The following is a 55,542-nucleotide window of genomic DNA, read 5'->3' on the forward strand; positions in this document are numbered from 1 at the left end:
TCGCGCCAGGCGCGGGCAAGCTGCTCTTCGCGCTCGCGGGTCAACATCCCCTTGCGGCGTTGGCTCGTACCATTGGCGGGGCGGGCCGTGGCAGTGTCGTCTTGTCGCAGTGGCTTGTTCATGGTCGCTCGCAGGTGTTTGATGGCCATTCATAGACCATATTGATTTCGACTCGAAACTATTTTCATTCTAACCCCATTGTCAAACTGATTTCGAAACGCTACCAATTACGTCATGTCAAACCGCAACGCCCGCATTGATGAAATCGCTGAGCTGATGGTTCACATCGGCCGCTCGGCACGGGGCGAGGATGCAGGCGCAGAACTGACAGCGGCCCAATGGACGGGCCTGCGATTCTTCGCCCGGGCCAACAGCGCGTCGCGCACACCATCGGCATTCGCCAGCTTTCAGGCGACGACGCGCGGCACGGCCTCGCAAACGATCAAGTCGCTGGAGGCCAAGGGTTTGCTGGCGCGCCGCCGATCCGAGCATGACCGGCGCAGCGTGGTGTTCGCGATCACCCAGGCCGGGCGCGAGATGTTGTGCAACGACCCGCTGCGTCATTTGATGGCGGCGCTGGAGCGGCTGCCGTCCGAGGCCTGTGAAACCCTGTCTTTGTCGCTCTCCCAAGTCGCCGCCGACTTGGCCACGCTACGCGGGTGCCGGGCGTTCGGCACCTGTGAGGGGTGCAGCCATTATGCGGCTGACGGCGGCAGCAAAGGCGGGTATTGCGCCTGCGTGGCCGCGGATCTGGCCCCTGACGACATCGGACGGCTTTGCGCGAATTTCGACCAGAGGCACGACACCCTTCCGGTGCCGCCCCTCAAGACCAAACGGAGTTGAACACGTGAGCAGCACGACCCCACAATCCGATAGCGACCAGGCCGGGCATCTGGCGCACCTGGGCCGCATGATCGCAATCAGCAGCGGCAAGGGCGGTGTGGGGAAATCCACCGTCGCCGCCAACATGGCGGTCACGCTGGCGCGGCAGGGCCTGCGTGTGGGGGTTGTCGATGCGGACCTCTACGGCCCGTCGATCCCCGGCATGTTGGGCATTCCCGGCGACACGCCCCCGGCGATGTCGCCCGAACGCAAGGTGATCCCGGCCGAGGCGCATGGCGTCAAGGTGATCTCGATGGCGATGCTGTCGGGCGATGACAAGCCCGCGGTCCTGCGCGGGCCGATGGTGACCAAGTACCTGCAGATGTTCATCACGCAGGTGGAGTGGGGCGAGCTGGATTTCCTGCTGCTGGACCTGCCGCCGGGCACGGGGGATATCCAGTTGACCCTGGCGCAGGCATTTCCCCTTACCGGGGCGATCGTGGTCAGCACGCCGCAGGATGTCAGCCTCAAGATCGCGCGACGCGGGTTGCGGATGCTGGAACAGGTGAGCGTACCGATCCTGGGCATCGTCGAGAACATGAGCGGCTTTACCTGCCCTTCCTGCGGCGAGGTTACGCATATCTTCCACCAGGGTGGCGGCGCGAAGATCGCCGAAAGCCTTGGCGTGCCGTTTCTTGGCGCGATCCCGCTGGACCCGGCAATCGTGGATAGCGGCGACAGCGGCGCGCCGCTGGTCACCAGCGCCCCGCAGAGCCCCGCCGCGCAGGCCTATGACGCCATCGCCACCGCCCTGACTGGGGCGGCGGATCAGGGGGGCGGACTGCGGGTGCCGTTCGATTGGCACATTGGCGACGGAACCGGCAAACCCGCCGCCGCCAGCCCCGCACCCGGCGGTGCGCCGGACCGGCCCGTGGCGTTGGATTACCGCGCAGAGGGCCTGCGCATCGGGTGGCAGGACGGCACCGAGCAGGTCATATCGGCGCGCGATCTGCGCCTGTCGTGCCGCTGCGCCGCCTGCCGCGACGAAATGAGCGGCGCGGCGCTGCTGAACCCGGAGACGGTATCGCTGGATATCGTGCCCACGCGGATCTGGAGTGTCGGCAACTACGCCATCGGCATCGCGTTCAGCGACGGGCACAGCTCGGGCATCTACACGTTCACCGCGCTGCGCGCGCTGGAAACGCCAGAGGCTGAAGATGTCTGAGACCTCGAAACACGCCCGCCGCATCCGCGCCCAGGCCTCGCCGCGCGATCCGCTGACCATGCGGTTCATTCTGGATGAACCGGTGCAGGCGGGGTGCAGCGTCAGCCATGACAGCCTTGATGCGGCCACTGCCCCCCTGCCCCGCGCCCTGTTCGCGGTGGACGGTGTCGATAAGCTGCACGTCGCCGGAGAAACCGTGACGGTGACGCGCAAGGCGGATGCGGATTGGCAGGCCCTGAAGCCGCGGATCGCCGCGGCGATCCGGCAGGTTCTGGATGCCACCGACGCGCCGCTTGGGGATGACGCGGGCGCCCCCGAGGCGGCGCAGGCAGGCGACACCGCCCTACTGAATGCGGCGCGCCATATCCTTGATCAGCAGGCCAACCCGGCCATCGCCAGCCATGGCGGGCACGTCACGGCCGAGCGCGCCGAGAACGGAGTGATCTACCTGCGCATGTCGGGTGGCTGCCAGGGCTGCGCGGCCTCGGCGGCGACGCTGCGCAACGGGATCGAGACGATGCTGCGCAACGCCTTGCCCGAGATCCGCGATATCGTCGACGTGACCGACCACGCGGCGGGCGACAACCCGTTCTACAGCGAAACGCCGGGGCAAAGCCCGGTCCTCAACCGCCCGATACCACCAGGCGCGATCGTGTGGGAGGACGGGCAATTCATGATCGACCCGGATTACCTTGCGCCGCGCCTTGGGCTGGACGCGGAGGGCCTGCGCGAGGGGTTGCGCAAGGGCACGGTGGTCAGCCATTCCGAAAGCGGCGTCGGCGCGGACGCCGGACAAACGCGCATCACCATCCGCAGCGCACAGCGCGCCTGGGCTGCAGAGGTGGCACCAGACGGCGCCGCGCGCGAGGTGCCGCCGCCGCGCGGCCCCGCCCCGACCCCGGCTTTGGCCGACAAGCTGCGCCAGTATCTTGAGACGCTGGCGCCGCGTGATCTGCCGATCACCTACGGCAAGCTGGCACGCGCCATGGGCATGTATGCCCCCGGATCGGTGCGCAAGGTGACGCGCGCACTTGAGGAAACCATGCGCGAGGACGCCGCGGCCGGACGCCCCTTTGTCGCAGCGCGCGTAGTCGGGCGCGGCACCCCTGCGCGCCCCGGTCAGGGGTTCTTTGACCTCGCGCGCGAGCTGGGCCGCGGCCCGGGGAACAACCAGACCGAAGACGCCTATTTCACGCAGGAATTCCAGGCCAGTACGGCGGTGTGATCGCAGCCATACCCCATCGGAAACGAAGACGGCTGTCTTTGCCCGCCCCGACCGGAGTAATACTCAACACTTGTGAAATCTGGCTGGTGCCCAAGGCGAGACTCGAACTCGCACGGTATTGCTACCGGGGGATTTTGAATCCCCTGCGTCTACCATTCCGCCACTTGGGCCCGGCGCCTGATTAGCGCCCCAAGGCGGCGCCGTCCAGTTGAAATTCGATCCCTGGCTGTCCGCGTGATTTCGCTTTGCCCCGGGCTGGCGGAACGCTACACCTGCGCGGACCGAAACACAGCAACCGGAGGCGTGGGATGATCCGCCCGCTCTATGATTGGACGATCAGACAGGCCTATCACCCGCGCGCCCTCTGGGTGCTGGCATTCGTCAGCTTCATCGAGGCGTCGGTGTTCCCAATCCCGCCCGATGTGCTTATGATCCCGATGATCCTGGCGCGGCCATCGCGGGCGTGGCTCATCGCGGGCGTGGCCTTGGCGGCGTCGGTTCTGGGCGGGCTCGTAGGCTACGGCATCGGCGCGCTGTTCTATGAGCAGATCGGACAGCCGATCCTGGCGACAATGGGCAAAGAGGCGGCGATGGCCGAGTTCAACACCCGTTTCAACGAGATGGGCGTTTGGGTTGTTCTTACCGCGGGCGTGACCCCCTTTCCTTTCAAGGTGATCACCATCATGTCAGGCTGGACCGGGATGAACCTGGCGACGTTCATCGCCTCGGCGCTCATAGCGCGGGGGCTGCGGTTCTTCGTGGTCGCGGCGCTTTTGTGGAAATTCGGAGCACCGATTCGCGCGTTTATCGAGCGGCGGCTTGGCCTTCTCTTTACCCTGTTCGTGATTGCCCTGGTGGGCGGCTTCATATTGGTGAGGTACCTATGACACTGACGCACAAACACCTGATCGCAATTGCCGCCGGTGGCTCGGCGGCGCTGCTGCTGGGGGCGTTCGCGTTCCAGCACCTGGGCGGATTGGCACCTTGCAAGCTGTGTCTGTGGCAGCGCTGGCCGCATGGCGCGGCCGCCGCGATTGGCGTTTTGGCGCTGTTGTGGGCACCGGGGGCGGCAATGCTGGCATGGGCCGGGGCAACGGCAGCGGCGGCAACGGGTGCCATCGGCGCCTACCACACCGGGGTCGAGCGCGGCTGGTGGGAAGGACCGGACACCTGCACATCCGGCCCCGTCGGAGGGCAATCGTCCGATGATCTCTTTAACCAGATCATGAGCGCGCCATTGGTGCGCTGCGACGAAGTTCCATGGGAGATGTTCGGCCTGTCGATGGCAAGCTGGAACGCGATCATCGCCTTTGCGCTGGCTTTGATCTGGATCGCGGCGGCCCGGCGCGCGCCCTGATCAGCGGCCCGAGATGCGCGTCGCCAGCAGCAGGCTGGTCTCGCTCGTCGCCACGCCGTCCAGCCGCCGAATACCGGCCAGCGCCCGGTCGAGTTCTTCAAGCGACTGCGTGCCCAGCTCGACAATCAAATCCCAGCGGCCATTGGTGGTGTGCACGCGGCGCACCTCGGGCATGCCCGAGAGTTGCCGCATAATCCGTTCGGCGCCGCGCCCCTCGACCCCGATCATCATCAGCCCGCGCACCGGGTCCTGCGTCACGTCGCCCTTAAGGACTACGCTGAAGCCCACGATATCGCCCTGTCGCTGCAGCTTTTCGATGCGACTGCGCACGGTGGTGCGCGACACGCCCAACTCCTCGGAAAGGGCCGAGAGCGAGGCGCGCGCATCATGGCGCAGCGCCCGGATCAGGCTTTGGTCAGTGCTATCCATTTCGGCACATTTTCCCTGCGGTTTGCAAAAATCTCATGCATATTGCGCAAAATATGTCCTTAAATCTACCCCGTTTCGAGCGCCATAAATGGCCTGACCTGAATTCGGAGGCCTTTCATGCTCTCAAAGACATGCGTTTTGATCGGCGCGCCGGTGGATAGCGGAACGCGGCGTCCCGGTTGTTTGATGGGGCCCGACGCCCTGCGCACGGCCGGGCTTGCGGATGCGCTGACCGGGTTGGGGCACGACGTGCACGACCGGGGCAATGTCGCCCCCGGCCCGTTCACCCCGGACCCAACGGATCACGCCGTACATGCCCGCGCGGAAACCGCCGCCTGGACCGACGCATTGACACGCGCGGCACGCGACGCGGCTCGCCAGGGCATGGCGATCTTCATGGGCGGCGATCACAGCCTGTCACTGGGCACGGTGGCCGGCGTGGCCGCCAATGCGCAGGATATCGGGCGCCCCCAATTCGTACTATGGCTTGATGCCCACGCCGATTTCCACACCCCGCTCAGTTCGACCTCGGGCAACCTGCATGGAACCCCGCTGGCCTATGTCACGGGATGCCCCGGCTTTGACGGATTCGCGCCGCCCCCTGCCCCGGTACCAGCCGAAAACGTCTGTATCCTCGGGCTGCGCTCGGTCGACGGGCCAGAACGCGCGGCGTTGGCCAATAGCGCTATCAGCGCCCATGACATGCGCGAGATCGACGAAGGCGGCATTGCGCGTCCACTCGGCGCGTTCCTCGATCGGGTCGCGCGTGCAGGCGGGCTACTGCATGTCTCGCTCGACGTGGATTTTCTCGATCCGTCCTTCGCCCCGGCGGTCGGAACCACGGTGCCCGGTGGCGCAACCATGCGCGAGGCGCATCTCGTGATGGAAATGATCAACGACAGCGGGCTGATGACTTCGCTGGACCTGGTCGAGCTGAACCCCTTCCTGGATGAACGCGGGCGCACCGCGCAGGTGATGGTCGACCTGGCCGCGTCCGGCATGGGCAGGCGGGTCTTCGATCGCCCCACGCGCGCCTATCCCTGAGTTCATCTTGCCCGAAATACTCCCGCCGGAGGCTCCTGCCCCATCCACCGGCGCCCCGTTTTGAAAGGACCGCATAATGGCTTCAACATCCCCCTCCGCCAAGGCGCTTGTACCGTTCGTCAGTGTCGATCACATGATGGGCCTTGTTCACCATCTTGGCGTGCCCGTCGCACTTCGCCAAATTGCCGAGTATATCGAGGCCGATTTCAAGCGCTGGCAATTGTTCGACAAAACCCCGCGCGTGGCATCGCATTCGGCCGAGGGCGTGATCGAGCTTATGCCCACGTCGGACGGCGAGGTATATGGTTTCAAATACGTCAACGGCCACCCCAGGAACACGCGCGACGGGTTGCAAACCGTCACCGCCTTCGGGTTGCTGGCTGATGTGAACACGGGTTACCCGGTGTTGATGTCTGAAATGACGTTGCTGACCGCTTTGCGCACGGCCGCCACTTCGGCGCTGGTGGGCAAGTACCTCGCCCCCCGGGGCGCGCGCACTATGGCGATGATCGGCAACGGCACCCAATCGGAATTCCAGTGCCTGGCATTTCAGGCGCTGTGCGGGATCGATAGCGTGCGCTTGTTCGATATCGACGCGGGCGCCACGCGCAAGGCGGCACACAACCTGTCTGGCAGCGGCCTTGAGGTGGTCACCTGCACCTCGGCCGAAGAGGCGATCGAGGGCGCGCAGATCATCACCACCTGCACCGCGGACAAGCAATACGCCACCATCCTGACCGACAACATGGTCGGTAGCGGCGTGCATATCAACGCCATCGGCGGGGACTGCCCCGGCAAGACCGAACTGGCGCCGGCGATCCTGCATCGCAGCTCGATCTTCGTGGAATACCCGGAACAGACCCGGATCGAGGGCGAGATACAACAACTTGCCGCCGATCACCCGGTGATCGAGCTGTGGCAGGTGATCTCGGGGCAGGCCGAGGGCCGGCGGCGTCCCGACGAGGTGACGCTTTTCGACAGCGTCGGATTCGCCACCGAGGATTTCAGCGCATTGCGCTTTGTCCGCGACGCGATCGTCGGTACGCCCTATTCGCAACCACTGGACCTTCTGGCCGATCCGGACGATCCGCGAGATTTGTATGGAATGCTGATGCGCGCGGTCTGAGCGTCACTCCGCCGCGGGCACCGGCGGCACGCGCGGCCCGCGCAGGGGTTGCTGCGGTGCTTCGGGCGCCATGCCGCCAAGAAGATCATCCTGCAGCATCGCATCCTCCAACGTAATGGCGTCGAACACCGCAAGGAATGCCGCCAGCGCCTTGTTGCCCACGCTGGCCAATCGGCACCCGCATGAAACACGGCAGGTGTTCCCCGGCAGGTAGCATTCGAAAAGGCCGAAATCGGGCTCGGTCGATCGAATCACGGCGCCTATGTTTATCGTGCTCGCCGGCCGCGCCAGCGCGATTCCACCACCTCGCCCGCGCGTCCCCGTCAGATACCCCTCACGGGACAGATGCAGCACCACTTTTTTCACGTGGGCACGCGAAATATTGAAGGTCTGCGCGGCGTCGTCGATGGTCAGGCGTGCGCCCTCGTCCCTGTTGGCAGCCAGAAGCAACAGGCGCAGCGCATAATCGGTGAACTTGGTCAAACGCACCTTTTTCGGCCTTTCGGATATGTGCAACGGAATATTTCCCTTACGGCACCCAATGTCCAGCCCTCGGGACAATCAGACGCAGCCAGGACGCCAAATGCAGATCATCGGCAAGCATCCTCATAAAAGGGATATTTTGTTTGACCTATATCAAGGAAGTGGACACCGTGGAGGCGTAGGTCAGGCGCCATGAACGATACGAGTCCACATCCCATCTACGCACTGCTGCTCGCACTGTGCCTGGTCACGGTCAGCGTGGCCGAGGTGATGGCGCGCACCTCGATGGCAGTTGCCGACGAGGGCAGCACCCGGTTGGTGATTTGCGGCGCGCATGGTGCCGAGGTGATCGAGCTGCCCGGCGTCCCCCGGGATCACGCCGATTGCGATCTATGTCCGGCCTGTCACATGGCCACACCGACGCTCCAGGACGACCTGCCGCGCGTTTCCGCGCCTGATGGCATCGTGCGCCTTCGTCAGATTTTCCGTCCAGTTTCACAAACTACGCCCCGCCGCGTCGCGATGCGGCGGGCCCGTGCCCCACCGAAAGCCAGCTGATACATGACCCTTGCCCGCCCCTTCCCAAGTCTGGTTCGCCGCCTGATCATTGCATCGCTTGCCATGTTTGCCATGCTGCTTGGGGCGTTCAGCGCCGCCAGCGTGGCCCGCGCCCAAGGCAAGTCGCCGGTGTTGGAGAAGTTCCTGCCAGAGGTCCCCGCGGGCGATTTGGTGTCCGGGGCCGACGGATACGGGGCGATCCGGGAGGATCAGCCCGTCGCCCCCGTCCTGAAGGATGGCGAACGCGTCGGCTGGGCCTTTGTCACATCGGATTTCGTTGGCACCACCGGCTATTCGGGCAAGCCGATTCACACGATGGTGGCCGTCGACGAGGATGCCACGGTGATGGGGGTGCGGCTGGTCAAGCACTCGGAACCAATCGTTCTGATCGGCATACCCGACAGCAAGATCAAGGCGATGGCCGCCGATTATGTCGGGCTCGACCTGTTGGCCGAGGCCGAATCGGGCGGCACCAGCCACGAGTTGAACATCATTTCGGGCGCAACCGTCACGGTCATGGTGATCGACGATTCGATCGTGCGCTCGGGGCTCAAGGTGGCGCGTGCGCTCGGGCTGGGCGGGCTGGAGCCGGTCAAGGCCCCCACCGGCCCCCGCTATGAGTTGAACCCCGAGGCGCAGGCCGCGCCGGACTGGTTCACGCTGGAGGGCGATGGCACGCTGAAGCGGCTGTCGCTGGATGTCGGGCAGGTCAATGCCGCGTTCGAAGAAATGGACGATCCGCGCGCCGCTGAACGCCCGATCGAAGAGCCGCCCGAGACGACATTCATCGAGATGCAGGTGGCGCTGGTATCGGCACCGCCGGTTGGCCGGGCCCTTCTGGGCGAGGCAGAGCACGAGAACCTGCGCAGTTGGCTGAATGAAGGCGATCACGCGATCATGGTCGCCGGCCGCGGGATGTATTCGTTCAAGGGGTCCGGCTATGTGCGCGGCGGCATCTTTGACCGGATCGTTCTGATCCAGGACGACATCTCGGTCCGCTTCCGCGACCGGATGCACCGCCGCCTGGGAGACATCGCCGCCGAGGGCGCGCCGGAATACCGCGAAACTGACCTGTTCAAGATCCCTGCCGATACCGGGTTCGACCCGGCCAAGCCGTTCCGCCTGCAACTGCTGGTGCAGCGCGACGTGGCCGCGATCGAGCGGGTCTTCACCACCTTCGAGCTAAGCTACCGCTTGCCGGGCAAGTACCTGCGCGAAGTGCCGCGCCCCGGTGCCGAGCCCGCCCCCGCAGGCAGCGCTCAGGCCAAGGCCGATCAAGACGAGAAGGCCGCGCAATCCGCCCTGTGGAAGCGCATCTGGCGCGACAAGACGCCCGAGGTGATCGGCGTGGCGGCGATGCTTCTGGTGCTGACGGCGGCGTTCTTCTTCCAGACGTTCCTGACCCGGTCCGAGCGGCTGACCTTCTGGTTCCGCATGTCGTTTCTGACCGTGACGCTGGTCTTTCTGGGTTGGTACGCCAACGCGCAGCTGTCGGTCGTCAACCTGATGGCATTGTTCGGTGCCCTGACGTCCGACTTTAGCTGGCAGGCCTTCCTGCTGGACCCGCTGACGTTTATCCTGTGGTTCTCGGTCGCGGCGGCGCTTATTTTCTGGGGGCGCGGGGCCTATTGCGGATGGCTGTGCCCGTTCGGCGCCCTGCAAGAGCTGACCAACCAGATCGCGCGCTATTTCAAGGTGCCGCAATGGACCCTGCCCTGGGGCCTGCATGAGCGGCTCTGGCCCCTCAAATACATGATTTTCCTCGGGTTGTTCGGTGTCTCACTGGCCTCGATCGAGCAGGCCGAGGCATTGGCAGAAGTCGAGCCGTTCAAGACCGCGATCATCCTGAAGTTCATTCGCGCATGGCCGTTCGTGGCCTACGCGGCGGCGCTGCTGATCGCAGGGCTGTTCGTCGAGAGGTTCTTTTGCCGCTACCTGTGCCCGCTTGGCGCGGCGCTGGCGATCCCGGCACGACTGCGGATGTTCGACTGGCTCAAAAGGTACCGCGAATGCGGCAACCCCTGCCAGACATGCGCCCATGAATGCCCGGTTCAGGCGATCCACCCCACGGGCGAGATCAACCCCAACGAATGCATCAACTGCATGCACTGCCAGGTTCTCTATCAATCCAAGGAGAAGTGCCCGGTCGTGATTAAGAAACTCAAGCGCCGCGCAAACGCCTCGCAAGGGGCGGCGACGCTGGAGCGCAGCCTATCCAATCACCCCAACCTGAAGGAGACACAGAATGTCTGATCAAGATAAGAAACACGGCATCACCCGCCGCGGCCTGCTGGGCGCGACGGCCAGTGGCGCGGCCCTGCTGGGCGGCGCAGGCGGCGCGCGTCTGGCGATGCTGGGCGGCGCGGCAGGCGTGGCCACCGCGGCCAGCACCACACCGGCCAGCGCGGCAACCGACGCGGTGACGCTCGCGCCGGGCGAGTTGGACGACTACTACGGCTTCTGGTCGTCGGGACAGACCGGCGAGCTGCGCATCATGGGCTTTCCGTCCATGCGCGAGCTGATGCGCGTTCCGGTTTTCAACCGCTGCTCTGCCACCGGCTGGGGGCAGACCAACGAAAGCCTCAAGATCATCAAGGACGGCATGTCCGAGCAAACCCGCGACTTTTTGGCCGCCAACGGCAAGGAAGTGCACGACAACGGCGATTTGCACCACCCGCACATGTCGTTCACCGACGGCACCTATGACGGGCGCTACCTGTTCATGAACGACAAGGCCAACACGCGCGTGGCACGCGTGCGCTGCGACGTGATGAAGTGCGACAAGATCACCGAGATCCCCAATGCCAAGGCGATCCACGGCCTGCGTCCGCAGAAGTTCCCGCGCACCGGCTACGTGTTTGCCAATGGCGAGGACGAAGTGCCGATGGTCAACGATGGCAGCGTTCTGGATGATCCGTCGCAATACGTGAACTTCTTCAGCGCCATCGACGGCGACACGATGGAAGTGGCATGGCAGGTTATGGTGTCGGGCAACCTCGACAACACCGACTGCGACTACCAGGGCAAATATGCCTTCTCGACCTCGTACAACTCGGAAATGGGCATGAACCTGGCCGAGATGACCGAGAACGAGCTGGATCACGTTGTCATCTTCAATATTGCCGAGATCGAAAAGGGTGTCGCGAACGGGGATGTTCAAATGCTCAACGGCGTGCCCGTGATCGACGGGCGCAAGGGCCAGAACAAGAAATACACCCGCTACGTGCCCATCCCCAACAGCCCGCACGGCATCAACACCGCGCCCGACATGAAGCACGTCTGCGTGGCCGGCAAGCTGTCGCCAACGGTGTCGGTTCTGGACGTGCGCAAGTTCGACGCGCTGTTCGAAGACGATAGCATCGATCCGCGCTCGGCCGTGGTGGCAGAGCCCGAACTGGGCCTCGGTCCGCTTCACACCGCGTTTGACGGCAAGGGCTATGCCTACACCACGCTGTTCCTCGACAGCCAAATGGTGAAGTGGCACATCGAAGACGCCGTGCGCCTGTATAACGGCGAGGACGTTGATCCGATCGTGTCGAAAGTGGATGTGCATTACCAGCCGGGCCACAACCACACCACCATGGGCGAAACCAAGGAGGCCGACGGTAATTGGCTGATTTCGCTCAACAAGTTCTCGAAGGACCGGTTCCTGAACGTGGGGCCGCTCAAGCCCGAGAACGAGCAGATCATCGACATCTCCAGCGATGACATGAAGGTGGTACACGACGGCCCGACCTTTGCCGAACCGCATGACGTGATCCTGGTGCGGCGCGACATCGTCAACCCCGTCAACGTGTGGGACCGCAACGATCCGATGTGGGCCGAGACGCGCAAACAGGCCGAGGCCGACGGCGTGGATATCGACGACTACATGGACACGGTAATCCGCGACGGCAACAAGGTGCGCGTCTACATGTCCAGCCAGGCGCCGATGTTCTCGCTCGAAAGCTTCGAGGTGAACCAGGGCGACGAGGTGACGGTCGTCATCACCAACCTTGACGACATCGACGACCTGACCCACGGCTTTACCCTCAACAACCATGGTGTCGCCATGGAAGTAGGGCCGCAGGCGACGTCGTCGGTCACCTTCACGGCTGCCAAGCCCGGGGTGTACTGGTACTATTGCCAGTGGTTCTGCCACGCGCTGCACATGGAGATGCGCGGCCGGATGCTGGTCAAGCCAAAGGCGTCCTGATCAATGCTGCACCGTCTGATCCCGTTTGCCCTGACCCTGCTGCTGGCCGCGTTGCCGGTTTGGGCGGCTGAGCGTCCCGTGCAGGCGGGCGGCGGTGCCTTGCAACGTGCCATCGCCGGGGCCGACCCCGGCGATGTGCTGCTTCTTGCGCCGGGCCGTCACGATGGCCCGGTGACCCTGTCGAACCCCATCACCCTGGACGGAAACGGCAAAGCCGTGATCGAGGGCGGCGGCGACGGCTCGGTCATTACCGTGACGGGGCCCGACATTACCGTGCGCGGGCTGGAGATTTCAGGATCCGGCAGCGATCATCAAACCATCGATTCCGGTGTCCAACTGACCAAGACCGCCCGCCGCGCCGTGATCGAGGATAACCGCATTTTGGGCAATCTCTATGGCGTCGATATCCACGGCGCCAACGACAGCATCGTGCGCGGCAACACCATCGTGGGCCGGCGCGACCACCGCATGAATGACCGCGGCAACGGCGTCTATGTCTGGAACGCGCCGGGTGCCAAGGTGATCGGCAACGATATCCGCTATGGGCGCGACGGCATTTTCGTCAACACCTCGCGGCGCAACCTGTTTCGCGGCAACCTTTTTCGCGACCTGCGTTTCGCTGTGCACTACATGTATGCCAACGACTCCGAGGTGTCCGACAATATCTCGATCGGAAATCACCTTGGCTATGCCCTGATGTTCTCAACCGGGATCACCGCGACCGGCAACATGTCGCTGGGGGATCGTGATCATGGCATCATGCTCAACTATGCCAATGACGTGGACCTACACGGCAACCTGGTGCGCGGCGGGGCCGAGAAATGCACCTTTATCTACAACGCGCATCGCAACCTGATCGCGCGGAACCGTTTTGAGGGGTGCGACATCGGCATCCATTTCACCGCCGGGTCCGAGCGCAACGCGCTGACCGGGAACGCCTTTATGGGCAACCGCACGCAAGTGAAATACGTCGGCACGACGGACGTGGAATGGAGCCTTGAGGGCACCGGCAACTACTGGTCCGATCACACCGCGTTCGATCTGGACGGTGACGGGATCGCCGACAGCCCGTTTCGCCCCAATGACCTGATGGATCACATCCTGTGGTCACAGCCTGCCGCCGCGCTACTTCTGGGCGCGCCGGCGGTGCAGTTGATCCGCTGGTCGCAAGCCAGCTTTCCCGCCACGCTACCCGGCGGGGTGGTGGACAGCCACCCATTGACCCGGCCGGTAACGATCCCGGTCCCCCCCGATATCGCCGCGATGGAGGCCGAACGTGCTGACAAGTGGCGCAAGGACGAGCGAGACGAGTGACATGACCCAGAGCCTTGAGATAAACGAGCTGACAAAGACATACGGCGCCGTTCATGCGCTCGACAAGGTGTCACTGTCGGTCGCGCCGGGCGAACGCGTTGCCCTGCTCGGCCACAACGGCGCGGGAAAATCGACGCTGATGAAGATCATCCTGGGGCTTATCCCGCACGACACCGGCACCGTCACGGTTACCGGCACAACGCCCGGATCGGTGGCAGCGCGTGGCGCCACGGCCTACCTGCCCGAAAACGTGGCCTTTCACCCGGCCCTGACCGGGTTGGAGCAGATCCGCCACTACCTGCGCCTGCGCGGCGAGCGCACCGATCACGCGATGGACCTGCTGGCGCGGGTCGGGCTGGCGGACGCGGCCAAGCGCCGGATCGGCACCTATTCCAAGGGCATGCGGCAGCGTGTCGGCCTGGCACAAGCCCTGATCGGCAAGCCCCGCCTTCTGGTTCTGGACGAGCCGACCAGCGGCCTTGATCCCGTCTCGCGCCGCGACTTCTACGCGCTTCTGGATGGGCTGGCGGCCGAGGGCGCGGCGATCCTGCTGTCCAGCCACGCCCTGACCGAGGTAGAGGCCCGCACCGACCGGCTGGTGATCCTGTCGGCGGGCGTGGTGGTGACGCAAGGCGCGCTGTCTGATCTGCGCCGGCAGGCCGATTTGCCGGTGACGGTACATGTCACCGCCCGCAGCGGCGGCAAGGAGCGCCTGGCCGAGGCCCTCCCGCAGGGCCGGATGAACGGCACCGGCGTGAACCTGCGCTGCGCGCAAAGCGACAAGATGGCAACGCTGGCCCGTGTGTCCGAGCTTGGGCCGCTGGTCACCGATATCGACGTACAGCCGCCCAGTCTTGAGGACATTTACAGCCATTTCAGCCGGAGGGACGGGCAATGAAACGTATACTGGCCACGGCGGCGACCGAGTTTCGCATCGCCCTGCGCAATCGCTGGGTCACGATCGCGGTGGCAATGATGGCCCTGTTCGCCATGGTCCTGTCGGCGGCCGGATCGGCCCCGACCGGGGCGCTTGGCGCCGACCGGCTGTCGGTGACGGTGGCCAGCCTGACCTCGCTGGCGGTTTACCTGGTGCCGCTGGTGGCGCTGCTGATGTCGTTCGACGGCGTCGCCGGCGAGGTCGAGCGCGGCACCCTGCCCCTGCTGCTGACCTATCCCGTGACGCGGGGCGAGGTGCTGATTGGCAAGCTGCTGGCCCATCTTTGCGTGCTGACGCTGGCGGTCGGAGTTGGCTATGCCATCGCTGCGGTGGCCGCCGTGGCGGTGGATGCCCGCGCCGTGCAGGGGGTGCCGGCGTTGTGGCGGCTTTTATGGTCCTCGGTGCTTCTGGGTGCGGCGTTCCTGTGCCTTGGCTATGCGCTGTCGTCGCTGTCGCGCCGGCCTGCGGGCGCGGCGGGGCTGGCGATCGGGCTATGGCTGATCATGATCGTGCTCTACGACTTGGGGCTTCTGGCGGCGCTGGTGGCCGATGGCGGCGGCTGGTTCACGACGCAGGTGTTTCCATGGCTGTTGCTGGCCAACCCGGCCGATGCCTTCCGCCTGTTCAACCTTGCCGCCTCCGAGGCGACAGCCGCCGCCGCCGGTATCGGCGGGGCCGCCAACGCGGTGCCCGCGTGGCAGGCACTTGCCTCGGTCGTGATCTGGCCCGCGCTGGCCCTTGCCCTTGCCATCGCCGCGTTTCGAAAGGTCACGCCATGATCCGCCCCATGATCGCCCTTGCGTTCCTGGCCCTGACTGCCTGCAAGCAGGAGGCCCAGGAAACGCCCAACCCCGTCACGCTCAGCGCCGCGTCGGTTGGCCATTACTGCCAGATGAACATGCTGGAGCACCCCGGCCCCAAGGCGCAGGTGCACCTTGAAGGGTTGCCGGATGCGCCATTGTTCTTCAGCCAGGTGCGCGATGCCATCGCCTATCAGCGCATGCCCGAGCAAAGCCATGCCATCACCGCGATCTTCGTCAGTGACATGGGCAAGGCGCCAAGCTGGGAGGCGCCGGGGCGGGACAACTGGATCGCCGCGACCGAGGCGCACTACGTCGTCGGCTCGAACAAAAAGGGCGGCATGGGCGCGCCCGAACTGGTGCCTTTCGCCAGCCGACAAGGCGCCGAGCAGTTCGCCGCGCGCCATGGCGGGCACGTGTCGCTGCTATCCGATATCCCCGACGCGGCGGCGCTGGCCCCGGTGGCGGCAAACGATCCCGCCCCGGAAAACCCGGACGAGGCGCAGCAAGGCTATGCCGAACGGCTACGCGCCCTATCGCGCGGCGCCGATGACTGAGGGATCCTCGCCGATCCACCGGCGCGCGGTGCTGCTTGGCGCCGCCGCCCTTGCATCCATGCCCGGTGCGGCCCTGACATCGCCCGCCCTGCGAACATGGCGCGGCACCGCCATGGGAGCCGGCGCGCGGATCACCTTGGCCCACCCCGACGCGGACGCCCTGATCGCGCGCGCCCGGGCCGAGATCGACCGGCTGGAGGATATCTTCAGCCTCTATCGCGCGGGCTCGGCGCTGTCGCGTCTCAACCGCGCGGGGGAGCTGATTGCGCCGCCATTTGAGCTGCTGGAATGCCTGTCGCTATGCGCTCGCGTTCATACCGCTAGCGGCGGGCGGTTCGATCCCAGCATACAACCACTTTGGTCCCTCTATGCGGAGACCCACAGCGCTGGCAACACGCCCACTCGCGCGCAGATCGACGCCGCCCTCGCGCGCGTCGGCTGGAACGGGGTGCGCTATGACAGCGGCGCGGTGCGGCTGCGGCCCGGCATGGCGCTGACCCTGAACGGCGTGGCGCAGGGATACGCCGCCGACCGTGTTGCAGCGCTCTTGCGGGACGCGGGGGTGGAACAGGCCCTGATCGACACCGGCGAGATCCGTGCGATGGACGCCCCCGAGGGACGAGACGGCTGGCCCGTGACGGTCAAGGACGGCCCCGAGATAATCCTCGGGAATCGCGGTTTGGCCACCTCTTCGCCGCTTGGCACGGTGTTCGACACCGGCGGAGCCGTCGGCCATATCCTCAGCCCGCAAACCGGACTGCCGGTCACCGTCCGCTGGCGCACCATCAGCATCAGCGCCCCCCGCGCGGCCGTGGCCGACGCCTTGTCCACCGCAGGCGCGATGATGCCGGACCAGGCGTCACTTGACGCGCTGATCGCGAAATTCCGGGGCGCGCGGATCGAGGCGGCGCAGGCGGCATAAGCCCTGCAGACATCGCGCAGGGGGCTTCATCTTGTCCAAAATACTCCCGCCGGAGGCGCCCTTCCCCTCGGCCAGCCCTCAACGCGGGCGCAGGCGCAGGCGGATGCCGTCGCGGGCGCGCACCGTCAGCTGCGCCTGCGGCACCGGCGCATCGCCCTCGATCCGCTCAAAACGGAACGCCCGCACCAGCATCGACAGCAGCAGCGGCCCCTCGGCCATCGCGAATCCGGCGCCCGGGCAGACGCGCGGGCCGGAGGAGAACGGGATGTAAGCCTCGCGCAGGCACTTCTTTCCGTTCTCGGTGGCGAAACGGGCGGGGTCGAACTCATCCGGCCGATCCCACAGGCGGGTGTGGCGGTGCAGGTGCCAGGGGCTGACGATCACCTGCGCGCCGGGACAGACATCGCGGCCGCGGAACTGCTCGGATTTCACGGCCTCGCGGACATACATCGGCACCGGCGGGTAAAGGCGCATCGTCTCGCGGAACACGGCGCGGGCCTGGGGCAGCTTCGACAGGGTCGAGAAATAGATGCGATCGGGGTCGATGGCTGCCTGCGCCTCCTCCGCCAGCCGCTCCTGCCAGTCGGGGTAGAGCGCCAGCAGGTAAAGCGCCCATGCCAGCGCCGAGGCCGAGGTTTCGTGCCCGGCCAGGAAGAAGATCGCGACCTGGTCGGCCATCTCGGCGGTGTCGAACGTCTCGCCCGTCTCGGGGTCCGGGGTTGTCATGATCTTGGTGGCCAAATCGTCGGGCGCGGTGCCCGCTTCTAGCGCGGCGGCGCGGTCGGCTGTCAGCCGGGTGATGGCCGTGCGGATCGTGCGGGCGGTGGCCCGGGTGCGGCGGGAATGGAGCCGCGGCACCCACGCGGGCAGCGGCAGCAGCGCCCCGATATTGAGCAGCGGCTGCGCCTTTTGATGGGCACGGAAGGCGGCGAAGACGCCGGCGGCGAGCTCGTGCTCGATCGGGATTGAGAAAAGCGTGCGAAAGATCACGTCGGCGGCGGCGTGGCTGGTCTCGGCCTCGATCTCAAGGGGGCGGCCGTCGGCGCGGGGGTTCAGGCGGGCGATCATCGCCTGCCCGGCGTCCCACATGGCCGGAAACGTGTCGCGCAGGCGCCCGCCCTCAAAAGCCGGGTCGATGATGCGGCGCTGGCGGGCCCAGGTGGTGCCGTTGGTGATGAAAACCGAGTTTCCCAGCAGAGGCGTCAGCCCCTCGCGCAGGCGCCGGGACTTGGGAAAATCGCCCGGCCGGCGGCGCAGGACGAGGTCCACCAGGTCGGGATCGTTGCACATGTAAGAGCGAAAAAAGGGCGTCCGAAACTCTGCCATCCAGGCCCGGTAAAGACGGGCGGGCTGGGCCGAGAGAATGTCGCGGCGAAAGAGCCGGGCGTAGCGCCAGAGGGTCACTTTATCGGGCCGGGCGGCCGGTTTGGGCGGCAGGGGGCGCGGCGGCGGCGTGGGGGTGTCGTCGGGCATCGAAAGGATCCTGTGAGGGCGGGTGCGCCGCCGGGGCAGCATGCCCAGCCCCGGCCCGGCACGTCAAGCATGCGAAGGGGTGAAATGCGGGTGCCCCACTGTGGGGCGAATACGTGTTGTTTATACTGTATCTACTGGATCGAGCGCGTATTTGTCGCCGCTCATCCCTCCCCCGTCCAGCCGGTGGCGCGGGGTGTGCCGCCAAGGCGGAGTTGATCAACCGCGCGCGCGGCGATCTGGTCGGTCGCGGCCTCAAGACTGGGCGGGGCGAGGTACCACGCGGGCACCGGCGGCATCACCGTCGCGCCCATTTCGGTCACTGCGGTCATGTTACGCAGATGCGCCAGCGTCAGCGGCGCCTCGCGCGCCAAAAGGATCAGGCGCCGCTGCTCCTTTAGCTGCACGCCCGCCGCGCGGGTCAGCAGGTTATCGTCAAGTCCGTGCGCCACCGCCGCAAGCGTGCGCATCGAGCACGGCGCGACGATCATCCCCGCCAGCGGCGCCGAGCCCGAGGCAATCCGGGCCCCGACATCGGAGGCGGAATGCACGCAGGCGGCCATCGCGCGCAGACGGTCCGCCGCGCCGGGGCCGCATTCGGCGGCCAGCGTGCGTTCGCCCGCCGGACTTATGACCAGATCGACCCGGGCGCCCATGTCCACGAGGTGCCGCGCCGCCGACAGGCCAAGCGCCGCGCCCGACGCGCCCGATATGCCCAGGACCACCCGCGCGCTCATGACAGGCCCGCCCGCGCCAGAAGGTCGGCGGCAAAGCTGTCGGCCTTGTCGGGCATGGTCATCACCTGGCCCCAGTCGCGACCCGATTCAGTGCCGATCTTGGTGGTGGCGTCGATCCCCATCTTGCCCGCCAGCCCCGCCTGCGGCGAGGCGAAATCGAGGTAATCCATCGGCGTGTTTTCAAGGATCATGACATCGCGTCCCGGGTCCATGCGCGTGGACATCGCCCATGCGACATCGTCCCAATCGCGCGGGTTGATGTCCTCGTCGACGACGACGATCATCTTGGTATAGCTGAACTGCGCCAGCATCCCCCAAAGCGCCATCATCACGCGTCGCGCCTGTCCCGGGTAGCGTTTGTCGATGCTGACCACCGCGATGCGGTAGGAACAGGCGGCTGGCGGCAGCCACAGATCGCGCAGCTCGGGGATCTGCGCGCGGATCACCGGCAGGGCAAGGTCGTTGAACACCTCGCCGATGACCGATGGCTCGTCCGGGGGGCGGCCGGTATGGGTCGACAGGTAAAGCGGATCGCGCCGGTGCGTCAGTGCCGAGACGCGCATGACCGGGAACAGCTCGGCCGCGTTGTAATATCCGGTGTGGTCGCCGAACGGTCCTTCGGGGGCAGTATCGCCGGGGTGTATCCACCCCTCGATCACCATTTCGGCCTGCGCGGGCACCAGAAGGGGCACCGTGCGCGCCGGCACCAGCTCGGCCCGCGCGCCGCGCAGCACGCCCGAGAAGGTCAGTTCGGACACCGCTTCGGGCAGCGGCAGCGCGGCCGCCAGAAGCGTGGCGGGATCGGCGCCAAGGGCGATGGCGACCGGCATCGCCTGCGTGGCGCGCTCCCATGTGCGGTGATGCGCGGCGCCGCCCCGGTGCGCCAGCCAGCGAAGGATGACGCGCCCGCCATCCAACACCTGCGCGCGGTAAACGCCCGCGTTATAGGCGTGCACGGCGTCTGGCGCGCTACCATGGGGCCGGGTCATCACCACCGGCCACGTGATCAGCGGTCCGGCATCGCCGGGCCAGCAGGTTTGCACCGGCAGGCGGGTCAGGTCGGGTGCCTCGTCGACGACCTGCTGCACCGGGGCGGTGCGGGCGAACCGGGGCCGCGTGCGCAACGCGGCGCGCAGCATCGGCCAGCGCGACAGCGCGTCGCGCATGCCGGTGACGGGCGCGGGCGCGCGCAACGCGGCCAGGAATTCGCCCAGCTCGGACACATCCCCCGCGCCGCAGCCAAGGCCTGCGGCGACGCGCGCGCGGGTGCCGAAAAGGTTGGCGATCACGGGGATCTCCGCGCGGCTCCCATCCGCCAGCACCGGCGCCTCAAAGCGCAGCGCCGGGCCGCCCGCGCGCAGCACTCGGGAGCCCACGGCGGTCATCTCGTTCACCACCGAGACGGGATCGGCGATGCGCGCCAAGTCGTCCGCCGCCGCGAGATCCGACAGGAACGCCCGCAGGCTATCGCGCCGGGGGGGACCGTTATCGAGCATGCGTTTTCTCCGAAATCCGCGTTCGTGGCATGGCTATCACCCCTTGCGCGCAATCGAATTGACATATGTCAATTCATCCGATGCGCGGCGGCGTTAGGGTCCGGCAAACCCGCCCAATCACAGGAGTCTGCCTTGCCCCCGACATCCGCGCCGATCCCCTTGGCCCCGCGCCCGTTGGCTTTGGGGCTGCGCGCCCTGCCCCTGTTTCCGCTGGCGGCACCGCTGAGCCTTTTGATGCGGCGGCTGATCGCGGCGCATCCGGGCCTGATCACGCGGCTTGGCGCGCATGGGTCGTGCCGGTTTGCCATCGATCCCATCGATCTGCCGCTGGTGCTGCTGCTGCAGCCCGAGGTGGAGCGAATCACCGTGCATCGCCGCCCGCCGCCCGACGCCGACACCCGCATCGCCGGGCCGCTGGCGGCACTGCTGGGGCTGGTGCATGGCACGTGGGACGGTGATGCACTGTTTTTCTCGCGCGATCTGGTGATCGAGGGGGACACCGGCGCGGCGCTGGCGCTGCGCAACGCGATCGACGATGCCGAGCTGGACCTGGCGGCCGAAATCGCGGCGCTGTCTGGGCCGATGCGGGGGCGTCTGGAACCGCTTATTGCGCTGGCCGAGCGGGTAACCCACCTGCCGCTGCGCCGCGCCGAGGGGGTGTAAACGATGGAGTTGGTTTGCCCCGCGGGAACCCCCGCCGCCCTGCGCTCGGCCGTGGCGGCCGGGGCGCATACGGTCTATTGCGGCTATGCCGACGACACCAACGCGCGCAATTTTCCGGGCCTGAATTTCTCACGCGAGGAGATGGAGCAGGCGATTGCCCATGCCCATGCGCAAGGCGCCAAGGTGTTGGTGGCGATCAACACCTTTCCCCGCGCCGGCGATGCGGCGCCGTGGCATGCCGCCATCGCCCATGCCGCGGCGGCGGGCGCCGATGCGGTGATCCTGGCCGATACCGGCCTTCTGGCGCATGTGGCCGAGCATCACCCCGGCCTGCGGCGGCACCTGTCGGTGCAAGCAGCCGCCGCCAACCCCGACGCGATCAACTTCTACGCCGAGGCGTTCGGGGTGAAACGCGTGGTGCTGCCGCGGGTGTTGAGCGTGCAGGAAATCACCGCGATCAACCGCGAGATAGACGTGGAGACGGAGGTGTTCGTGTTCGGCGGCCTGTGCGTGATGGCCGAGGGGCGCTGTTCGCTGTCGTCCTACGCGACCGGGCTGTCGCCCAACATGAACGGTGTCTGCTCGCCCGCCAGCCATGTCAGCTATGACGAGGAGGGGGGCGAGTTGGCGGCGCGGTTGGGCGGCTTCACGATCCACCGCTCGGGCCGGGATGAGCCCGCGCCCTACCCGACCCTGTGCAAGGGCTGTTTTACCTCGCGCGAGCGGACCGGCTACGTGTTCGAGGACCCCAGCAGCCTTGATGCCTCGCAGCTTATTCCGCAGCTGTCCAAGGCGGGGGTCAGCGCGCTCAAGATCGAGGGGCGGCAACGTTCGCGCGCGTATGTGAGCCAAGTGGTGCGCGCGTTTCGCGCGGCCACCGATGCGCTGGAGGCGGGGCGTCCGATCCCACCGGGGACGCTGTCGGCGCTGACCGAGGGGCAGAGCGCCACTACCGGCGCCTATGCCAAGACATGGAGGTAGGGCGATGCAGCTGACAGTGGGCCCGACGCAGTTTTTCTGGCGCGGCGAGGCGTGGCGCGATTTCTACGCGCGATTGGCCGACGAGGCGCCGGTGGACCGCGTCGTTCTGGGCGAATTGGTGTGCTCCAAGCGGCTACCGTTCTACCAGACCGAGATCCCGCAGGCGGTAGAGCGGTTGCAGGCGGCAGGCAAGCAAGTGGTGCTGACCTCGCTGGCGCTGATCACGCTCAAGCGCGAGCGCAAGCTGATGGCCGATCTGGCCGATATGGGGCTTGAGGTCGAGATCAACGATTTGACCGCGCTGGCCTATCTGCCCAAGGGCACGGCGTTCAGTGTCGGGCCGCTGATCAACACCTATAACGAGGGTACGGCGGCGTGGATGCATAAACGCGGCGCGGCGCGGATTTGCCTGCCGCCCGAATTGCCGCTGGCCTCGGTCCGCGCGATTACGGCTGCCAGCCTTGCGCCGGTCGAGGTGTGGGGCTGGGGCCGGTTGCCGTTGGCGATATCGGGGCGGTGCTATCATGCGCGCCTGCATGATCGGACCAAGGATAATTGCCAGTTCATCTGCGACGCGGACCCGGACGGGCGCGAGGTGGAGACACTGGACGGGCAGGATTTCCTGGCGGTGAACGGGGTGCAGACCCTGTCGGCGGCCTGTGCCAACGCGGCGTACCAGGTGCCTGCCCTGCGGGATGCGGGGGTGTCGTCGCTCAGGCTGTCGCCGCAATCGGAAGGGTTCGCGGAGCTGTGCGGCGATTTCCGGGCGCTACTGGATGGCCGGATCACGGCCGGGGAGCTATCGCAGCGCGCCCTGCCCCACGCCCCCGGCGGCACCTATTGCGACGGGTTCCTGACCGGCGACACCGGCGCGGCATGGTCGCAGGCGGGGCGTGAAAGCGCATGAGGGGGCGGGCAAACACAGGGCCGCGACCAACCTGGAGGGCGCGTTTGCATCAGCAATGCGGAGTGGCACCTTAAAGCCCCGATGACGGTTGAGGCGGCGCACACCATCGCCAACGCGACCTCGTGGGGGAGGTCGGTCGCGGCCCGGCGGTGCCGGGCGGTGTGGGTTGTGGGGGCGCGCCGGGGGGAAGGCATGCGCGGGTTGTTGTGAACGGCGACGAACGGAAACTTCAAAAGATTCCGTTCAAGAAAGTTTAAAACTTTCTTGGTCTTTAGCCGATTGCGGGGCGTAGAACGTCGAAGGGCGATCCTCACGCCGCGCGGTCCAGCGCGGCCACCGTTTCGGGCCAGAGCTGCCGCGCGTCCTCCAGCGCGGCGGCAGCATCGGCGCCCTCGTCTGCCGCGAGGCGCGCCACCGCTTGCTCCAGCGCCTGGTGCAGCGCCCGCGCGCCCAGTGTGGCCGCGCCGCCCGCCAGCCGGTGCGCCAGGTGCGCTGCGCGCGCCGCATCCAGCCCCTCCAGCACCTGCCGCTCGTGCAGCAGCGCGTCGCCCTCATCGCGGAACCGGGCGAGCAAGTCTTGCACCCGGTCGGGCGAAAGGATCGTGCGCAGGCTGTCGATCACCGCCGTATCCAGGATCGACGCGGGCGCGTCCTGCGGCTGGGGCGCCGGCCGATCGGTGGCGCCATAGAGACCATGCAGCAGATCGGCGCGCTGAACCGGTTTGGTGATGATCGCATCGACCCCGACCGCGTGGCAGGCCTCATCGCCGATTTCGATCATGTGGGCGGTCACCACGACGATGCGCACGTCACTGGATGGCCCGCCTGAGGCACGGATCTCGCGCGTGGCTTGCAGCCCGTCCATCCCCGGCATGCTCAGGTCCATCAGGATCGCATCGAAGCGGGCCGCCATCGCGGCGTCGATCCCGGCGCGGCCATCCTCGGCCTCTTGCACGTGGTGGCCTTCGGCCTCGAGCTGCCGGCGCAGCACGAAGCGGTTGATCGCGTTGTCCTCGACGATCAGAATGTCCATCGGCGGCGCGTGCTCGGGCGGGGTCGCGGGCGCGGTTGCCGCCTGCGCCGGCAGCGGCGACAGGGGCAGGCGCAGCCGGAACATGGAGCCCTCGCCCGGCAGGCTTTCGACGCCCACGCGCGCGTTCATGGCCTGTGCCAGGCGCTTCACGATGCCCAGACCCAGGCCGGTGCCCTCGACATGGTCGAAGCCGGGCGTCTGGATGCGGGCGAAATCGTCGAATATCTGGTTGAGCCGCTCGGGCGCGATCCCGACCCCGGTATCGGACAGCTCGAACACGACCTCGCCGCGCGCGGGGGGGATCGAAACATCGAGGGTGATGGTGCCGTCGCGGGTGAACTTGACCGCGTTGCTGATCAGGTTGGTCAGGATCTGCCGCAAACGGTGCCGATCGGCATGGATTTCGCCCAAGGGCTCGGGCGTCCGGTTGAGGATGATCCGGTTGCCTGCGCGCCGCGCCGCCGGGGTCATGTCGCGGACCAGCTCGGCAAGCAGGTCGTCCAGGGCAAAGTTCGCCGGGGCCAGGTCGATGCGGCCCGCCTCGATCTGGGCGACATCGAGGACGTCGTTGACATGCCCCAGCAGCACCTGCGCGGAGCTTTCCAGGATCTGGGCATAGTGGCGCTGATCGGCATCGAGGGCGGTGTGTTTCAACAGGTCCAGCGCGCCCAAGACCCCGTTGAGCGGCGTGCGCATCTCGTGGCTCATGACGGCGAGGAACTGCGCCTTGGCACGGGCGCCGGCCTGTGCGCGGTCGCGCGCCTCGCGCAGCGAGGCCTCGGATTCCAGGCGCTGGCTGATGTCGCGCAGGAAACAGGCGCGGATGGCGCCATCCGCGTGCCGGGGCACGCCGACCGTCATTTCCACGTCGAAGCTGTGCCCGTCCGCGTGGCGCGCGACAAGCTGACGGCAAGCGGGTTGCCCGGCGGTCTGCGCGGGCGGCAGCAGCGGCGGCGCCTCGCCTTCGTCATCGGCGGGGCGGACCATGTCATGGAGCGCGGTGCCGCGGACGGCGCCTTGGGTCGTGCCGAACATCCGCTCGGCGGCCTCGTTCATCTCGATCACGCGGCCGTCGGGGTCGGTCACGATGATCGCGTCCAGCGAGGTGGCGATGATCGTGGACAAGCGCGCGCTGATCTGGCGGTTGGCCCTGGCGCGGGCGAGATTGACGCGCGATTGCCGCCAGAACAGCCATGCCAGCGACGCCAGCGACACCAGCAAAAGCCCCATGACCAGCGACAGGTTGACCAGCAGGCCGTGCATCTCGGTGCGGGTGGCCTGGGTGCGGGCGGCGGCCTCTGTTACGCTATGCGCCGAGGCGCGGCGCAGGATCGGGCGCAGCTCGGACAGGCGCGCATCGATCGCGGGCAACGCCTGCATCAGGGCCTCGTCGGGCCCATCCATAAGGGGTATCATCGCGTCGATGGCGGTGCTGAGGGATCTGAACGCGGGCGCATCGCGCGGCACCAGATCGGAATAGACGGGGCTTTGCATCATGGTCTCGACGCGGCTGTAGAAGATATCGAACCGCTGGCGCAGTTCCTCCAGGTCCGCCGCGCCGGTGCGCCGGGCGGTGCCGAGCTGCGCCTGAAGCTCCAGAAACTCGACCTCGAGCTGGGCGATGGTCCACTGCACGTTGTCGGTGCGCGAGGTGCTGAGATCCTCAAGCCGGTCATTCACGCGAAACAGAAGCTGCACCGCCAACGCGACCGATGCCGCTGCCACCAGCGCGAACAGGACCAACTGGACATGGCGCCAATAGCGGCGCGGCACCCGCTTTTTCAAGGTAGACATCCGCGCCCCCAACCCCCGTGCGCCGCGCATATGATCGTGCCCTTAGCCACGCGCGGCAACGGGCACTCTAGCGCTCGATGCGGATCCGGTCCAGTTGCCAGACGCTGCGCGCGTAATACGTTTCGGTCCGGTAGCGCGCGTCGCGGTCGAAGGGAAACACCAGCCAAAGCGGCCCTTTGTCGCGGGTGCTCATCGGGGCGCCGTTGCGCGCGAAGGCAAGCAGCGCGCCGTTGGGGCGCACGTCGGCGACGGGGAACCGGGCCTCGTAGCCATTGAGCCCGATCAGCCGCATGACGCCGTCCCGCACGCCCAGATACGCCAGCAGATCGTGCAGGTGTACGCCCTCGAACCGCTCGCGCCCGGCGGTCCAGTTGGTGCTTGTGCGGAATGCGGCGCGCGGCAGCGTCCGCAGATCATCCAGCCCCAAGGCAATGCGCCGCCCCTCCTCGCCCGCGCCGGCGGCTTCGGGCGCGATGCGAATGTCCAGAACATGCGGGTCGGCGGCCCGCGCCCCCGGCGTGCCGGCGATCAGCTCCCCGGCCAGAATCACGGCGGCGGCGAGTCGCAAGATGCTGACGTCAATCGCAGATCGCATTCCTATCCCCTCAACACACGCAAACGGATACACCACCTTGAGCGCGCACCCGCCGCCACGTCCAGCCCCTTATGCTTTTGGGCCGGTTTTCAGGGATCCGGCGCGCGCAGTGCTGGTAAAATGCGCAAGTTCGCAATATTGTTACCCACGCGAGCAAGCAGGTGGACCAGTAAAAATGCAGGAGACCGGAGAAATGCAAAAGGCGTGGCGCGAGCCGGGCACATTGATGCCGGCGACCGCGTCAAAGCTGCTTATTGCGGATGATCATGACCTGGTGCGCGAGACCCTGACCGGCTATTTGGCCAATGCGGGGGGCATCGAGGTCAAGCAGGCGCAGTGCCTTGACAGCGCGCTGGAGCAAATCCGCAAGCATGGCCCCTTTGACCTGGTGCTGCTGGATTTCACGATGCCGGGTATGACCCTGCCCGACGGGCTAAGCCAGGCGCTCGCGCTCAATGCGCCGGGGCCCGTGGCGCTTATTTCGGGCACCGCCTCGGATGCGATGGGGCGGCGGGCGCTGGATTGCGGCGCGGCCGGGTTCCTGCCCAAGACGATGGCGCCCGACGCCCTGCTATCGGCCATTCGCAGCATCATGAGCGGCGGCACCCATGCCCCCGAGGCGGTGATGCAGGCGGATGCGCGCGATCTGCCCCACGATAGCCTGACCCCGCGTGAGCGCGACGTTCTGGAGCGCCTGTGCGAGGCCAAGTCCAACAAGGAAATCGCGCGCGATTTGAACGTTCAGGAGGTCACGATCAAGCTGCATGTCAAGACGCTCAGCCGGAAGCTGAACGCGCGCAACCGCACGCATGTGGCGATGCTTGCGCGGGATATGAACCTGATCTGAACCTGACCTGATCTGAACGGTGGCGGCTGCGGCTACAGCTCGGTCAGGACGCGGCGCAGATCGGCCAGTTCGAACGGCTTGGCCAGATAGGTGGCAAACCCCGTAACGATGTATTCCGTGACCTGGTGCGGCATCGCGTTTGCCGTGACGGCGACGATCGGCACCTCGGGAAGATTGGCGCTGTCGCGGCTGGCGCAGATCTCCTTCAAAGCAGTGATGCCATCCATCACCGGCATCGAGATATCCATCAAGATCAGATCGAAGTCCTGCTCTTGCGCGGCATTCACCGCCTCAAGCCCGTCATTGACCACGACCGGCGTGATCCCGAGGCGGGTCAGCATCGCGGTCATCAGCTCGCGGTTGGTCTGGTTGTCGTCGGCGACCAGAACGCGGCGGTCCTCGAAGGTTTGCTCGGGGGCCTCGGCGGTGTCCTGCTCGGAGTCCTCGGCCGGGGCCATCTCGAGCGGCAGCGATATGGTGATGCGCGTGCCCGCGCCGATGACGCTATGCACGTCGATGGAGCCGCCCATCGTCTCAGTAAGCTGCCGCACGATCGACATTCCCAGGCCAGAGCCGCCAAAGCGGCGGCTAATGGTGCTGTCGGCCTGCACATAATCGTCATAAAGGCGTTGCACCTGGTCCTCGGTCATGCCGATGCCGGTATCGGTGACGACGATCTGCAGGGGCTGATCGGCGCGCCCGCTGATGGTCAGGGTGACGCCGCCGGTTTCTGTGAACTTGACCGCGTTGCTCAGCAGGTTGTGCAGGATCTGCTGAATGCGCAGGGCATCGCCCATGCGCGGCAGATCGCAGCCCGAGCCAAGGAACACCTCCATCGACAGGCCCTTTTCCTCGGCCGCGATGGCGTGGATCTCTTCCAGGCGGTGCGCCAGCTCGGTGGCGCAGACCGGCGCGCGCTCCAGCGACAGCTTGCCGGCCTCGATCTTGGACATGTCCAGAAGATCGTTAAGAAGGTTCAACATCCCCGCGCCCGATTGCCGGATCACCTGCGCCATGTGCCGTTTGCCCGAATCATTGAGGTTGGATTCCAGCAGCTCGGCCATTCCCAGGATGCCGTTGAGCGGGGTTCTGATCTCGTGGCTCATCTTGGCGAGGAAGGACGATTGCGCCTCCTTGGCCGATTTCGCCTGATCCAGCGCCTCCTCCAGCGCGGCTTCGCGGGCGCGGCGGGCGGACACGTCGCGCACGATGGCCCCAAGGCGCGGCGCCCCGTTCAGATCGAACCGGCAGATTGAGATTTCTGCGGGAAATTCGGTTCCGTCCGCGCGCAGGCCGGACAGCTCGGCGCGTTCGGCCATCATCCGGCCGCTTCGGTCCTCGTCCAGGAAGGAGGTGATGTAATCCTGGTGCCGCTCGCGCACCGGCTCGGGCAGGAGCATGTTCAGCGACTGGCCGATCATCGCTTGCGCGTCATGGCCGAAAATCGTCTCGGCCCCCTTGTTGACGAAGGTAATACGCGACCGGTGATCGACGATAACGATGCCATCCTGGATCGCGTCGATCAGCGTACGCATGGCGCGGCGCCCCTGGTCAGCGGTTTGCCTGGCCAGAATGGCGGGGGTTTGTGGCTATCGTGCCACCTTGTTTTGCCAAGGTTTTGTATCATCGTGGAGGGGTCCCTGATGCGAGGTCTTGAATGGTGAAAGAGCGCAGCGACACACCAGATACACGGATTGAAAACCTACTCACTTCGGCGAATTTATTGTTGTTTTGCTTAGCGCTTCGCCGCGCGAGACATGCTGCACAATCAGAATATGATCAAAATACTTAACATAGTAAATATTGAATTTTGAATATATGTTTGCGCCCCCTGCCCCCACCGACATGCGACAACGCGAACGACGGCGCGCTAATGGGGTCATCGGGCGCGGCGGATCTACGACATGCGTGCTGGTGCCGCGAGGCGGCACCAGCTTGCAGTATCCGGACGTGCGCCGACTGGGCTTAAGCCTCGCCACCGCTCACCGTTCCGTCGGTAGTACCTTCCGTGTCGTCATCGGTGGTATCGGTGCCTTCGGTGGTGCCATCAGTTGTATCGTCTGTGGTCTCCTCGGTGGTATCATCTGTGGAGTCCTCGGTCGTATCGTCGGTGCTGTCCTCGGAGCCGTCATCGGCATCGGATTTGCCAACGCTTCCGCCGCCCCAACCGTCTTCGTCGCCATCGGGTGTTTCGCCAGCGTGGCCAACATCCTTGTCGTTACCGGGATTTCCGGTGACACCGTCGGCCCCGGCCGCGCCTGCCGCGCCTGCCGCGCCACCACCGTTGCCGCCGCCATTGCCACCACCGTTGCCGCCGCCATTGCCGCCGCCATTACCGCCGCCATTACCTTGGGCATGGACCACGTCGCCGGTTGCGACCACGATTGCCGCCGCCATGGGGGCCGCCGCCAGGGCGGCGATGCTGGTGCTCAGGGCCAGTGTTTTCAGTGAGATACGCATGTTTCCTCCTTGATGCTTTTCTCAGGTGTTGCACCGCCCTGCTGACACGTGCCACCGCCTTGGAAAACCTCTTTAATTTGCGGAGGACGATTGCGGCGGGATATCGCAGAACACGGCATCTTCGCTGGCGAGAATCTGCTGAGTCGGGTGACCTTTTGAAGGCCAAACCATGGCGAAAATGTGCCGCCAGACGCGCGTCGCTCGCAAGGTTGGAATGACGGGACGAACCGCGCGCGCGATGACCCGCGTCGCACCAATGTTCTTGGAAAATGGCGGTCCCAACAGAAGTTGGCATAGTCCATTTATATTAATGCCTTGTGAGAAAATATTTCCAAAATTTGTAGTGTTATAAATCAATGACTTACGCCGCACGGTGACAACCTTTTCGACTCCGTGAGCCGTGAACAGCCCCGAGTTGTCTAGACGCCTTCGGGTCTCAGTTTCCGCTGCCGTTCGAACTCGACGGGCGACAGCATCCCGTTTCTCGCATGCTTTCGCTTCGGGTTGTAGAACATCTCGATGTAATCGAACACGTCCTGCCGGGCTTCTTCGCGGGTTTTGTAGGTCCTGCGCCTGATCCGTTCGCGCTTGAGCAGATTGCAAAAGCTCTCGGCAACGGCGTTGTCATGACAATTCCCGCGCCGGCTCATCGAATGCTCTAAGTTGTGGCCCCGCAGGAACGCGGCCCAGTCCATGCTGGTGAACTGGCTGCCCTGGTCCGAGTGGATCAGCACCTTGGTCTTCGGCTTGCGACGCCAGACGGCCATGTGCAGAGCCTGCAGAACAACCTCCGTTGTCTGGCGGCTCTGCATCGACCAGCCGACCACACGGCGCGAGAAGAGATCGATGATGACCGCCAGGTAAGCAAAGCCCTCCTGCGTGCGGATGTAAGTGATGTCTGTGACCCAAATCTTGTCCGGTGCCCCCACGTCGAACTGCCGATCCAGGGTGTTGTCGATAACGACCGACGGCTTGCCTCCATACTTTCCGGGGCGGCGCTTGTAGCCGATCTGGGCCTTGATCCCGGCCAGCTTGGTGAGACGGGCCACACGGTTCACGCAGATGCTTTCGCCCTGTTCGATCAGATCGTCATGCAGCTTGCGGTGACCATAGACCTTGCCGCTCTCGACCCAGGCCTCCTTCAGCAGCGCTGTCTGCCGTTGATCCTCTTGGGCCCGCTTGCTCAGCGGCGCCTTCAGCCACGCGTAGAAGCCGCTCGGCTGGATGCGCAAGCATCGGCACATCGCCCGCACGGAGAACCTGCCGCGATGCTCGGCCACGAACGCGTATCTCACTTTGCATCCCTGGCGAAATACGCGGTGGCCTTTTTTAGGATGTCGCGCTCCTCGGTCACCCGCGTCAGCTCCCGCTTCAGACGCCGAATCTCTGCATCCTTCTCTGACTCGCCAGACGACGCCTTCGCGAATTTGCGCTTCCACGCATAGAGCGAGTGCGCACTTACCCCGAGCCGTTGCGAAACCTCCGCAACCGGGTAGCCCCGCTCGGTGATCTGCGCGACCGCATCACGCTTGAACTCGTCGCTGAATTTGGTGCTGCTCATCTCGGCCTCCTTGCCTCAAAATTAGGGAAGAAGGCGTCTATGAATCTAGGGGCTATTCATACCAGGGGTTGAAAGTAAGGATGGGATGAGGCAATGATCCGACACGTCCATGATAGCCGTCATCAACCGTTGCGCATAGATCGATCTTCCCTCATTACTTGAGATCTCGCGCCTTAATCGTGAAGGTAACATCTCAATATGACACCGGAACTCAAGCGGAACGTGAACGATCCACTCTACGTAAGCCGTCCGCTCATTCCCGAACTGTCTGATCTGACTGCGCTTTTGCAGGGCGTTTGGGCCTCACAGCAAGTTACCAACGAAGGTTCTCTCCACAACCAACTAGAAGTAGCATTGGCTCGCCATCTCGAGGTGTCTGTAGCGAAGCTAACGTGTAATGGAACCGCCGCGTTGCAATGCGCACTTCTGAGCTTGGATCTCCCGAGGGGAGGAGAAGTAATTACTACGCCGCTAACATTTGCTGCGACAGCGCATGCCATCATGGCCTGTGGGTTGACGCCAGTCTTTGCAGATGTGGACGAGGTCACCCTTACGCTGGATCCTGCTGCAGTTGCGCGGGCAATCACGGAACGCACGGTGGCAGTGATTGGTGTGCATGTGTACGGAACTCTTTGCGATCATGTTGCCCTTCGGGATATCTGCAACGCGCACGGGCTCAAGCTTGTGTTTGATGCGGCACATGCCTTTGGCGCCACGCTGGAGGAAACGCCGGTCGGAGCTATGGGGGATCTCAGCATTTTTTCGCTTCACGCGTCTAAGCTTTACAACACCTTCGAGGGCGGGCTTGTCACCTCGACCGATCCTGTGGATTCACAACGACTGAGACTGGCGCGCAATTTTGGGATCGAAAATGAGGAAGTCGTGAGGTCGGTCGGAATCAACGGGAAGATGAGCGAGTTGAACGCCGCGATCGGGCTACTCAATCTTCAAAAATATGAAGAAGAACGCGCGGTGCGAAGCGCGCTTCGCACCGCATATGATCGTATTGTTGAAAGGTTTCCTGGCCTGACAAAGCAAATCAGGCAAGTCGGGGTGAAGCAGTCAGAACAGTATTATATGATCCGTGTCGATCCAGTGACTTTCGGTGCCGGGCGGGACAAAATCTATACACGGCTCAAGGATTTTCAGATTTTCAGCCGACGATATTTCTGGCCCATCTGCACGGATTTCGAATGTTATCGCGGTCAAACAATTTACAGCGTTCACGAGCAACCAGTGGTGGAACAGGTCAAAAACACGGTCCTTTGCCTACCGTTTCATTCCGGTGTCCTGCCCCATCATGTTGAGGCGATAGACGCCGTCCTTCAGGAGCTGTCCGGAAACAACTGAACCCGCAAGTCGGGAGGGAAGCTACATATGTCAGAAGAACTGGATTTCATCTTGTCGGGCCCGGGGCTTATCGGGAAAAAACATGCGGCATTGATCGACGCGCACCCCGACGCGCGTCTGTCTGCTGTGGTGGCCCCTGACCGCCCACAGAACAGGGGATTCAGCGACACGCATGGCGTGCCTCTTTTTCAAGACCTGGATAGTGCTCTCGACGCGGTCGATTGTGGTGCGGCGATCGTGAGTTCTCCGAACGAATTCCATTACGATCAGGCCATGTGTTGCGTCGAGCGGAATATTCCCGTTCTGATCGAGAAACCTCTTACCGATCAGTTGCGGACGGCGGCTGCACTAGCCGACGCGGCCGAGGCCCGCAGCGTGCCCGTACTTGTCGGCCACCACCGTACCTACAGCCCCTTGCTGGAAATAGCACAAAACTTTCTAAAGTCCGAAGCCTTCGGCAACCCGGTCGCGGTGCAGGGCTCGGCGCTCTTTTACAAGCCCGAGGATTACTTCCTGGCTGGACCATGGAGAACGCGTGCCGGGGGTGGACCGATCCTGATCAACATGATCCACGAAATCGGCATTCTTCGCTTCCTGTTCGGCGAAATCGAAAGCGTGACAGCCCGGGTCAGTTCTGCCGCCCGCGGGTTCGAAGTTGAGGACACTGCCGCTGTCACCTTTGCTTTTTCGAACGGCGCCGTGGGCACATTCCTAATTTCGGACGCAAGCGCGAGCAGCAAGAGTTGGGAAATGACGGCTGGCGAAAACCCCGCTTATCCGTTCTTTCCTGAAGAGAATTGCTACCATTTTGCCGGCATGATGGGCTCGCTCGACTTTCCCTCAATGCGGTTCCGCACATATTCCGGAAGATCGGAGCGAACTTGGTGGGCAGCTTTCGAGGAAGGGCGCCTCGCGATCGAGCGTGAAGACCCGCTCGAGACGCAGCTAACCCATTTCATTGATGTCATTCGGGGCGCGACCCCGCCCCGGGTGTCGGCTCGGGATGGCTATCAAAACATGGTCGTGCTGGAGGCCATTGTCGAGGCGGGGCGCTCTGGCCATGAAGTTCGCACGGACGAAATCGGGACATGACACGCGTGTTGCTTCTCGACACAAGCTTTGCGGCGCGCCCAGTCCATGACTGGCTGCGAGATCAGGGCCTTGATGTCTGGACCATCGGCAACCGCCCGCTTGACCTGCTGGCGCGGCGCTACCCCAAGCGCTATATCGAGGACGACTATGCAGAGGTGGAAACCGTGCGGCGCCATGTCGACCGCTTGGGTGTGACATATGTGGTGCCCGGCTGCACCGATGTCTCGATCGAGACCGCGCAGCGCCTGACCGGCTTGCAAACCGCCTTCGATCCGCCCGAAACTTATCGCCGACTGGCCGACAAGGCCGCATTCCGTGCCCTGTGTGAGGAGCTTGACCTGCCCGCCCCGCGCCGGGTGTCCGAGGCGAACTTGCCCCATGCGGGCCGTCTGATCGCCAAGCCTTCGGATGCCTTCAGCGGTCGTGGAATATCCGTGTTTGACGGGTCAGACCACGCGGCGGCCCGAGCCGCGCTGAACGCCGCCCGCGCCGAAAGCCGCACCGGCGATGCCCTGCTGGAAACCTATGCCGAGGGTCAACTGTACAGCTACAGCTGTTTCCTCGAACGGAAGCGCGTCGTCGATGCGGTCATCGTGCGCGAGGATGGCTCTGTCACGCCTTATGCCGTGGATACCTCGCATGTTGCGGCCGAATTCCCCGCGGCCGGGACGACACAGCTACGAGACAGTATCGAGCGGCTTGCCGCCGTGCTCAATCTCGTGGACGGACTGCTGCATGTGCAGTTCATTTGGGATGGGTCGCGACCCTGGCTCATCGAACTCAGCCGCCGCTGCCCGGGCGATCTCTATCCTTGGCTGGTGCAGCTGAGCACCGGACTGCCCCATGCCGCGCGCTATGCTTCCTATTTCGTGAACCGCCCCGCGCCGGATGCGCCCCTGTCGCGCCGGCACATTCTTCGGCATACGGTTACAGCTGGGCACGAAAACTATGACGGGGTGTTTTTTGCCGCACCGGTCCCGATTGTCGAGTATCACGCGCTCGCCGTCACTGGGCGCGAGATGCCACCGCAAGGACGGATCGACCGCGTCGCGCTCATGTTCCTTGAATATCCGTCGGCAAAGGCGCTGGCCGAACAGCACGACCTCTTCCAGAAACGCGGGATCTATATGCTAGGCGCGCCTGAGAACAGCACGTCGCGGTAATGGAAGAGGTGGCAGTCCATGACTAAAACGGTCTTTTTCCATATCGGGTCCATCAAGACCGGGTCCACGGGACTGCAAAAATTCTGTTACGAGAACCACGAAGCCCTGCGCAAACGGGACGTAGATTACATCCAATTCCAGCCGCCGCAACTGCACTTGCCCCGGTGGGCGAATGCTGATTACCTTCTGAAACCAGATTTCGACGCCAACTTCGTGGCTGACACGATCGCCGCCAGCCCCGCCTCGAAAATTCTAATCTCGGAAGAGGGGCTGATGGGCCGTCCGCAAATCTGGCAGCATCCGGTGTTTCAAGATATGCGCCGGGTCGTCATCCTTTACCTGCGTAATTCCGTCGATCTTGTGGCGTCATGGGCGTCCGAAAATTCTTTACCTTACAATTTCCGGCAAGCCGAGCATTCTAGCGGTCTCGGTGTCGTGTCGGTCGATCACGGAATCGGTCACTGGTCGATGGCCTATCGCGGCATGCTGTTCGGACTTCTGAATGCGGCGCAGTCCAATCCGAATTGGGAGATGGTGATACGCCCTTTCCCGCCTCAAGCCCCCGATGAAAGTATCGTGAAGGATTTTCTGAAGGCACTTGGGCTCGAGGACATCACGGCCCATGAGCTTGCGCAAAGCGCCGACGAGGATGCGGTCAACGTAGGAAGCAGCCGCAAATATTGCGATGCCGCCAATCTTCTTAGCGAGTTGGTGTACGAGTACGAGGTGCCGCATCTCTATGAAAAATCCATGGTCGATACAGTTTATGGACGCTTGCGAAGCGGCGATGACCGTAAGGTCATCGAAACGCTCAGCAAGATCGAAATGCATTTCATCCGTAATCGGCTTGCCGCCCCCGGGACGATGCTGGTGGCCGATTATGGTGCGCCTGAAAGCATCGTGGAGATGCCAAAGGTAGCGCAGATGCGCAATGCGCCCTATATTCGGATAGACCTTGCGGAATTGCGGCAGTTATTTCTCGAGTATGTTATCGCTAAACAGAAGTAACCGTAGAGGAATGATGCTATTATAGCGACTTTGATGCAACAAAGCCGGTAGCCGCAGTGGCTGGAATGTCTGCGCGTCATAGCGATGATTTTTAGAAAGACAACTGGTGGGATGACAATGGTAAAAAAAAGTAAACATAAAACTCACTTTCAAAATTCACTCGAAGATACAGAGAAATCAAAAACTTTTGCAGATCAAGACCCTTTGATTCTAGCAGCCAAGTACCTTAGACACCCTTTGACAAGGAAAGTTGAGCACTTGATGAGCGCTATATGTGCCCGATTTCCTTTTCTACCCCGAAAAATGAGAACAAGACTCGCGATGTCGTCCAAGAAACGAGACAACATATGGTTGTCAAAAGCAATTACTAGTCTTCAGGACACCGAAACGCTCCCCCTTAACCGGGCTTATCATGCAATCCAGAATGAAATGTTTCCAAAGAAGATTCAAAACGCCGAGAAAATTCTAATTATATTGGTGCCTGAGCATAACGAGATGAGCGGCGGAATATATTCCTTCTTCTCGATCGCCAACGCTGCCTATAAACTACGTCATATGCATAACTATGAGGTGGTTTTGATGACGCGACCAAACAAAATGAATGAAACTTACTTTCGTCAACGCAATTTTAAAAGCTCACATGACGTTTTTCGCTTTGAGCAGATCAAACGATGCCTCAACGCCAAGGAAATTTATTTGCATATCCCGGAATATGCCGCTTCAAATTTTATTGACAACCTCGACACAGAATCGCTCAATTATCTTTGCTCAAGAGACCGATTTTATGTGAATATATTGAACCAAAAAATTGACATAATGCCGGAACCCAATGAATTTTGTGAATTACGTAGTATTTGTGATGAGCTGACGCAGTCTGTTGCCCATCATGCGTATTTTGGGCAATCTTTTGCGGATTATTATAATACACCTCTGCTTCTGCTGCCTGCCTATACAGATCTTAGCGACTACCCCCCGCTCCCGGCTGAAGACAAGCGCAAGTTGATTATTTATTCACCGGATAGCGCTCACTGGAAAAATGAAGTTTTGCGGCGCCTGAAAGCAGGCCTTCCTGATTACGAGTTTAGAGAAATACGCTCGATGACCTTTGATGATTTTATGACGTTGGCAACGCAATGCCGCTACTCAGTTACATTTGGAGAAGGCTTTGATGGATACCTTGCGCAGCCAATACATCAAGGTGGAGTGGGATTCGCGGTCTACAACGATAAATTTTTCCCATCTGAAGATCTTAAGGAACTCTCCAATATCTTCTTGTCACCAGAAGACATGAAAGAAAGGTTGGTGGAGCGAATCCGTTCAATGGACAAAAACCCAGAAAAATATATTAGTGCAAATGAAGAAATGATGCGCGTATATGATCAGCTTTATTCACGCGAAGACTATATTCGATGTATAGAGATGCTGATCAAGCGTGAATTTGAATTGACGCCTTTACATGTGGAAAATATGGTGCGGAGCGTCCACTTGTGAGCCGAGCAGTGAAGCTGTAAGTTGTCAACGTGTATGGACGCCCCGTCAGAGCATGGATTTTCTGAAGGTTGTTCTGGGCGGAGCGCCTCTGTTGATGGCATGGATGCCCCCTCCCGACGGCATCGTAATGTGCCAAAGTGATGCTGGACCTGTCACGCTTTCGTATCGCTCCGACTGCTCATTTAAACGACCTTTCGTTCGAAGGCCAAGAGGCTTTTCCACCCCAATACTGTAACCGCCCGGTTCGAACCGCCTTGCAAATTCAGGCGGCTTCGTTCTCGGGCGTCGCTGCCGGCATAGGCTTCCAGTGCCACGGCAGCAGCGCGTGCAGGCGCTTGATCTTGTGATCATGGATGCTTTCGCCGTCTTCCGCGAATGCGCGCCTTTGGTCCGGACGGTTCGGTGCCGGACGGTGGCGACGACGCTCTCGATGGGGTTGTCGGAGCGGAGATGGTTCGCGGTTGTGATTTTCAAAACGCTTGTGCTAAGCACATTCTACAAGATGTCCGATAACAAGATTGAGTAGGTCGTGTCGTGAAGTTGGTGGAAATTTGAAGGTGGCGTAATCTCCGGGTGATCCTGAACCACTCAACCGGCGGCTGGCACCGCCAGAAGAGATCACGCCATGAACCAAACTACAGACACCAGCGCGGTTTCGCTACTCGCTTGCGACGACGGCTTCGACCCGATCGAGGACCGGCTGCGCGCGAATATCCGCAGCACCATCGAGGCCGTTTTCAACGAAGAACTGGACAGCTTTCTCGGCCGCCTTCGCTACGGTCGAGAGGCCGGGGCGGTGAAGGGGTATCGCCACGGCCAGCGGGATCGCCGGACCACGGGAACGTTCGGGACCGAGACGATCAGCGCTCCCCGCGCCCGCGTCGAGAACAAGGACGGCAAGGTGCGCGAATGGCGCTCGAAGGCGCTGCCGCGTTACCAGCGCCTGACGAAGCGGGCCGAGGCGCTGATTGCATCGGTCTATCTCTCGGGCACCAACACGCGGCGTGTGAAGCGCGCGCTGTTCGCGCTGTTCAAGGGGGCCGTCAGCAAGGATGTGGTCAGCCGGGCCTGGCGCAAGGTGAAGGTGGACTGGGACGCATGGTGCGCGCGCAGCCTGGTCGACGAGGACATCGTGCGCATAATCCTGGTTGGCACCGTGATCAAGACGCGGATCGACAAACGGGCGACGAACATCTCGGTTCTGGCGGCCATCGGCGTGCGCCGTGACGGGCAGAAGGTGTTGCTTTCCATCATGAATATGGGCGGCGAGAGTGCCGCGGCATGGCGCCAGTTCCTCGACGATCTCGATGCCCGCGGGCTGAAGCGCCCCGAGTTCGTGATCGTCGATGGTGCGCCGGGGCTGGAAGCCGCGCTGGTGACGCTCTGGGGCGACGACCTGCCGATCCAGCGCTGCACCGTTCACAAGCATCGCAACCTTCTGGCGCATGCCCCGAAGCACATGCATGAGGAACTGGGCAATGACTATCGCGACATGATCTACGCCGACACCTCGGCCGAGGTCAAAAAGCGCCGGAAGGCATTCCTTCGCAAATGGCGGCTGAAATGCCGGGCTGTCGCCGATAGCCTGGAAGAAGCCGGGGAGCGGCTGTTCACCTTCACCCGGCTCGATCCGGCGCAATGGAAGGCGGCGCGGACCACCAACGCCATCGAACGGTTGAACGAGGAGTTCCGCCGAAGGATCAAGACCCAAACCGTGCTGCCGTGCGCCGAAACCGTGCCGATGCTGCTCTGGGCCTTGCTGGCTTCCGGTCAGATCAAAATGCGCAAGGTCGACGGGCGGCAGACCCTCGACAAACCGATCGAGCCCTTGCCCCTTGACCTCGCCGCCTGATCAGGCCCAAATCAAACCGCTCGGAGAACGCCGCCGGAGAATTTCCACCACTTTCGAGACGCAGCCATTGAGTATCAGGTAAGCGACAGCCAGTTTTTCATGCGCTTCTTGCGCTTTCGCCTTGACGACCCCGCTTTCGATGCCACGCTAGTCTGGTGCTGTCGCGGAACACTGGCGCATGCGGCCAAGGTGGGAACGCCATTCGCTCTGTTCGAAGGGCACTTGGTGCGGAAAAGTCATAATTTCCACGGCGAGCAAACAATGGATTCCTCCTTTAGCATTCATCCCATCAGCCGAAGTAGCAAGCGCGATTTCAACCTGACAGTGCTCTCGACCGAAGCGCGGGAGGAGGTGGTGGAAGCCGGCGACCCGCGGCCGTCCGCCAGCTTGACGCTTGTCAAAGACTCCGCCCGAGAAACGAAATGATTAACCTCCCGCCGCTTTGGAAAATCCGGCGCGAGGTGAGGCGAATTGGCTCTGTGCCAGCTCGTGGGTTACGCGGCGCACTGATTGAGCAGCCGCGACAGTGGGTGTACGATCACCGTGTAGAACAGTTGCATAGGCTGCACACGGGGCATGGAACGCTGACTGAACGGGTGGCGGTGCTGGTGTTGTTTCAACCCAATGGGGTGGCGCCGTCAGTGCAACTGACACTCGACCATCTAGCGGCGGAAGACTGGTCGGTGCTGGTCGTTTCCAATGCCCCTCTAGGAAAAACTGATGCAGCCATGCTGATGGAGCGATCCGCGCTGGTACTTGAACGGCCGAACGTCGGCTACGATTTTGGTGGCTACCGCGCGGGGTTTCGGTTGCTCGCCAGCATCGGCCACCGGCCCACACGGCTCATCCTTATGAACGACAGCACTTGGTTTCCGTTGCGGGAGGCGGACGATACGCTGCGGCGGATGGAGGGGCTTGGGGCTGCTATGGCGGGCCACATTTTCAAAACCGAGGAGGGTCGCGGGTGCGATCATTTGGAATCGCATCTGTTGATGTTTTCGCCCGAGGCATTGGGGCATTCCGCGTTAGCGCGGTTTTGGCGCGGCTATGTGATGTCAGACGACCGGGTAGCAACGATCTGGCGTGGCGAAAAAGGGTTGACCCAGGAGATGTTGAGGGCCGGACTGGAGGTGGAAGGACTGATTGACCACGATATCTTCCTTGCTCGGCTGCGTGAGCTGGATGATGTGGCGCTTCTGAGGGTGCTAAAGGAGCTCACACACCACCGAACTGATGCTGCGTCGCAATGTGCAGCGCTTGCCGAGGCGGCGGTGCAGGGTGAGAACTGGCGTGCAGATTTCCTGAATTGGGTGGATGGTGTGCTGGCGAATTCCCGGCAGCATCTAGTTTCGGCCACCTTCGTCGCGCCGGCGATGCGGCTTTGTGGAATGGGATTTCTAAAGAAGACGCGCGACCGTCGCTTTCATCTAGCACGCGCAAAGATTTTGGAGATGGAAGACGCGGGGCGAATTGAGCCCTTGCATCCCGCGGTGAGGGCCGAGATTGCCGCGGCGGTGGACGGCTGGAGATCGTCCTCCGACTAAGCTGTGAGGCTACTCGGATCAGGCCCATTTCAACCTGCCGTAGCTTCGATACAATATCCTTGGGGTTCTCTCGCTTGCCAGCCGTTGAAGATCCTCCAAAATGCGGGACAAATCTATCCCAGTTGTTTGCACTATACCTCATGTGCCGCCGCGAGGCAGACCGTGACCACCAGCGCCGACATTAGTGCACCTTGCCGACAAAATCAGTGATCGTCGGCGCGACCTCGCGAAACAGCAGGATCGCAGCGCCATGAGAGTATGGGTTTGCGGTTCTATCCGATCCGTTCGGCGTGCTTTCGTAACCGCAGCCATCCCTCGGGGGCCAAAAATGCTTGATCCGGGAGCGTCGTCAGGCAATGCTGCCGCCAAACGGCAGGCCACTAGGGAAATGCCGTATCAAACGAATATACCTGCTTGGTGAGTGCGCTAATGCTGATTTTTATGGATAAAGATTCCAAGGAACGATTTCCCCGCATCATTTTCTACCTGGTCTTGGCGTTCACCATTGCGGCCCCGGTGCAAGCCGATCTGCTGCCCGAGCCATGGCAATCACAACGTGAAGAATCCATCGAGATATCGGACAGGGCGTGCAACGGGCATGACCATTACATATCCGAGGTGTTCATCCGGTTGGGCGATAATGACCCGGCCATGATGAACAATGCGGCCTGGCTTAAGACTAATTGCAAGCCTTTTTCGGATTTGTCTAGCGATGAGGTGATAGGCTATCAGATGAAATCCGCGCTCTTGGGATACCCGATCGCCATGGATAATTACGGGGTGCGTTTGATTTACGGCGATCGCGGCGTTGAACGCGATACGTCAACCGGCGTGGCCTTGCTCGAGAGAGCCATTGAAGCCGGCTTTGGCAAGGCGGCTGTGCATCTTGCGCACGCGTATTCGAAAGGCGAGGTTATTCCGAGAAATATCGAGAGGGCGCGCGACCTTCTTGCCATAGCCGAATCCGAGAACGTTTCCCCTGACCTTCTGGACAATATCCGCAAGCTCATTTCCGCGGCACGAAAAGAAGAGAGCGCTAAAACGAGCGAAGCGACCGGCAGCTCGAAGGAAACCAAATTGACAGGTGATTTGGTGGCTATCCCGGCAGGCAGCTTTAAGATGGGATGCCACGGTCTCGGTGATGTCGGAGCGAGAGGATGTAGCCGGTTTCGCAACGATAAGCCCGTTCACCGTGTCACTCTTGAGGCCTTCAAAATGCAGGCACATGAGGTGACGTGGGACCAGTACCAGCTCTGTGTTGATGCAGGTGGATGCTCTAGTCCCTGGGGCGGAGACCGTGGTTGGGGTGAAGGTGATCGACCGGTTATCGAGATTACTTGGAATGACATCCAGAAGTATATCGAATGGCTGAACACACAAGGCGTGGGGACATTCCGCTTGCCCTCAGAAGCGGAATGGGAATACGCAGCCCGTGCCGGTGCACCCACAAATTACCACTGGGGTAACAGCGCCAGTACTTCAAAAGCCAATTATGAAAAGGCACACGGCAAGACCATGCCTGTGAAATCCTATGCCCCCAATGCCTGGGGCCTGTATGATATGCATGGCAATGTATCGGAAAGGGTGCAGGATTGCTGGAATGACACTTACGAGGGTGCGCCCGGCAATGGTCAGGCTTGGTTAAGCGGTAAATGCAAAGAGCGCGTGATCCGCGGCGGCTCTTGGAGCGATGCTGCAGTCAACATACGCTCTGATGCGCGTCACCGGTTTAAACTGTCGTCCAGCAACAGTCATGTCGGGTTCCGATTAGTCCAGGACCGCTGAGTGTAACGGTTCCCATGGTTAGACATCGGCCTATTAAACACGCCCTATTGCTCGCGGTTTGAGTTACTCCCCATCCGTTGGACGAGATCCGGTGTAGATCAAGCTACTTCTTGCACCTGCAGATTGAGCATCCCAAAAACCGTACCATCAGCGTTTGTTTTGCGATGCGGCAATCTCGCTAATGAAACTGCGAATATGGCCTCGCAATTTGCCATCTTTGATGCGTGTCAGCATGGCGGCCACCTTGGCGGCCTCGTCGTCGATCTCGGGCAAATTATCCGAAGTGCCACTTTCCAATCCATCGAAAAAATAATCCGGAGGCACATCCAGAAATCCCGCCAGCTCGAACAGTTTGCTGGCCGAAATCCGGTTACGGCCCAGCTCGTACTTCTGTATCTGCTGAAAAGAGATGTCCACGCGGTCGGCTACGTTGGTCTGCGTCATCCCGCGCAGGATGCGCACCGTTTTCAGCTTCTTTCCGACATGAACGTCTACTGGGTGTGACATTGAGTTATTCCTGCCTATTTCAAATTCCCTCTGAAGGTGTCTTATGCTTTCCCCAGATCAACCGGTTATCGATTTACGAAACGAAATGGTAAGTGGACCATACATGGGTGATGCCCTTACCATCACTGCTCGAGCCGTTAAACCCATAACGTCACCGCCGCAGTCGATCGACACCCAGCACTCCGAAGATGCTGACCACAATCATGCCGGCCCATTCGTCCAGGGGCGGCGGCAGAGCGGCGATGGTCCAGCCCTGGGGATAGGCGCAGCCAGCGCACCACAGTACGCTGTATAGCAGCACCGAGGCCCACCACAGGCCGAGCGGCAGCGCGAATATCAGCATCAGCCAGAAGCCCCCTGCCCGCATCCAGTTTGCCTTGTTGCGGACATGCTCCTTGACGATCTCGCCCTTGATCCGCTCACGATCTGTCTGAGACTCGATGCGCTTGTCGACGGTGCTCAAGACGCGATCGAGCGCGCCGCCAGTGATCCAGCCGATAATTGTGCGTAGAAGTGCCATCAGGAATACCCTCCCGGCCAGTCCGGCAGATCGACCGTCTGACCTGCCAGCTCGTGCGTGCAGTCATTGAGAAACCGAATGCGCCCGTCCGTGACAAAGGAATGGCAGACCGGCACGCCCGGGTGCGCCTGCCCCTTGTTGACGAACACCGACGGGGTGAAGGTGGGCGCGGCCGGGTTGTTGTTCCACGTCCACCCGCGCGATCCGTCCACTACGATCGCGTGCGCCGCGTCGCAGCCGGGGCACCAGAACATGAGGTGCCCGCCCTCGGCCTGCCGGAGCTTCTTGCCGACCGCGCTCATACCGTGTCCCTCGCCCAGCGAAGCGCCCAGACGGCTGCGACAATCAGCACCACGCCGGCCAGGCCGTAGAACACCATGTCCATCGCCCCGGACGGCGCGCGATCGAGCACCGCGCCCAGCCCCGCGCCGGCGCCGCCCTTGGTGCCATACTCGATGACCCGCGCTGCGATCTTGTCAATCTTCGTGGCCTGCACCTTGGGCTTGGCGTCGCGGTTCTGCTTGAGCGCTTCCCAGGTGCGCGCCCCGACCAGCCCGTCAACCGGCAGCCCCACACGCTCCTGGAACGTGCGCACGGCGTCCTCCGTGGCCGGGCCGAAGCGTCCGTCCACCGTGACCCCGAGAGCGGCCTGGAGGCGGCGCACGGCCGCGCCACCGTCGCCCAGGCGCAGCACCTCCGGCGAGGCCTCGCCCGTCTTGCGTCTGTAGGCGGCCTCGATCTTGCGCGCATAGGCCCCGCCCTGCCCGCCGCCGTTGTAGCGGTTCTCGAAGGTCTGCCAGTCGTGCGCCCGGATCGCTCCGTCCAGCCCCCAATCGAGGATCAGCGACACGAAGCCATCGATCTGCGCATCCTCGCTGTCGGCAAAGGCCCGCACCATAGCGGCCGCGCTGTCATAGTCGGCCGCCTGGCAGTTAAACCCCATAATCTGGGGCGCACCCCAGCTGGTCGCGCGCAGCGCGGCATCGGGGCTGCGCTCATAGGCCTCCCCCAGCATCTTATCGCGCCGGGATGGTCCTATCCCGAGGCTGTCGCGCCAGCTTGTCGTGGCGCCCGGCATGGTGTGTGGCTCAAAACGCCGGATCAAGGTGCCGTCGCGCAGGAACGCCCTGCCCGCCGCCTCGACCTCGATGACGGCCGAGATCTCCGCCACGCCGCAGCCGATCCGCTCGGCCGCATCGGCGAGCTTGCCCTCGCTCATCGGCTGGGCATTGCCTTGCCATGGGTATCTCATCGCGTCTGCTCCTGCTGTTGATCTGGAATGCGGCCCGGCGGCCCGATACGCTGATCGGTTTTGCGCGACGGCCGAAGCCACCTCGCCGGGAAACGGAAAGAAGAAATAGTTTTGGAGAAGCTGAACAAGCCTGCTACGACTGCCGGTAGCTGTGGCGGGGTCCCTCCCCATGGTGAGGGCTGGCGCAGTGCCCCTTTCGCTGCGCCAGCCCGCAAACTACAGACGGAAAACCCGATCAAACCAAAGGCCACGTCCTACCGACCCTGTTGTTCCTGCTGTTGATCTGGAATGCGACCTCCCTGCTGATCGGCGCACCAAGCCAGACCGAACAGCAGCACCCAGCCAACCAGTGCAACCGGGCCAAAATGTTTCCTGAGAGTCTGTCGGGTGTGGTTCATTTGCGCCCTCCGAGCCAACGCATCGCCGCCGCACGGATGGCGTCTCGGTCGGAAATCAGCGACAGCATCACGTCGAGCGCCGCGTATCCGAAGGCGGTGACGACAATCGTCCAGCCGAGCGGGCCGAGCATCGTGATCTTCTGGGCAACCTCAGGTGACAGCGAGTACCCCAGCGCGCCGGAGACGCCGGCGATAACGATCCGCGCCAGCCAGGGCTTTTCCTTGTGCTGCATCGCGACGAAAACCATGGCCGCGATCAGCGCCATCCAATGCTCGGTCGATTTCATGTCGGCCTGTCTCCAGTCATAAAAAAAGCCCGCGCGAGGCGGGCCGGGTGGTCGTCGCAATAATGCGGTGCTCAGTTGAATTTCCAGATGATCACGGCCAGCACCATCACCAGCCGGCGCAGCCGTCCCAGCCCCTGCGCGCGCAGCGCCTCAGAAAACAGAGACGCAGCTGTCACGCGAGGCCAATCCAGCTCATGGATTGCATAATCATGCAGCGCCGCGGCCTTGAGGTAGCGGACATCGTGGGGGTCGAACGCCCAGCGCAAACCGCGCGGGATAGACACGTCGAAAGGAAAGCCCACAGGAACCGTCACCCAAAGGTCGGAGCCCTTGGCGCCGATCTCCCAGCGCAGCGTGCCTGTGGTGCGATACACGCCGTTTTCGTGCGCGCACCAGTCATGCGTCTGTGTGAAGACGGACATCAGCTTTCGGTAAATCCATCCGGTGCAAATTGAAATTCTTCGGAGTTTTCCTCTTCATCAAAGCTGTCTTCATCATCGCCAAGCTGCGCCGCTATCGCCGTGGTATAGCCCGAGCCGGAATATTCATGTGTCGCCGTCTCAATGATGAAGCGCATCCCGTCTATTTCAGGCCGGCACTGCGACAGCACGACCGGCGCACCGGCGCGCACTGCCGGGTTCCCAACAACGCGACAGCTCATCGCCGCCTTACGACGCTTCAACTCCTTGGCCTTGGCGATAACCGCCTTCTCAGCTTCTTTCTTGTCCGCGAACGGGAAATCGATCTTGAATATCGCCTCGCCGTCAGGATCGCTTTCCGCCTCGATCTCTTCTTGTTTGCCGGCGGCGCGATCCGGGTACTTGCCCTTGATCTTCTTGTACTTCGCACGCTCGGTAAGCCGCACGCGGCATGTGCCCACGATCAGCGTCTCGGGGGTGATCGCCACCGGGGTCAGGGCCCTTCCGGATGGGCTTTTGCCCTGCCCGCGCGCAGCGAAGATCAGGTTACCATCCTTGATCGAAAACAAGGCGCCGTGCCGCTCGGCCAGACGTTCCAGGAAATGCAAATTGGACTCGCCCACCTGCCCGACCCACTCGTAGACGTGAGCGGCCACGGCGTCGTCGATCTTTGGCGTCAGGCCATGTTCACCGGCGATGGCCTCGACGATCTCCTTGACGCTCTTGTTGTCCCAGTGCCGTTCCTTATTCGACTTCTTGTCGCCGCGCATCTCGGCGGCCTTGCCGGTGATGCGCATGCGATAGGGCAGGATTTCGACCTCGATTTCCTCGGCCTCGAATGTGCCCATGAAGGCGAGTGTACCCGCATATCCCATCCAGACCCGGATTTCCGCACCGCGCCGGGGAATGGCCGCAACTGGCCAGTCGTTGAGCAGGATGTCCACCGTGTCCGAGGATGCACCCTCCTTGTCCGTGACCGAGCATGAAATCAGACGGTCCATGAAAAGCCCGGCGACCGGCTGGCCATCCACGGTGATGCGGCATTGCGGCCTCATGGCGTCAGTCCCAGAGCGTCACAAGCGGCGCTTGCGTCGGCTCAGGTTGCGCCTCCGGTAGAAATACCTGCGTGCCTTCTGGCAGAACTGGCCCCAGCCCTGCCAGCCCCGGATTGGCATCAAGAACTGCCTCCACGAAGCCGGACTCATCGCCATAGGCACGGCGGCAGATTGCATCCACCATATCGCCTTGTTGGGCACGGATCGTTGCCATGGATCACCTCACGAGAAAAGCGACAGGACGGACGTGATCAGGCTGGAGCCAAGCGATCCGCGATATGCCCTGATCTTGATTTGATAGCCGTTCTTGAGCGGCACACCGTTCCGATCAACGAAGGCAAGGTCTTCTTGAATACCCTCGATGATGTGCATACCGAACACGTTGAACGGCGCCCCGCCGATATCGACCAGCGGCAAGACCTGCCCCGTTTCAGCGGCAAGCTTGAGTCCCTCCAGAGCGCCCTGCCCGCCGAATTCCTCAAACAGGACGCCGCGAATGGTCTCGGTTCTTTTCTTACCACCGGTCCATTGCAGTGCGTCCTGACCGCCCGCGACCTCGATTTCGGCCCAGCCCATGTCGCTCGACCGGTTCCGGCCCTGGTAAGAAAAGCCCAGCGCCTCGAATTGAAACGGCCCAAGCGCGAGAACAGTTGGTCCTGCCATCAGAATTCATCCGAAAATTGGGAGCGCATCCGCGCGGCGACCTGACGCCCGAATTCCTGGCCAAGCTCTTCGGCTGAGGCGTTCGCTCCACCCTGCACGATGATATCACCGAAGGTGATGCTGGCCGGGGCCCTGCTCTGTCCGCCGGCAGATGCCGTTTGTGCCACGTCGGTCGAAATGGGCGAAGGAGCTGCGACCACAGAAGTCACCGGAGACGCCGCCGCCTGGATCGCAGGCGGCGCTGCTATAACCGGCGCCATGGCAGCCGCACGAGCCGCCATTCTTGCCGTCTCGCGCGCTGTGTGGATGACGCCCGACCGACGCGGTGTGAAAAACTCTGGTCCTTCTTCACCGACCAGGTATGATCGCATGGCCGAGACTGGGCCGCCGCCTGCTTTGGCGCCGTCAATAGGCTTATTTCTGCCAGCGCCCGTTACGGGGTTGAATGTCGTAATCTCTCCGCCGCCCGTTAGTTTCTTCCACCAAGCGGGAGGCTCCGGCCAGTTGATTATATCCGATAGGTTGATGCTTCCGATGGCCTCAATAATCCGCTGCGGAAATCCTGCGATCCAATCGATGAAATCGTTGAAAGCGCCTTTGACGGAATCGATGATTGTTTTGGCAACGGCTTTCGACCTCGCCTCGATGCTGGCGAATTCCTCCTCGCCCAGCTTCTCGCGCTTGAAGATATCGCCTGTGAAGAAGTCGCGGATCGCAGAGAAGGCGGCGCTGATGCCCTCGCCCAAGACGGTAAACGCCTTACCGATCGGTTCGATGATCGGCTTGAGCGGTTCCAGCTTCTCCTTGATCCAGTCCATGACCGGCTGCAGCTCGTCGCCAATGGCCGAGGCAACCCCCGAAACGATGGCCGTGATCCTGTCCCAGTATTTCCAGGCCGCGCCCACCGTCGCAATCGCTGCCCCGATCCCGATCCACACCGGGGCGCTGATGGCTCCGATAACACCGGCTACCGCACCGATGCCTGTTGCCACCTTCCCCAGGCCCGTTGCCCCGGCCACCGCTTTGAGCGCCACACCAACCTTGCGGATTTTACCTGGACTGCGCCCTTCCATCTTGGCCAGCGCGGCATCGAGCGCCAACGCCGACCCGGCGCTGCCCTTCACGAAGGCCGATGCCGCGCCGAATACCCGAAGCCCAGCCGCGGCTGTCCGCAGCGCACCACCCCAAAGCACGAGGCGAAACAGGTTGGCCCCTGCGAAGGCGAGGTTGAAGGCCACCAGGCCTCCCGCCGCCTTGATGAGGCCCGAGGCGAGTTTTGGGTTTTCCTCGGCCCAGCGTCCAACCGCGTCGGCGATCCGACCGATGCGTTCCATCACACCTTTCAGGGATTTCATGAAGGTGTTGCCGATAGCGATATTCAGCCGCTCAAAGCTGTTCTTGAGAAGCTGCGCCTTGGCATTGAGGGTGTCCGCGCGGATTGCAAATTCCTCATTGGCACTCCCCGCAGCGGCAGCGTCATCGCCGACAAGCGCCAGGCCTTCGCGCACGACATCCATGTTCTGACGGACCTTTGACAGCTCACGCGCCTCGTCGCCGAAAAGATCGGACTGCACCGCCGACTGCATCTCCGCAGGCAACTGATTGATCCGGTTCAGCACGTCGATGGTTGTGCCAACCGCATCATCTTGCATCCGCTTAGCCACATCCGTGGCCTCGATGCCTAGGACCGCAAATGCGTCTTTCTGTCGGTTGGTTGCGCTGGCACCGCGAGACAGTGCCTTGCCCATATTCCGGATCGACGTGGCCGAAGTGTCTGCCTTGCCGCCGGCGGCCAGCATCGCCGAGGCGAATGCCGCCGTTTCATCGGCCGCAAAGCCGAAGCCCTTTGCCGTTGCGCCGACCTTCGTCACGACATTCGTGATATCCCTCGCCGTCGCCGCCTGGTTGTTCGACAGCACGTTCATCTTGTCGAAAAGCAGACCGATTTCATCGACGTCCTGCCCGAGTCCCGTCATGAGCGCTTTCATAGCGTTCCCGGCTTGGTCGGCGGTGATGTCGAAGGCCGTGCCGATCTTGGCCGCAGACTCCGTGAATGCAATGATATCTTCGCGCGCGATGCCGGCCTGCCCAGCGCTCGCGGCAATGGCCGCCAGCCCCTCCACCGACATCGGCAACGTCTTGGATAAATTGAGAATGTCCGACTGCATTTTGCCGAAGGCCTCCGGCGTCGGAAAATCGACGACCTTACGGACATCCGCCATAGCCTCTTCGAAGTTCCCTGCGGCGCGGGCCGGGGCGCTTAGAGCCGCCCCTAGCCCAATTGCGGCCGCGCTGGCCGTCGCGAACTTACTCGTCGCAGCAGCCATCCGCCGGTTGTTCTTCTCGATCCGGTCATTGAGACCACGCATGCGCTGCTCGACCCGACGCGCGGGCTCGGTCACCCGATCCACCAGGGACAGGATCAGCTTTGATTGCAGTGTCGCCATGTGATGACCCCCTACGTCTTCTGCGGTCGCTCGGCCTCAAGGATCGGTGATATTTGCGCGTGGTAATGGAACATGCGCTCGGGCACCCATTCCTCCACCTCGTCGATGGATTGGTGCAGGTATCGCGCGACCTCGGCCACCATCCGCGCGATACCCCTGTCTTCGCCCCCTAGTGAGCCGTCTCGTCCTCGGCTTCCGCCTCGGCCTTTGCGCTCTTCACCAGCGAGCGTGCTGAGTTTCCCATGAGGGGCGCGACCTCTTCGGACAAGCGCTCGAAATCGTCCATGTCCAGCTCGTCGATCACCTGAATCGGCACGTCGGCCATCGAGGCGAAGAGCGCGGTCGTTTTGCGCAGGGCGCCACTGACCTTGTCCATGGCCACCATGTGCCGCACCCGCATCCGCTGAAAGGTCAGCTTCTCATACGTTTCGCCCCCCGCCTCGATCGGCTCGGACGGCGTGAAGGCAATCATTTTCGGCTTACCCATCAGGTCAGCCTCAACGCATCACGGCGCCCGGGGCGTTGCTCAGCACCACCCACACGAATGCTGAAATCATCGAACGCGAAAATCTCCGCATCGTCGATGAACAAGGATCCGGAATGCACCGTGACCTCGTATTCGGTCTCTGCTTTGGCCGCAGGCGCCCACGAGCCTGGATCAACCTTCTTGACGTCGACCGACATTTCGAACCGGGTGGAGTGTTCGGTGCCGTCCTCGCTTTCCATATAGCCATACGCAATGATCGGAGAGGCGCGGCCCTGTCCGATACCGTAAAGCTTGAGCATCTCGGGATCGAACGACGTTTCCTTGAAGGTGCAGGTCGTGACCTCGTAGCCCATGCTGACTTCGCGCGGCTTGATCATGCCGGCGTTGCGGAAATCCTCCATGGTCTTTTCCATGACCGGGATGGTGATTTCCATGGCCTGGCCGACGCGATTGCCATCAGCCGCGACCAGCGTTGTATCCTTCAGGATGTATGCCGGGAGCTTGTTTGCCATTGTTCATGTCTCCTATTAAGGGGGATTAGATTGCAGCGCCGGTATCGACCTGGCCGGTCACGGAGTTGTAGAGCAGCTCATAGCCGATCTGGATGTTGCGATAAGCCGTGATGCGCACGTCGTAGATCGGCGCGGGTGGCTCGTAGCGCATGGCGAATTTCACGATGCCTTCGGCGCCGTCAGCCGGAACCAGACTGCCGGACAGATAGAATTGCGATCCGGGCAAGAGGATGCCCTCGTTTTCCAGCCGCTTGAGTGCCTCGCGCCCGGCGATCACCATCAGGTCGAGGTTCTGGCGTGTCTGCGGGCGGTCATTGAAGCGCACAAACGCATCTTCGATGCTCTCGTTCACCAGATCGGCCACACGCTTGACCGACACGAATTGCCAGATCGTATCGACCGCCGTGGTCATCGGCCCCCAGGTACGGAAGCCATCGCCACGGTTGACGATCGTGTTCACCCCGGCCTCATTCAGCGTGGTGGCCTCGATGCCGTATTCAACAGACCGGCTGACGCCCTGGATGCCGTTGATCAAACGGTTCGACGCCGGATAGTGCGGGCCATCGGTCCGATCCGCTGCCGCCTGCTGCGCGGCAAATACCGTCGAGCTGACAAACGGCGTCGTCACGCCATCGACGAATTTCAGCACTTTGGGATCGCACAGGCAGATGTGCTTGGACCCGAACAGCTGCGCCGTGGACAAAGCGTCTGCATCGGTGGTGTCCGGCCCGTCCGCGTAGAACTGCGCGCGCAGCTTTTCGCAGATGCCCATCGCCTCGGCCGAGACCGGGTTCATGACCTCCCCCACGGTCAGTGATGCGGCGGCGCCAGTCCCGGTCCCGCCGTTGTCGGTGATCGTGATCGTGTCCAGAGCGTCATAGCCATAGCCGGGCTTGACTACGCCGATGGTCGCAACCTCACCGCCTACGACCGAAACTTCCAGCTCGGCATTTGATCCGGTGGACGTGGTAATCGTCGCGCTCACATCATCGCTGTACCCGCTGCCGGGGGTGTCGACGCTGACGGATGCGATCCCATCGGCCGCAGTGGCCGCCGAAAGCCCCGGTGCCACCAACAGTTTGGGCTTGGGCAACCCTGCGCCGGTCGCGGCGCGGAAGGCGTGAATGCCGGTCTTGGTGGTAGCGTCACCAACGGCTGCAGTCTGCGCCTCGGTGGCATCGGCACCCTCGTCGACCAGCACCAACACGATGCGCGTGCTGCCCTGATCGAAGATGGTGTCCAACTCGTCCTTGACGGCGTCGGGATATCCCTCCGCATCGGAGGGTTTCTGGATCAGGATGGGCGTATCGGTAGAGGCCGTCGCCGGCAGCGCCGTCGGATCGACCGCCATGAGAAGACCGATAACTGAGGTATCCACGAAGTTGACCAGAACGGGATCAGCCCCGGACTGGAATACGCGCACACCGTGATGAGTGGTGATAGCCATGACATTCTCCTTTTCGCATGACAAATGGCGCGCAGCCCGGCCGGGTGCGCGTTGCGTTTAGGGTTAGGTTTTGCGGACTTTCTTACTGCAAATGGCCTGGCAGGATTTCCTCCCAAGCCTCTGGTCTTTTGGTTAAGCCTTGATGCACGCCAGCAGCGCGATGTTGCGCGGGCGGGTTTCGGATCCTGCGGTCAGTATCTGGTCGGTTGTGCCGGTGTAGCGCGTGCCGCCGGTGCCGCCGGTGATTGTGGCAGACTCTTTTCTTTGACTTTCGCCGGCGATCCACCGGCCAGTGAACGTCCCCACCCAGCCGCGAACGATTGCAAACCAGTTATCTTCGCTTTCGTTGCGAAAATCGCCGGTGCCGTGGTGGTGATCTTGCATCCTACCGCCTTGCGCCGATCCGAACCCGCGCCCGGCATCGATCCCGCGCCCGTCATCCAAGCCCCGCACGAACTCGCCCCGAAGGTCCGGTAGATTGAACGTGTCGACGCCGTTGCCCGCGCCGAACGTCGTGCCGATCGCGTTGAACAGGCCAGCGTAGACCGTTCGGTCGACCTCAGCCCCGTTCGCCTTGAGCCAGCCAGCCGGCGCGGTGTTGCGCGCGAAGTGCCCGATCAGTCCGGGCGGCGCCCTTTGATCGGTCTGGGCGCGGCTATAAACATCCAGGTTCTGCCGACCCAGCGCCTTGTCGGGCAAATCGGCAAGGTTGCTGTCACGCAGCAGCGCATCAGGAAAGCCCGCCGCCGGTTCGTTTTGCACGGCAATGATTTCTGTGCCCGCAGGGTAAGACTGGCCCAGCGTCAGCTTGGCGGCATCAGTCCCGTCGGGTTGCCACCCGTCAGCTGTAATGTCCTCGCGCAGCCGGATACCATCGATGTAAACAGCCAAGCCTGTGGTGGTCACGGTCGACAGCGTGACGATCGTCTGCCCATCGGCAAGTGTTTGATATTCCTCGATCACGTTGACAATCACGTTTGCGTCGGTCGGATCCGCCCATTCTATATCGCCGGTGTCGTTCGACACTTTGCGCAGGATCTGCCCGGTCGTGCCGCCAGGCAAAATCGCGCCGGCGGTGATGTTGTTCGTCACCCATTGCTGCGTGGCGACTGTCACGTTCGGGTCGGCCTGGATTGTCACGACATCGGAGTTCGTCGCAATAAATTCGACGCGCACGACCGTGTCGGAAAATGACCCTTCGCTTGCCTCGGGCTTATAGGTTTCCGGCAGGTTGCCGACGACAAACAGCGTGCCGTCGCTGTCGAACACGCCAACCTCGCGCATCACGAAACCGCCCTCGCTGGCGGGCACAACCAGCTCGACCGCGTATTTGGTGGGCTGCCCCGTCGGGTCAGGCTTGTAAACCCGGTTGATCGAGGCGCGGTAAACCTCCCGCACCAGCGCAGTCTGGCTTTCGGTTGGCGTGATCGTGCTGCCGCTGCCGTCGCCAACAGCCATGTCTGTCAAGTTGATCGGGACGCCGGCCGCCTCGGCCTGGCTCATCGCTTGCAGGCCGGCCTGCGTGTGAATGGTTGCGAATTGCGCCATTTTTAGAGCCCTTTGCTATTTACGGCCAGCGCGCGTCTGCGTCGTAGTCCTGCGGGATTGCGTCGGCATCGAGCAGCGCCCAGGACGCCTTGTAAATCTCCTGTGCCACGGCCTGCGCCTTACTGATCAGCTCGATCGCCTGATCCGGCGTCAGGCTATGTACGACATTTGTCGCATCCCGGAATGGGACGACCGGGTCGGTGACGCCCTGTGCGATCAGATCGCGGGCCGCATCCTTGATTGACAGATACGCGATCTTGTCCTGCTCACGCCCTTGAACCGGAACGTCGCCGTAGCCCGACACAGTAACGACAGCGCCATCGCGCAGACGACGATCGCGCTCGGAAAACACGGCGGCGCGAGACGGTGGCTGAAGAACCCAAGCGCCGTCCACCAGGTCGTAATCGGGCGACGGTCGCGGCTCGTGCGCCATGCCGTCAGGAATGTCCGCGCCGATCTCGTCGATTGTGTGCTGCTCGCCCGTTTCGTCGTAGTAGATCGTGCCCCGCCGATCGGTGATGTGCGACCATGATCCGGTCGTCGGGTCGAACACAATCGCCTTGCCAGGTTCCGGTGCGGGTGGCTCAATGTTGATCGCATAGGCTGGGATCAGATATCGGCCATTTTCAAGGGGATCCGGCCGCGCAGCCGCTGCGCCAAGATATTCGCCTGTTTTTGGGTGATATTTGTAAATTTTCATGACTTCACCTCAGTATTTAATGCAGTGCATCAGGGCGACGTTGCGGGGGCGGTTTTGGTCGGCAGTGGGAACAACGCTTGAGGCATCAAATGTTGTCGTCCTAACAGATGATGCTCCGGTTTCTTCGACGCCGCCGCGCCTGAAGTTATTGTTTGTGCCAACTCGACCAAAAACGCCGTTTTCATTCTGCATATTGGTCGCAGTGGAATTCGCGTGATAAATTAATTCCCCATAAATATTTCTAATTGCATCGCCCTGCCATGTACCGAAGCCACGCCCGCTATCCGCACCACGGGCATTATCCCAGCCACGCACAAACTCACCGCGCAGATCAGGTATGTTAAAGGTTGTCGAGCCGTCACCGGCACCGAATACTGTGCCAATTGCATTGAACAAATTCGCGTAGGTCGATCGCGACAGTGCGGCGCCGTCACACTCAAGAAAACCCGCGGGCGGCGACGACTTCGCCAAAGCAAA

General features: G+C 62.8%; 56 protein-coding genes and 1 tRNA gene (2 of these 57 only partly in view). 28 read left to right on the forward strand and 29 right to left on the reverse strand.

From position 1 onward, the window contains the following. Nucleotides 1-122, reverse strand: partial view of a sigma-70 family RNA polymerase sigma factor gene (locus G568_RS0102830; protein ID WP_169576933.1) — the 5' end (the start) only. It extends 754 nt beyond the left edge of the window; only the first 122 of its 876 coding nucleotides appear in the window; its start codon is at nucleotides 120-122; the stop codon falls past the left edge of the window. A gap of 112 nt (nucleotides 123-234) precedes the next feature. Here G568_RS0102830 and G568_RS0102835 point away from each other — a divergent pair, with 112 nt between their 5' ends. From G568_RS0102835 to G568_RS18055, 3 genes are read left to right on the forward strand one after another with little or no spacing between them, the layout of a single operon-like run. Further along, nucleotides 235-843 carry a MarR family winged helix-turn-helix transcriptional regulator gene (locus tag G568_RS0102835; protein WP_026756627.1) on the forward strand — a complete coding sequence of 203 codons (609 nt, stop codon included), beginning with the start codon at nucleotides 235-237 and terminating at the stop codon, nucleotides 841-843. 4 nt (nucleotides 844-847) lie between these two features. Beyond that, nucleotides 848-2,047: a P-loop NTPase gene (locus G568_RS0102840; protein WP_051202635.1), complete on the forward strand. Its 1,200-nt coding sequence runs from the start codon at nucleotides 848-850 to the stop codon at nucleotides 2,045-2,047. Next, nucleotides 2,040-3,272, forward strand: coding sequence for an iron-sulfur cluster biogenesis protein NfuA (locus tag G568_RS18055; protein WP_051202639.1), 1,233 nt, complete (start codon nucleotides 2,040-2,042; stop codon nucleotides 3,270-3,272). The genes G568_RS0102840 and G568_RS18055 overlap by 8 nt, the downstream gene beginning before the upstream one ends. 84 nt (nucleotides 3,273-3,356) lie before the next feature. On the opposite strand, the gene G568_RS0102850 is transcribed toward G568_RS18055, so the two are convergent. Then, nucleotides 3,357-3,442: transfer RNA gene (locus tag G568_RS0102850), tRNA-Leu, on the reverse strand. 138 nt (nucleotides 3,443-3,580) lie between these two features. Here G568_RS0102850 and G568_RS0102855 point away from each other — a divergent pair. Together G568_RS0102855 and G568_RS0102860 are read left to right on the forward strand one after the other, a co-directional pair. Then, nucleotides 3,581-4,159, forward strand: coding sequence for a YqaA family protein (locus G568_RS0102855; RefSeq protein WP_026756629.1), 579 nt, complete (start codon nucleotides 3,581-3,583; stop codon nucleotides 4,157-4,159). After that, nucleotides 4,156-4,629: a disulfide bond formation protein B gene (locus tag G568_RS0102860; protein WP_026756630.1), complete on the forward strand. Its 474-nt coding sequence runs from the start codon at nucleotides 4,156-4,158 to the stop codon at nucleotides 4,627-4,629. Before G568_RS0102855 ends, G568_RS0102860 begins: the two co-directional genes overlap by 4 nt. Here G568_RS0102860 and G568_RS0102865 read toward each other — a convergent pair whose 3' ends face one another. Next, on the reverse strand, nucleotides 4,630-5,058 hold the full coding sequence (locus G568_RS0102865) for an Lrp/AsnC family transcriptional regulator (RefSeq protein ID WP_026756631.1): 429 nt from the start codon (nucleotides 5,056-5,058) through the stop codon (nucleotides 4,630-4,632). 117 nt (nucleotides 5,059-5,175) lie between these two features. Here G568_RS0102865 and rocF point away from each other — a divergent pair, with 117 nt between their 5' ends. Continuing rightward, nucleotides 5,176-6,102, forward strand: a complete 927-nt coding sequence (gene rocF, locus G568_RS0102870; RefSeq protein ID WP_026756632.1) for an arginase — start codon at nucleotides 5,176-5,178, stop codon at nucleotides 6,100-6,102. A gap of 76 nt (nucleotides 6,103-6,178) precedes the next feature. Next, complete coding sequence (locus tag G568_RS0102875; protein WP_026756633.1) at nucleotides 6,179-7,228, forward strand: ornithine cyclodeaminase; 1,050 nt, start codon at nucleotides 6,179-6,181, stop codon at nucleotides 7,226-7,228. Nucleotides 7,229-7,231: 3 nt separating this feature from the next. On the opposite strand, the gene G568_RS0102880 is transcribed toward G568_RS0102875, so the two are convergent. Then, nucleotides 7,232-7,717, reverse strand: a complete 486-nt coding sequence (locus G568_RS0102880; RefSeq protein WP_026756634.1) for an Rrf2 family transcriptional regulator — start codon at nucleotides 7,715-7,717, stop codon at nucleotides 7,232-7,234. Between the two features lie 186 nt (nucleotides 7,718-7,903). Between G568_RS0102880 and G568_RS0102885 the strand changes: the two genes are divergently transcribed. The 8 genes from G568_RS0102885 (at nucleotide 7,904) to G568_RS0102920 (ending at nucleotide 16,994) form a co-directional block, all read left to right on the forward strand. After that, the gene (locus tag G568_RS0102885; RefSeq protein ID WP_026756635.1) at nucleotides 7,904-8,269 is read left to right on the forward strand and encodes a DUF2946 family protein; all 366 of its coding nucleotides are present in this window, start codon (nucleotides 7,904-7,906) and stop codon (nucleotides 8,267-8,269) included. 63 nt (nucleotides 8,270-8,332) lie between these two features. Beyond that, nucleotides 8,333-10,522 (forward strand): 4Fe-4S binding protein, encoded by a 2,190-nt coding sequence (locus G568_RS0102890; protein ID WP_157084267.1) that lies wholly within the window; start codon nucleotides 8,333-8,335, stop codon nucleotides 10,520-10,522. After that, entirely contained in the window at nucleotides 10,515-12,464 is a 1,950-nt protein-coding gene (nosZ, locus tag G568_RS0102895) for a TAT-dependent nitrous-oxide reductase (protein ID WP_026756637.1), read from the forward strand. The genes G568_RS0102890 and nosZ overlap by 8 nt, the downstream gene beginning before the upstream one ends. 3 nt (nucleotides 12,465-12,467) lie before the next feature. Further along, complete coding sequence (locus tag G568_RS18060) at nucleotides 12,468-13,778, forward strand: nitrous oxide reductase family maturation protein NosD (RefSeq protein WP_037373553.1); 1,311 nt, start codon at nucleotides 12,468-12,470, stop codon at nucleotides 13,776-13,778. Nucleotide 13,779: 1 nt separating this feature from the next. Then, a complete protein-coding gene (locus G568_RS0102905; protein WP_026756638.1) occupies nucleotides 13,780-14,676 on the forward strand; it encodes an ABC transporter ATP-binding protein in 897 nt (298 codons plus the stop codon). Continuing rightward, nucleotides 14,673-15,494 carry an ABC transporter permease gene (locus tag G568_RS0102910; protein WP_026756639.1) on the forward strand — a complete coding sequence of 274 codons (822 nt, stop codon included), beginning with the start codon at nucleotides 14,673-14,675 and terminating at the stop codon, nucleotides 15,492-15,494. Before G568_RS0102905 ends, G568_RS0102910 begins: the two co-directional genes overlap by 4 nt. After that, nucleotides 15,491-16,072, forward strand: coding sequence for a nitrous oxide reductase accessory protein NosL (locus tag G568_RS0102915; protein ID WP_026756640.1), 582 nt, complete (start codon nucleotides 15,491-15,493; stop codon nucleotides 16,070-16,072). Before G568_RS0102910 ends, G568_RS0102915 begins: the two co-directional genes overlap by 4 nt. After that, nucleotides 16,065-16,994 carry an FAD:protein FMN transferase gene (locus tag G568_RS0102920; protein ID WP_037373604.1) on the forward strand — a complete coding sequence of 310 codons (930 nt, stop codon included), beginning with the start codon at nucleotides 16,065-16,067 and terminating at the stop codon, nucleotides 16,992-16,994. Before G568_RS0102915 ends, G568_RS0102920 begins: the two co-directional genes overlap by 8 nt. Nucleotides 16,995-17,072: 78 nt before the next feature. On the opposite strand, the gene G568_RS0102925 is transcribed toward G568_RS0102920, so the two are convergent. The 3 genes from G568_RS0102925 to G568_RS0102935 all read right to left on the reverse strand — a co-directional run bounded on the left by G568_RS0102925 (nucleotide 17,073) and on the right by G568_RS0102935 (nucleotide 20,697). After that, nucleotides 17,073-18,467, reverse strand: coding sequence for a cytochrome P450 (locus tag G568_RS0102925; protein WP_051202640.1), 1,395 nt, complete (start codon nucleotides 18,465-18,467; stop codon nucleotides 17,073-17,075). A gap of 161 nt (nucleotides 18,468-18,628) precedes the next feature. Beyond that, the gene (locus G568_RS0102930; protein ID WP_026756643.1) at nucleotides 18,629-19,201 is read right to left on the reverse strand and encodes a UbiX family flavin prenyltransferase; all 573 of its coding nucleotides are present in this window, start codon (nucleotides 19,199-19,201) and stop codon (nucleotides 18,629-18,631) included. Further along, nucleotides 19,198-20,697, reverse strand: coding sequence for a UbiD family decarboxylase (locus G568_RS0102935; protein WP_026756644.1), 1,500 nt, complete (start codon nucleotides 20,695-20,697; stop codon nucleotides 19,198-19,200). Before G568_RS0102935 ends, G568_RS0102930 begins: the two co-directional genes overlap by 4 nt. 132 nt (nucleotides 20,698-20,829) lie before the next feature. Between G568_RS0102935 and ubiT the strand changes: the two genes are divergently transcribed. The 3 genes from ubiT to ubiV are packed head-to-tail and all read left to right on the forward strand — an operon-like array spanning nucleotide 20,830 to nucleotide 23,248. Beyond that, on the forward strand, nucleotides 20,830-21,360 hold the full coding sequence (gene ubiT / locus G568_RS0102940; RefSeq protein ID WP_037373554.1) for a ubiquinone anaerobic biosynthesis accessory factor UbiT: 531 nt from the start codon (nucleotides 20,830-20,832) through the stop codon (nucleotides 21,358-21,360). A gap of 3 nt (nucleotides 21,361-21,363) precedes the next feature. Beyond that, a complete protein-coding gene (gene ubiU, locus G568_RS0102945) occupies nucleotides 21,364-22,341 on the forward strand; it encodes a ubiquinone anaerobic biosynthesis protein UbiU (RefSeq protein WP_026756646.1) in 978 nt (325 codons plus the stop codon). 4 nt (nucleotides 22,342-22,345) lie between these two features. Beyond that, nucleotides 22,346-23,248 (forward strand): ubiquinone anaerobic biosynthesis protein UbiV, encoded by a 903-nt coding sequence (ubiV, locus tag G568_RS0102950; protein WP_026756647.1) that lies wholly within the window; start codon nucleotides 22,346-22,348, stop codon nucleotides 23,246-23,248. Nucleotides 23,249-23,558: 310 nt separating this feature from the next. Here ubiV and G568_RS0102960 read toward each other — a convergent pair whose 3' ends face one another. Continuing rightward, nucleotides 23,559-26,075 (reverse strand): PAS domain-containing hybrid sensor histidine kinase/response regulator, encoded by a 2,517-nt coding sequence (locus G568_RS0102960; protein ID WP_026756648.1) that lies wholly within the window; start codon nucleotides 26,073-26,075, stop codon nucleotides 23,559-23,561. 67 nt (nucleotides 26,076-26,142) lie between these two features. After that, nucleotides 26,143-26,670, reverse strand: coding sequence for a putative pterin-binding protein (locus G568_RS0102965; protein WP_026756649.1), 528 nt, complete (start codon nucleotides 26,668-26,670; stop codon nucleotides 26,143-26,145). 175 nt (nucleotides 26,671-26,845) lie between these two features. On the opposite strand from G568_RS0102965, the gene G568_RS0102970 reads away from it, so the two are divergent. After that, nucleotides 26,846-27,517, forward strand: a complete 672-nt coding sequence (locus G568_RS0102970) for a response regulator (RefSeq protein WP_245582865.1) — start codon at nucleotides 26,846-26,848, stop codon at nucleotides 27,515-27,517. Nucleotides 27,518-27,549: 32 nt separating this feature from the next. On the opposite strand, the gene G568_RS18065 is transcribed toward G568_RS0102970, so the two are convergent. The 3 genes from G568_RS18065 to G568_RS0102990 form a co-directional block, all read right to left on the reverse strand. Beyond that, nucleotides 27,550-29,052, reverse strand: a complete 1,503-nt coding sequence (locus tag G568_RS18065) for an ATP-binding protein (protein ID WP_051202642.1) — start codon at nucleotides 29,050-29,052, stop codon at nucleotides 27,550-27,552. A 430-nt stretch (nucleotides 29,053-29,482) separates the two neighbouring features. Continuing rightward, nucleotides 29,483-29,977, reverse strand: a complete 495-nt coding sequence (locus G568_RS20470; RefSeq protein WP_051202664.1) for a hypothetical protein — start codon at nucleotides 29,975-29,977, stop codon at nucleotides 29,483-29,485. A gap of 419 nt (nucleotides 29,978-30,396) precedes the next feature. Further along, nucleotides 30,397-31,538 (reverse strand): IS3 family transposase gene (locus G568_RS0102990; protein WP_425423398.1). Its coding sequence is split into 2 segments (ribosomal slippage): nucleotides 30,397-31,298 and nucleotides 31,298-31,538, totalling 1,143 coding nucleotides; the frame shifts between segments, so codons are not numbered across the junction. 222 nt (nucleotides 31,539-31,760) lie between these two features. Between G568_RS0102990 and G568_RS0103000 the strand changes: the two genes are divergently transcribed. From G568_RS0103000 to G568_RS19620, 9 genes are all read left to right on the forward strand, one after another. Then, nucleotides 31,761-32,888 (forward strand): DegT/DnrJ/EryC1/StrS family aminotransferase, encoded by a 1,128-nt coding sequence (locus G568_RS0103000; protein ID WP_026756653.1) that lies wholly within the window; start codon nucleotides 31,761-31,763, stop codon nucleotides 32,886-32,888. A 27-nt stretch (nucleotides 32,889-32,915) separates the two neighbouring features. Then, nucleotides 32,916-33,980, forward strand: coding sequence for a Gfo/Idh/MocA family protein (locus G568_RS18075; RefSeq protein ID WP_037373556.1), 1,065 nt, complete (start codon nucleotides 32,916-32,918; stop codon nucleotides 33,978-33,980). After that, nucleotides 33,977-35,143: an ATP-grasp domain-containing protein gene (locus G568_RS0103010; RefSeq protein ID WP_051202665.1), complete on the forward strand. Its 1,167-nt coding sequence runs from the start codon at nucleotides 33,977-33,979 to the stop codon at nucleotides 35,141-35,143. Before G568_RS18075 ends, G568_RS0103010 begins: the two co-directional genes overlap by 4 nt. Before the next feature lie 18 nt (nucleotides 35,144-35,161). Continuing rightward, entirely contained in the window at nucleotides 35,162-36,151 is a 990-nt protein-coding gene (locus G568_RS0103015; protein WP_026756655.1) for a hypothetical protein, read from the forward strand. A gap of 111 nt (nucleotides 36,152-36,262) precedes the next feature. Then, complete coding sequence (locus G568_RS18080) at nucleotides 36,263-37,642, forward strand: hypothetical protein (RefSeq protein WP_157084249.1); 1,380 nt, start codon at nucleotides 36,263-36,265, stop codon at nucleotides 37,640-37,642. Between the two features lie 625 nt (nucleotides 37,643-38,267). Further along, entirely contained in the window at nucleotides 38,268-39,494 is a 1,227-nt protein-coding gene (locus G568_RS0103030; protein ID WP_026756657.1) for an IS256 family transposase, read from the forward strand. A 99-nt stretch (nucleotides 39,495-39,593) separates the two neighbouring features. After that, nucleotides 39,594-39,920, forward strand: coding sequence for a hypothetical protein (locus tag G568_RS0103035; RefSeq protein WP_026756658.1), 327 nt, complete (start codon nucleotides 39,594-39,596; stop codon nucleotides 39,918-39,920). Continuing rightward, nucleotides 39,917-41,038 (forward strand): rhamnan synthesis F family protein, encoded by a 1,122-nt coding sequence (locus tag G568_RS0103040; protein ID WP_157084251.1) that lies wholly within the window; start codon nucleotides 39,917-39,919, stop codon nucleotides 41,036-41,038. Before G568_RS0103035 ends, G568_RS0103040 begins: the two co-directional genes overlap by 4 nt. Nucleotides 41,039-41,467: 429 nt before the next feature. Further along, a complete protein-coding gene (locus G568_RS19620; protein WP_051202668.1) occupies nucleotides 41,468-42,823 on the forward strand; it encodes an SUMF1/EgtB/PvdO family nonheme iron enzyme in 1,356 nt (451 codons plus the stop codon). Between the two features lie 147 nt (nucleotides 42,824-42,970). Here G568_RS19620 and G568_RS0103050 read toward each other — a convergent pair whose 3' ends face one another. From G568_RS0103050 to G568_RS19630, 17 genes are all read right to left on the reverse strand, one after another. Beyond that, nucleotides 42,971-43,330 carry a helix-turn-helix domain-containing protein gene (locus tag G568_RS0103050; protein ID WP_026756660.1) on the reverse strand — a complete coding sequence of 120 codons (360 nt, stop codon included), beginning with the start codon at nucleotides 43,328-43,330 and terminating at the stop codon, nucleotides 42,971-42,973. Nucleotides 43,331-43,481: 151 nt separating this feature from the next. Continuing rightward, a complete protein-coding gene (locus G568_RS0103055) occupies nucleotides 43,482-43,850 on the reverse strand; it encodes a hypothetical protein (RefSeq protein WP_026756661.1) in 369 nt (122 codons plus the stop codon). After that, nucleotides 43,850-44,152: a ubiquitination-like system serine protease family protein gene (locus G568_RS0103060; protein ID WP_026756662.1), complete on the reverse strand. Its 303-nt coding sequence runs from the start codon at nucleotides 44,150-44,152 to the stop codon at nucleotides 43,850-43,852. Before G568_RS0103060 ends, G568_RS0103055 begins: the two co-directional genes overlap by 1 nt. Next, the gene (locus G568_RS0103065; RefSeq protein WP_169576934.1) at nucleotides 44,149-45,102 is read right to left on the reverse strand and encodes an N-acetylmuramidase domain-containing protein; all 954 of its coding nucleotides are present in this window, start codon (nucleotides 45,100-45,102) and stop codon (nucleotides 44,149-44,151) included. The genes G568_RS0103060 and G568_RS0103065 overlap by 4 nt, the downstream gene beginning before the upstream one ends. Nucleotides 45,103-45,496: 394 nt before the next feature. After that, entirely contained in the window at nucleotides 45,497-45,787 is a 291-nt protein-coding gene (locus tag G568_RS0103070) for a hypothetical protein (protein WP_026756664.1), read from the reverse strand. Nucleotides 45,788-45,858: 71 nt separating this feature from the next. Further along, nucleotides 45,859-46,209, reverse strand: a complete 351-nt coding sequence (locus G568_RS0103075) for a DUF1353 domain-containing protein (RefSeq protein WP_026756665.1) — start codon at nucleotides 46,207-46,209, stop codon at nucleotides 45,859-45,861. Further along, a complete protein-coding gene (locus G568_RS18090; protein WP_051202670.1) occupies nucleotides 46,209-47,261 on the reverse strand; it encodes a phage late control D family protein in 1,053 nt (350 codons plus the stop codon). The genes G568_RS0103075 and G568_RS18090 overlap by 1 nt, the downstream gene beginning before the upstream one ends. Before the next feature lie 4 nt (nucleotides 47,262-47,265). Then, a complete protein-coding gene (locus G568_RS0103085) occupies nucleotides 47,266-47,475 on the reverse strand; it encodes a tail protein X (protein WP_026756666.1) in 210 nt (69 codons plus the stop codon). Between the two features lie 8 nt (nucleotides 47,476-47,483). Then, nucleotides 47,484-47,924 carry a phage tail protein gene (locus G568_RS0103090; RefSeq protein WP_026756667.1) on the reverse strand — a complete coding sequence of 147 codons (441 nt, stop codon included), beginning with the start codon at nucleotides 47,922-47,924 and terminating at the stop codon, nucleotides 47,484-47,486. Next, entirely contained in the window at nucleotides 47,924-50,371 is a 2,448-nt protein-coding gene (locus G568_RS0103095; RefSeq protein WP_026756668.1) for a phage tail tape measure protein, read from the reverse strand. Before G568_RS0103095 ends, G568_RS0103090 begins: the two co-directional genes overlap by 1 nt. A gap of 11 nt (nucleotides 50,372-50,382) precedes the next feature. Beyond that, on the reverse strand, nucleotides 50,383-50,514 hold the full coding sequence (locus tag G568_RS20790) for a hypothetical protein (protein ID WP_281168972.1): 132 nt from the start codon (nucleotides 50,512-50,514) through the stop codon (nucleotides 50,383-50,385). Nucleotides 50,515-50,540: 26 nt separating this feature from the next. After that, nucleotides 50,541-50,858: a phage tail assembly protein gene (locus tag G568_RS0103105; protein ID WP_051202672.1), complete on the reverse strand. Its 318-nt coding sequence runs from the start codon at nucleotides 50,856-50,858 to the stop codon at nucleotides 50,541-50,543. Further along, entirely contained in the window at nucleotides 50,858-51,370 is a 513-nt protein-coding gene (locus G568_RS0103110) for a phage major tail tube protein (RefSeq protein WP_026756670.1), read from the reverse strand. The genes G568_RS0103105 and G568_RS0103110 overlap by 1 nt, the downstream gene beginning before the upstream one ends. A gap of 25 nt (nucleotides 51,371-51,395) precedes the next feature. Continuing rightward, complete coding sequence (locus G568_RS0103115; protein WP_037373557.1) at nucleotides 51,396-52,817, reverse strand: phage tail sheath subtilisin-like domain-containing protein; 1,422 nt, start codon at nucleotides 52,815-52,817, stop codon at nucleotides 51,396-51,398. A 132-nt stretch (nucleotides 52,818-52,949) separates the two neighbouring features. Then, complete coding sequence (locus G568_RS0103120) at nucleotides 52,950-54,365, reverse strand: phage tail-collar fiber domain-containing protein (protein ID WP_026756672.1); 1,416 nt, start codon at nucleotides 54,363-54,365, stop codon at nucleotides 52,950-52,952. Between the two features lie 19 nt (nucleotides 54,366-54,384). Then, on the reverse strand, nucleotides 54,385-55,065 hold the full coding sequence (locus G568_RS19625) for a DUF4376 domain-containing protein (RefSeq protein ID WP_051202677.1): 681 nt from the start codon (nucleotides 55,063-55,065) through the stop codon (nucleotides 54,385-54,387). A 9-nt stretch (nucleotides 55,066-55,074) separates the two neighbouring features. Next, nucleotides 55,075-55,542, reverse strand: the end of a protein-coding gene (locus G568_RS19630) for a phage tail protein (protein WP_051202678.1). 501 nt of this gene lie beyond the right edge of the window; only the last 468 of its 969 coding nucleotides appear in the window; its start codon lies off the right edge, out of view; it ends in the stop codon at nucleotides 55,075-55,077.

Origin of the sequence: Sediminimonas qiaohouensis DSM 21189 (genome assembly GCF_000423645.1) — a bacterium.
Taxonomy (GTDB): domain Bacteria; phylum Pseudomonadota; class Alphaproteobacteria; order Rhodobacterales; family Rhodobacteraceae; genus Sediminimonas; species Sediminimonas qiaohouensis.

Excerpts from the sequence above, each read along its gene's own strand:
- G568_RS18065 (WP_051202642.1), bottom strand. The coding sequence starts at position 29,052 with ATGCGTACGCTGATCGACGCGATCCAGGATGGCATCGTTATCGTCGAT.
- G568_RS0102960 (WP_026756648.1), bottom strand. The coding sequence starts at position 26,075 with ATGTCTACCTTGAAAAAGCGGGTGCCGCGCCGCTATTGGCGCCATGTC.
- G568_RS0102885 (WP_026756635.1), top strand. The coding sequence starts at position 7,904 with ATGAACGATACGAGTCCACATCCCATCTACGCACTGCTGCTCGCACTG.
- G568_RS0103050 (WP_026756660.1), bottom strand. The coding sequence starts at position 43,330 with ATGTCACACCCAGTAGACGTTCATGTCGGAAAGAAGCTGAAAACGGTG.
- G568_RS0102865 (WP_026756631.1), bottom strand. The coding sequence starts at position 5,058 with ATGGATAGCACTGACCAAAGCCTGATCCGGGCGCTGCGCCATGATGCG.
- G568_RS0102890 (WP_157084267.1), top strand. The coding sequence starts at position 8,333 with ATGTTTGCCATGCTGCTTGGGGCGTTCAGCGCCGCCAGCGTGGCCCGC.
- G568_RS0102935 (WP_026756644.1), bottom strand. The coding sequence starts at position 20,697 with ATGCTCGATAACGGTCCCCCCCGGCGCGATAGCCTGCGGGCGTTCCTG.
- G568_RS0103035 (WP_026756658.1), top strand. The coding sequence starts at position 39,594 with ATGCGCTTCTTGCGCTTTCGCCTTGACGACCCCGCTTTCGATGCCACG.
- G568_RS0103060 (WP_026756662.1), bottom strand. The coding sequence starts at position 44,152 with ATGAGCGCGGTCGGCAAGAAGCTCCGGCAGGCCGAGGGCGGGCACCTC.
- G568_RS0102925 (WP_051202640.1), bottom strand. The coding sequence starts at position 18,467 with ATGCCCGACGACACCCCCACGCCGCCGCCGCGCCCCCTGCCGCCCAAA.
- G568_RS0102875 (WP_026756633.1), top strand. The coding sequence starts at position 6,179 with ATGGCTTCAACATCCCCCTCCGCCAAGGCGCTTGTACCGTTCGTCAGT.
- G568_RS19625 (WP_051202677.1), bottom strand. The coding sequence starts at position 55,065 with ATGAAAATTTACAAATATCACCCAAAAACAGGCGAATATCTTGGCGCA.
- G568_RS0102915 (WP_026756640.1), top strand. The coding sequence starts at position 15,491 with ATGATCCGCCCCATGATCGCCCTTGCGTTCCTGGCCCTGACTGCCTGC.
- G568_RS18080 (WP_157084249.1), top strand. The coding sequence starts at position 36,263 with ATGACAATGGTAAAAAAAAGTAAACATAAAACTCACTTTCAAAATTCA.
- rocF (WP_026756632.1), top strand. The coding sequence starts at position 5,176 with ATGCTCTCAAAGACATGCGTTTTGATCGGCGCGCCGGTGGATAGCGGA.
- G568_RS0103105 (WP_051202672.1), bottom strand. The coding sequence starts at position 50,858 with ATGGGTAAGCCGAAAATGATTGCCTTCACGCCGTCCGAGCCGATCGAG.
- G568_RS0102910 (WP_026756639.1), top strand. The coding sequence starts at position 14,673 with ATGAAACGTATACTGGCCACGGCGGCGACCGAGTTTCGCATCGCCCTG.
- G568_RS0103055 (WP_026756661.1), bottom strand. The coding sequence starts at position 43,850 with ATGGCACTTCTACGCACAATTATCGGCTGGATCACTGGCGGCGCGCTC.
- G568_RS18055 (WP_051202639.1), top strand. The coding sequence starts at position 2,040 with ATGTCTGAGACCTCGAAACACGCCCGCCGCATCCGCGCCCAGGCCTCG.
- G568_RS18090 (WP_051202670.1), bottom strand. The coding sequence starts at position 47,261 with ATGAGGCCGCAATGCCGCATCACCGTGGATGGCCAGCCGGTCGCCGGG.
- G568_RS0103075 (WP_026756665.1), bottom strand. The coding sequence starts at position 46,209 with ATGTCCGTCTTCACACAGACGCATGACTGGTGCGCGCACGAAAACGGC.
- G568_RS0103085 (WP_026756666.1), bottom strand. The coding sequence starts at position 47,475 with ATGGCAACGATCCGTGCCCAACAAGGCGATATGGTGGATGCAATCTGC.
- G568_RS0102860 (WP_026756630.1), top strand. The coding sequence starts at position 4,156 with ATGACACTGACGCACAAACACCTGATCGCAATTGCCGCCGGTGGCTCG.
- nosZ (WP_026756637.1), top strand. The coding sequence starts at position 10,515 with ATGTCTGATCAAGATAAGAAACACGGCATCACCCGCCGCGGCCTGCTG.
- G568_RS0103010 (WP_051202665.1), top strand. The coding sequence starts at position 33,977 with ATGACACGCGTGTTGCTTCTCGACACAAGCTTTGCGGCGCGCCCAGTC.
- G568_RS18060 (WP_037373553.1), top strand. The coding sequence starts at position 12,468 with ATGCTGCACCGTCTGATCCCGTTTGCCCTGACCCTGCTGCTGGCCGCG.
- ubiU (WP_026756646.1), top strand. The coding sequence starts at position 21,364 with ATGGAGTTGGTTTGCCCCGCGGGAACCCCCGCCGCCCTGCGCTCGGCC.
- G568_RS19620 (WP_051202668.1), top strand. The coding sequence starts at position 41,468 with ATGCTGATTTTTATGGATAAAGATTCCAAGGAACGATTTCCCCGCATC.
- G568_RS0103040 (WP_157084251.1), top strand. The coding sequence starts at position 39,917 with ATGATTAACCTCCCGCCGCTTTGGAAAATCCGGCGCGAGGTGAGGCGA.
- G568_RS0102970 (WP_245582865.1), top strand. The coding sequence starts at position 26,846 with ATGCAGGAGACCGGAGAAATGCAAAAGGCGTGGCGCGAGCCGGGCACA.
- G568_RS20790 (WP_281168972.1), bottom strand. The coding sequence starts at position 50,514 with ATGGTGGCCGAGGTCGCGCGATACCTGCACCAATCCATCGACGAGGTG.
- G568_RS0103115 (WP_037373557.1), bottom strand. The coding sequence starts at position 52,817 with ATGGCTATCACCACTCATCACGGTGTGCGCGTATTCCAGTCCGGGGCT.
- G568_RS0103110 (WP_026756670.1), bottom strand. The coding sequence starts at position 51,370 with ATGGCAAACAAGCTCCCGGCATACATCCTGAAGGATACAACGCTGGTC.
- G568_RS20470 (WP_051202664.1), bottom strand. The coding sequence starts at position 29,977 with ATGCGTATCTCACTGAAAACACTGGCCCTGAGCACCAGCATCGCCGCC.
- G568_RS18075 (WP_037373556.1), top strand. The coding sequence starts at position 32,916 with ATGTCAGAAGAACTGGATTTCATCTTGTCGGGCCCGGGGCTTATCGGG.
- G568_RS0102905 (WP_026756638.1), top strand. The coding sequence starts at position 13,780 with ATGACCCAGAGCCTTGAGATAAACGAGCTGACAAAGACATACGGCGCC.
- G568_RS0102855 (WP_026756629.1), top strand. The coding sequence starts at position 3,581 with ATGATCCGCCCGCTCTATGATTGGACGATCAGACAGGCCTATCACCCG.
- G568_RS0102835 (WP_026756627.1), top strand. The coding sequence starts at position 235 with ATGTCAAACCGCAACGCCCGCATTGATGAAATCGCTGAGCTGATGGTT.
- G568_RS0102965 (WP_026756649.1), bottom strand. The coding sequence starts at position 26,670 with ATGCGATCTGCGATTGACGTCAGCATCTTGCGACTCGCCGCCGCCGTG.
- G568_RS0103070 (WP_026756664.1), bottom strand. The coding sequence starts at position 45,787 with ATGAAATCGACCGAGCATTGGATGGCGCTGATCGCGGCCATGGTTTTC.
- G568_RS0103120 (WP_026756672.1), bottom strand. The coding sequence starts at position 54,365 with ATGGCGCAATTCGCAACCATTCACACGCAGGCCGGCCTGCAAGCGATG.
- G568_RS0103015 (WP_026756655.1), top strand. The coding sequence starts at position 35,162 with ATGACTAAAACGGTCTTTTTCCATATCGGGTCCATCAAGACCGGGTCC.
- G568_RS0103095 (WP_026756668.1), bottom strand. The coding sequence starts at position 50,371 with ATGGCGACACTGCAATCAAAGCTGATCCTGTCCCTGGTGGATCGGGTG.
- G568_RS0103030 (WP_026756657.1), top strand. The coding sequence starts at position 38,268 with ATGAACCAAACTACAGACACCAGCGCGGTTTCGCTACTCGCTTGCGAC.
- G568_RS0102920 (WP_037373604.1), top strand. The coding sequence starts at position 16,065 with ATGACTGAGGGATCCTCGCCGATCCACCGGCGCGCGGTGCTGCTTGGC.
- G568_RS0103090 (WP_026756667.1), bottom strand. The coding sequence starts at position 47,924 with ATGGCAGGACCAACTGTTCTCGCGCTTGGGCCGTTTCAATTCGAGGCG.
- G568_RS0102930 (WP_026756643.1), bottom strand. The coding sequence starts at position 19,201 with ATGAGCGCGCGGGTGGTCCTGGGCATATCGGGCGCGTCGGGCGCGGCG.
- ubiV (WP_026756647.1), top strand. The coding sequence starts at position 22,346 with ATGCAGCTGACAGTGGGCCCGACGCAGTTTTTCTGGCGCGGCGAGGCG.
- G568_RS0103065 (WP_169576934.1), bottom strand. The coding sequence starts at position 45,102 with ATGAGATACCCATGGCAAGGCAATGCCCAGCCGATGAGCGAGGGCAAG.